This is a genomic window from Natrarchaeobius oligotrophus (assembly GCF_003841465.1).
Lineage (GTDB): Archaea > Halobacteriota > Halobacteria > Halobacteriales > Natrialbaceae > Natrarchaeobius > Natrarchaeobius oligotrophus.
Map to the genome: position 1 here is coordinate 1 of NZ_REFZ01000013.1, position 56,268 is coordinate 56,268.

Here is a 56,268-nt window from a genome sequence, read left to right on the forward strand (position 1 = left end):
CGAGGGCAAAGACCACTTCCGTGAGTTTCTCAGCGAGACGTTTCTTCGGTTGAGTCAGCGACTTAGCTTTGCTGTTGACTGGATTGAGACCTTTCTTCCCGATATTCAGGTGTTACAGTGATCACTCACGGTCAAGAACGGCAGCTATGGACACTTTCAGCGCTATCTCTGTAAGAATTGCGACCGCACGTTCAACGACAAGACCGGGACGATCTTTGCCCATTCGAAAGTCGCGCTCAGGAAGTGGCTGTTCTCGATTTACGTGTTTCTCCGATTTAACACGAGTCTTCGCCAACTTCAGCTAGAGATCGACGTCCAGTACAAAACGATCTACCAGCGCGTCGAGCGCTTCACGAAGGCGCTCGACGCGCCTTCGCTTGACCTCGTCGGTTCCGTCGAAATCGACGAAGTCTACGTTTCTGCAGGGCTGAAAGGCCGCGAGCGCGACGGACCGTCGCGCTCGCGTGGCCTGTCCACGCGTGGGCGAGGATCGTACGAGCAGGACAAACCGCCGGTGTTCACAATCGTCGATCGTAGCACCGGCGATCGATACGTGATCCCAGCGAAATCAGCCGATGGATCGACGATTCGGCTCCTTCTCGCAAACTGCGAGAAGGAGCCACTGACCGTCTACACTGACGGATTTCGTGCCTACGATCCGTTGACCGAGGACGACGCATTCGACCGCGAATACGTCGTCCACGGCGACGGCGAATACGCTAACGAAGACGTTCACGTCAACACCTGCGAGAGCCACGGATCGCTGCTGCGACCGTGGCTCTCGCCTCATCGAGGTATCTCAAAAGACAAGCTCACACAGTATCTCCGAGCGTTACAACTTCGACGAAAGCTACTGCGAAAACCGGGGAGAGAAGCGCTCAAACATGCTATCAAGAGCGATTTCTTTTTCGCTGAGGATGAGACACGGGACTCGACCGACCAGCTTCGGCTCACTCGAATCGGTACACACGCTGTGTCGTCGGGCTCAGGTACGTCGTTGTGGAACCGACTGCGGACACACCGCGGAGCGAACAGCGGGACCTACGAAGATGGCGGGAATCATCGGGGTTCGGTCTTCCGTAAGCGTGTCGGGGAGGCGATGATCGAACGAGACGGGCTTCACGACGAGTACCCGAAATGGGGCGACGGCTCCGGCGCGGACCGGGAGCGGCGACTCGCGGTTTGAGGGGAAGATCTCGAAACGAGGATCAGGACGAGTCCAGTGACTGCTCGTTCAAGCGTCGTACTCAGCGGTATATACGTGCGAAGACGAGTACCTCAGCCGATTTTACAACCGGTTAGCTCGAAAAAGAATTCGAAAACAGCCACTGTAGCAACCGCCCGGAAGCTGCTGGTTTCAATGTATCACATGCTGGACCGTGAGGAGGTGTACAATCCACCAGAGGTGAGTGCCTGAGCGCTGCCGGGGCGGCGCTCATTGGCCGGTTGGTGGTAGCGTGAGCGGCTGCTCTCGCAAACAGAAGTCTCCCACCTGCTGGCTGTTTCAGTAGCTATCGGTTCGCTGGCTGTCGATTCTACGCTCAAAAATCACAGCAAGTCCTCGTCGCCCGATGAATTATCTTGGCAAGCGTGGTTTGGCCGGTCAGCAGAATTTCCATAGGTGAATCTAGAGGCTGAGTTCGGCAAACCACCCTGGTTTGTTCCGAGCAATCACTGCTGAATCAGCCGACAGCAGACCTGCGAATCAATCACATCATTTCCTGAGCACTCATAGAGCTATTGATCTGGGGCTGTGCCGTTCTGTATGGGTCTGAAACCTGCGCTACGCGGCGTTTCGACCCTCAATCTCGTCGAACAGAGTAATAACTCGCTGCTCGATTTCATCACGTTGCTCCCGTGTCTCGGACGCTTCCAGAGACCAGGCGTGGTGTTCACCTTCCCACCCATCGGGTCGGAATTGATCGACCGAGCAGCCCATCGTCACGATGTAATCTGCATCCGCTACGTCCTCTTTGGTAATTCGGCGCGGGGAGCGGTCGCTGATGTCGATCCCTTCAGCTTGGAGTGCCTCGATAACGTCATCGTGGACACTCTCAGCAGGGTCGGTTCCCCCGGTAACGATGTCAATATTAAGCCCACGACGGTCACACTCTCTTTCGGCGAACGCTGTCGCCATCTGGCTCCGACCAGCGTTGCCAACGCAGGCGAGTGCAATTTTCGTCATCGTACTCCAGTTTTGTTGTCCAACCCTACAACCCTTTGCCCAAGTGCAGACAGTGGTGGAAATCAGGGGTACAACTGCCCACAGACGTAATTCAGTCCAAGATATGCACCCCGTATCTTGCGCGGACGAGACTAATCTCATCAGAAGTTGATAGAAACAGCGTGCAACATCCAGAGGGTAGTTGCACCATCTCATTGCGGTCGTACGTGATATGATTATCTACTTGTACAGCCTGTAATCACTGTTATGCCACTCGTCCACTGTAACGGCGCAGAGATCTATTACGAGGACCACGGAACAGGGGAACCGATTCTCTTCCTCCATGGCGCGTGGGCGGGGTGCCGGTATTTCGAGGCCCAGCTAACCGGCCTTTCCACCGAGTACCGTACCATCGCGTTCGATTTTCGAGGCCACGGTCGGTCGACGAAGACAGAAGTCGGTCATACCCTCACACAATATGCCCAAGATGTTCACGCCATTCTCGATCACCTCGCTCTCGATGATGTCGTCATCGTCGGCTGGTCGCTGGGTGCAATCGTCTCGTGGGAGTATATCGACCGGTTCGGTACCGAACGTGTGCGAGCACTCGTTGATGTGGACATGGAGCCATCACCGATGCAGCACGACGACAACGAGTACGGGTCGTACAACGTCGACGGACTCACGGAGCTTCACCGGCGTATTCAGTCGGAACCGGCAGACGTCATCGAGCGGACGATCGACCTGTTGCTGAAAGATGCGCCCTCCCAGGGGGTACAAACGATGATGTTCGACGAGATGTCTCGAACGCCCCCATCGATCAAGAGCGCGATGCTCCTCGAGTTGCTCTGTGATTACCGCGACGTCTTGCCTGCCATCGACGTCCCAACACTCGTGTGCGCTGGCGCAGACGAGAAGTGGCGGAGCGTCTCGGCGGTCGAGCACGCGGCGGAACTTATCCCTGACGCCAGAGTCGAACTCTTCGAGGAGAGCGGACATTGTCTGACTGTCGAGGAACCAGAGCGGTTCAATGATGTGGTAAGCGACTTCGTCGAATCTCTTTGATGCAGACGCGCTATGTATCTTACAGAGACTCAACGAGCTATCCAGCTGTTGTGAGAAAAGGCGTGCCCGATACAGAGGATGGATGCAGCAAAATGACTTTCTTCATTTCGAACAGCACACTATAAACTAATTATTCGGGACTGTAAAAATAGAGTGGTGCGACGATCAGTCCGCCGATTGTATCTGAACGTTTGGCCTGTTCGGATGCTCGAGCGACACGAGATTGTAGACTGGCGACCGCTTCGGGAACTCACGGACCATCGATCGCTCTGCAGTGGTCAGATCACCGGTCACGTTCACGTCAATTTCGAGTTCGCCGTACATGTCGTGTGCGCTGTCGACATCGTGGATTCCGAACAGCAGCCGAAGGTCGACGGGGGCGCGGACGGTCGTCGTCACCTCTTCGACGTCGATGTCCTCGCGGATCGCGTTGTAGACGACCGTTCCATTGATGCACGCGGTCAATCCCGCGAGCGCCCCTTCGATGGCCTCGTAGCGATCGGTCGGCTCGACGTACGCCATCGCCTCCTCGAGTTCAGGTGGGAGACCGAACTCGAGAACGTGTTCACGGTCTCCTCCCATCTCCTCGCCGCCGAGAGCCCAGTCCCCGATCGTCGCGGTCGTCCGGTTGGCGACCTCCTCGGTGATGCCTGTGGCCCGGAATTCGAGCATTCCGTCGTCCGGATTCGTCTCGAGCCAGTCGATAAACTCGAGGTGGCCGCCGGCATCGACACCGTGTTCGATCTCGTCTTTCCGCTGCGCTGCAACGTCCTGCATTTCGTCTGTAGTCATAGTCTTTCCCTCGTATGTGGGTAGGTCACATTCGGTATTAAGACCGTATGGCGGATCTCGGGGACAGTCCAGAGGTCAGGACGCAACTCTGAACGCCACGGACGGCCGACTGGGATGAGATCAAATGAACGGCTCTACGGACTCAGAGCGCTTCGATATACGGTGCCACGTCTTCGTCCGAGACGTCTCGTCCATGTACGTCTTTCAGGTGGGACCGTGCAGCCTCGTATATCGACTCCTCGAACTCGCTGTAGATGATCACGTCACAGTCTGCGACATCGTGACACTCGAACCGATATCGTTCCGTGACCATGCGTGCTATAGCGGCGCGAGAACCATTTAACTGCTGCCGACGCGAAGCGTTCTCGCTGGTCTCGAAACATTTGTACGCTGGTCCCGTTCACTGGCGTATGGTGGAAACAGCCGCCGTTATTTCGATCCTCGCCGGCGTCTTCACCGCCTTGTTCGCTGTCTTCCTCACGTTTTACCTGCGAAATCAGTGGCAAGAGATCCAGTCCCTCCGGGCGATGCAGACGGAACTCGAGCAGAACACCGAGCGGATACGGGACCTCTCCGAACTCCTCAGCGACGACTTACAGCGCCAGCAGGTCGACCTGCCCGTCGAGGTTCCGCCCGGAACGAAAATCGAGATTCGATACGTCGTCTCCTTTCCCAGTTCCCTCTCGACGACCGCGTTCGAGCAGTTGAAACACTCCGGAATGTTCCTCCGACTGTCACCCGAGGTACGGGGATCGCTGTTCGAGTTGTACGACACCATCGATCGAATCAACCGGCTGCGACAGCACAGAGAGCGGATCCACTTCGACGACGTTGGAAACGTACACATCGTCATCGACCCCTCCGAACTCGACGTCGAGCCGGGGACGTCCATCTCTGAGGACGATCTCTCGCTGGAAACCAGACAGCGGCTGGCGGACCTCCGAGAGATGCGGCGAGCCATGAAAGGAGTCAACAGATCGATCCTGCGACTCATCGCATCGATTTCCTCCCCGAAGATGGTTGCAAACCTTGAGCTGGAGCCGTTCCTCGAGACGGGGCACGGCCCCGATCCACAGCGAGAATCGCGACTCGAGTCGGTACGGTCCGGCGAGGTCGATCTCGAGGAGATGCGAGCGACCTTGATCGACATCGAGAAGAAATCGATCTGGTCCCGGTTCATGTAGATCCGTAGTGCGTCCAACTCGCACTTTTCGTTGGGCGGGCAACGAGAGAGTGAGAGCTGGCGGGCAGATTCGGCACTCGTCGCATTCCCAACTGTAGATGAAACGGTAGTCCTCGTAAATCGGTGGCCTCAGTGCTCATAGGTCATGGTTCCGGTGTCGTCAACAAGGCGTTTCGCAGGGAGAGGAATAGTAACATGACCCAGGATTCCAATAATAGGATGTTCTATGCGAGAGTATTACCGTCCCCGCAAATCCATCCGAATCCTGTACGACATTCGCGCCCTGTATTCCGCACGACGCTACGAGCCCTGCTCAAACTTGATAGAACGCTCGCTGATTAATAAGCACATCTACGTACCGGTTGGTTCACCGAATCGTGGATGAAACAAGCCCTTGTGAATAGTTCTATGACGCTTCCCCGCGAGCCCAATTCAGACGGCGTTCGCCCGGTTGTGAATGGTCTCGACCAGTTGCGGGACGAACTCTTCGGCCAGCGGCGAGAGCTCGTAGACGCGGCTCTGGTTCTCGCGGAACTTGCCGACGAGACCCGCCTCTTCCAGCGTGTTCAGATGGTGGTACAGATCGTTCTGTTTCCGATCGAGTTGGTCGGCCAGCTCACCGCTTTGCATCTGGTTCTCCTCCGCGAGGAGATAGAGGATGATGAACCGGGTCGGTTCCCCGATCGCCTTGATTCGCTCTACCTCGCGGTCGAAATCCAGCGTACCGTTCAGCAATTCCGCTTCGACGCGTTCTCTCGCGGTAGAGCGGTCGGCGTTCTCTATTTCCCGTTCAGTCATATCTGTCCGTACGGGTCCGCCCATCATATACTTAATCAATCTTAAGGCATCCATCTTATATGTCCTGATGTGTGTCGTCTACAACATCAAGCGTGCGGTGAAACAGTGAATTCCGCCGCCCTACGTCGCTTCAACACAGCCTCTCGACCTATTAAGGCATTAATTTTTGACTATACCTAAATAGCTCTTGTGTGTTCTTATTGGAACAATAATATCTTATTATCCCGCACGTATATTGATTTATGGCATATAGAGACACCAAAGCCACTATCCTCTTGCTTGTAGGGATTGGATTGCTTTTAAATCCGGTCTATTTTTCGCCCCATTCACTTGATGGGACAGGGACCGAAATTACGTACGAAGTGGCTCCAGTTGAAAACGAAACTATCGCAGGATCAGTTGTTAGATTTTCAGACCGAACACTTCGGTGCGGAAATGAGCGTTCATGTGTTCTTGAAGAAAAGATTATGGAAGAGGGTGAAATGGAACATAATAGAACAATTAAAACAGGATCCGAAGACCAACTGGGTTTTTACAGCAATAGTTGGGAGAAATATTCGGTTATTAGTTTCGAGGGGGATTTTTATTTGCCAAGCGAAGAAAGCACAAATCAGGGGACAGTATTAACTCATGAACAAGTAACAACAGCAGAAGCTCTTAATCATATTTCAGTTTCAAGTAATCAAACTTCAGTAGAAGTTAAAGAGGCTGTTGACACCGGATCGGTTACTCTTATCGATAAGAGAATTCCCGAATTTGAGAGACAAGTTCCAATTGAACACGAGGGGGAAGTGTACTACGTAAGTCGGATTTCTCACAGAGGTAGCCCTCATCAACATATTATTCCTATCCGACTTGCCCTTTTTCTACTAGGTTTCTGTACGATTATAATCTCGTGGCAATGGCGAGGACAATAATGTATGTCCTGCCAAATAAAGACCTACAACTATACCAACTCTGTTGATATTATCGAATTGGTATATGGCGAGAAGAGGAGGGAACTCTGTTGGAAGCAAGCCAAAGATAGTTTTGTGCTGCGCTTCCTCGCTTCGCTCGACCGCTCGGCAAAACGTCGATGAAAAGCCATCGTCACCCTCTCGGTCCGGTCGGATCGGCGCTTCTCCTCGACGAAACCGGACAGATCGCGAACGCACGGAGAACGCTGTCCTGCGGTCAGTAGCGGGAAGTGATCCACGTGGGCCTCGAGCGCGAGTCCGATCGATCGAGGTATCGAAACCACGCCGGGGGTATCGGTGATCGTCCGATCGATTAGGTGATGACGATGGTCGACTCGGTCGCACAGCATCTCCCCGAAGGGGCCACGCGGTAGCGGGGAACGGACGTCACGAGTCGATCCTGGCGGCCTCGAGTTTCTCCTCGTCGACCGTCACGCCGAGCCCCGGCGCGGACGGAACCGGGAGGGTGCCGTCCTCGAACTCGAACGGATCCTCGATGACGTGATCTTCCAGGGCGTAGTACGTCGTGTCGGAGGGGAGGTCGATCGCGGGCGTCGACGAGATGGCGTGTAACATCGCCGCAGTCTTCACGCCGAGGTCGAATCCGCAGTGGTGAGCGAGCGAAATGTCCGCTTCCTCGGCGACGCTCGCGATCTTCTTCAGCGGCAGGATACCGCCGATGGGGATCATGTCGACGACGCCGACGTCGACCGCGTCCTCGCGGACCAGTTCGTAGAAGTTTCGCGGATGATAGAGGTCCTCGTTCACGGCGATCGGCGTCCGGAGGCGCTGTCGGAGCCGTTTGTACGATCCGACGTTGTCGGTGCGAATCGGCTGCTCGAGGTACTGGATCGCGATCCCGGCGTCCTCGAGTCTGGCGGCGATGCGCGTCGTCTCGGAGACGGACCAGCTCTGGTTCGCGTCGGCGCGGAGTTCGACTTCGCCGTCGACGGCGTCGTGCATCGCGACGAGCCGTTCGACGTCAGACTCCATGGTTCGTTCGGGCGCGAACTCGTCCGGAGCCGTGTCGGCGTCGTAGCCGCCGACTTTCGTCTTGACGACGTCGAACCCGGCGTCGCGGACCTCGCGCATTCGCTCGACCGACGCTTCGACCGTGTCGATGGCGTAACAGTACGAAAACGCCACTCTATCGGTCTGTTTGCCGCCGAGCAGCCGGTGGAGCGGGCAGCCGGTGTACTTTCCGAACGCGTCCCACATCGCCATCTCGACGCCGCTGAGAAAGACGCTCGAGTCGATGTAGTGAGAGCCGTAGTACTCGTGCAACGTCTCGAAGTTCCAGACTGGCTCGCCGACGACGAGGTCGGCGACGACCGTTTCGAGTATCGACTTCGTGATCGACGGGGAATAGACGACGGCGGTTTCGCCCCAGCCCGTGATTCCCTCGCTGGTGGACAGTTTGACGAGGACGCGCTCTGCCGACTCCAGGTACTCCAGGCGACCCATGACGTAGGGCGCGAGTCCGTGGTCTTCCTCGAGCGGTTTCAGTCCGATCTCGACGGGAATCGCTTCGACGTCGGTGACTTCCATCACGTGTCACGTGAGCACACGACGATATACGTGTTAACATTCCCTCGGATTCTTACAATTCTGTTCGATCACTCGATCCGAGGTTGGCGGTCGTTCGAAATCGTCTCACGGCCTCGATCGCAGGGCCGAACGGATGTGGAGATCTCGCTCGAGCAGACTGCCGATCGGAATACGATTCCTCCGCGTGAACGCGGAGGAGGAGGTCAATCAACGCTGCCAGTCGGGACGCGTCCGAGCGACGAACTCGCCGTAACCGGGGTCGCCGACGACGCGTCCGTCTCGGACGACGAACTCGCCGCGGACCATCGTATGGACGACCGTTCCGCGAACCGATCGCCCCTCGTAAATCGAGTAGTCCGCCTCGGAAGCGTTGTCCTCGGCCGAGATCGCGTACTGGGCGGCCGGATCGAAGACGACGAGGTCCGCGTCCGTTCCGGGCTCGAGCGTTCCTTTCTCCTCGAGTCCGAACAGCCGCGCGGGTCGCGCGGCCATCGCGCGGACGACGGACGACGGGGAGTGTCCTCGCCTGTGAACGGCCTCGTCGAAGAAAACGGGCAGAGAGTGCTGTAACCCGTTTACGCCGTAGGGGCTGTCCCACCAGTCGTCGGCCTCCTTTTCGTCGCGGCGGTAGGCGACGTGGTCGGTGGAGACGACGTCAAGATCGTCGCGAGAGAGGGACTCGAACAGCGCGTCGACGTCGGCGGACGACCTGAGCGGCGGTGCCATCTGTGCGAGCGTCCCGATCTCGGCGTAGCGACTTCGATCGAGCGTCACGTAGTGCGTACAGGTTTCGCCACGCACCAGCTCCTCGCCGAACTCGCGACGGTAGCGTTCGATCACCGCCGCCGCCTTCTCGCTGCTCGTGTGGAGACCGTAGTATTTACAGCCGGCCTCGACGGCCAGACAAAGCGCGTCGTCGGCGGCCATCGCTTCGGCGTAGTCGGGTCGTGACGCGGGGTACTCCGTCGGATCGCCACGGTCGGCCTCCTCGAGGACCGCCGCTCGCTGCGCGCAGACCGACTCGTCTTCCGTGTGGACGATCGCGACGGCGTCCAGCTCCGACAGCCGATCGAAAACGCTCCCCATGAACCCGTTCGACACCCCCCAGTCGTACGTGGTGAACAGCTTGAACGAGGTGACGCCGTCGTCGACGATCGCCGGCAACTCGGCAAAGAGGTCCGGGTCCTCCCGCGTTATCGTGCCGTGAAGTCCGTAATCGATCAGCGATTCGTCCGCGGTGCGTTTCTGGTAGGCGATTCCGTCGCGGAGCGTCCCGCGTCGGCCGTCGGCACCGTCGCGCGTCGCGCCCTGCCACGCGAAGTCGATAACCGTCGTCACGCCGCCAAGCGCCGCCGCCTCGCTGCCCGCCTCGTACGTTTCGCGCGGTCCGTCGAACAGCGGATTCGGACCGTCGAAGTGTACGTGCGGATCGACGATACCTGGCATCACGAGGCGGCCGCCCGCATCCACCGTCTCGGCCGCCGCTGGCAAATGCGACTCGTCGCCGACGGCGACGATCGTCCCGTCGGCGATCGCGACGCCGCCGTCGACGGTGCCGCTGCTCGAGACGAGGGTTCCGTTCGTTACCACGGTATCGACGGACATACCGGGAGAGGGTCGGCCAGCCATATCAAACGGATGGATGACTCATCCTCCGTTCGTAACGACGAGATTGTGACTGGCAAGACGGCGGAATTGTGACTGGTAAGACGACTTGTGACTGACAAGACGGGGGATCGCGTCGAGAAACGACCGACGCGAGCGACCCACGCAGTAGACCGGGACGTCGGTCGACCGTCCGCCGAGCGGTCGCCGCCCATCTCGAGGTCACGAAACCGGGTACCGACCGGACTCGATTCGTCGCGGCGCTGGCTCGAGCGGCCACACAAGCCTTTGGGGTTGGCGTCCGAGCTACGGGTATGTATCTCCCGCACCGGACCTGGCCCGACCTCTCTGCGTACGTCGAGGAGGAATCGCTGGCCGTCGTTCCGCTGGGGTCGACCGAACAGCACGGACCCCATCTCCCGGAGGGAACCGATTACATGATCGCCGAGGCGCTCGCGCGTGAGGCGACCGGACGAACCGGCCACCTCTGTACGCCGCCGGTGCCGATCGGCGTGAGTTCGCACCACCGACACTTCCACGGGACGATGTGGGTCGAGCCGCCGGTCTTTCGCGACTACGTCGAGAGCCTCTCGCGGAACCTCACCCGCCACGGCATCGACCGAATCGTCTACGTCAACGCCCACGGCGGCAACGTCGTCCACCTCCGGGAGGTCGGACGGCGGCTCCACGAGGACGGGACCGCCTTCGCCGTCGAGTGGATGTGGGACGAGTCGATCCCGGAGCTGATCGAGGAGGTCTTCGAGACGCCCGGTCCCCACGGCGGGCCCAAAGAGACCGCGATGATCATGCACCTCGCGAGCGACCTCGTCCGGGAGAACCGCCTCGAGGACGCCCGCGACGGGGGCGCGGTCTTCGATTACGACGCGGAACGGGTCCACGGCGCGACGGTCTTCTACGATACGATCGAGAACAGTCCGAACGGCGTCTTCGGCGACCAGACCGACGCGACCCCGGAGATCGGCGAACGGCTCTTCGAGGCCGCGGTCGACCAGCTGGTCGCGTTGCTCGAGTGGGTGGACGAACCGCCGTTCGAAGATCTCGTCACCACGACGCGACCGACTCCCTGAGACGGTGACCCGGCCGGTTCGGCGACGTATCGGGTAAACCGACGTACTGTCAAGCGAGAGTGACGTGGGACTTATGCGTTCGAGCGTCCTGGTTCTTCCAATGAGCGAACGGGTCCCGGCGGGAGAGGTCGAACTCTGGGCCGGTGACGACCGGACGGCCCTCGAGTGCTACCGCGCGCTCGCCAGCATCGTCGACGGCGGGATCGTCCAGCTGGACGTCGACGACCGGATCGTCGCGATCGACGATTCGTTGCTCGACTCGACCGGATACGATCGAGACGCGATACTCGACGAGCACGTTTCCCGGCTCCTCTCACCGTCGGATGCGGATCGATTCGAGCGGTCCGTTCGGTCGGCCGGTCACGCCGACGGAACGAACGATCGGCGGCTGACGCTATCCGTTCGAACCGCCGACGGATCGACGGTTCCCCACGAGGTTCGCCTCCACCCGGTTCACCTCGACGGGGAGGTCCGCGGCACCGTCGCCGTCGCGAGCGAGGTCGACCGCGTCGACGGTCGAACCGAAACGCACCGACCGACGGACGCGCTCGGACCGATAACCGGCGTCCTCGAGGAGGCCGACGTCGGCGTCTTCGTCCTCGACGACGAGTTTCGCGTCGAGTGGACGAACGACGCCGCCGAGCGCTACTTCGGACTCGATCGAGACGAGGTCCTCGGCCGGGACAAACGTCGGGTGATCGACGAAACGGTTCGAGAGCGACTCGCGGATCCGGAGGCGTTCGAGGAGACGGTGTGTGCGACTTACGACGACAACAGCTACGTCGAGTGCTTCGAGTGTCGCGTGACGCCCGGAGACGACCGCGAGGAGCGCTGGCTCGAACATCGGAGCAAACCGATCGAGTCGGGCCCGTACGCCGGCGGACGGGTCGAACTCTACTACGACGTGAGCGAACAGCGTCGTCGGGCGCGACAGCTTCGACGGCTGAACGAAGCGGTAACCGAGTGGTTGGCGGGCGATTCTCGCCGGGAGATCGCGACGACGGCGACGACCCACATTCGCGAGATCTTGGGACTCGAGATAAACGGCATCTACCTCTTCGATTCGGACGCGAAGACGCTCAGGGCCGTCTCCCTGTCGGAGCCGGCGACGAGGCTCTTCGACGACGCACCCGCGTTCGAAGAGGGCGAGGGAATCGCGTGGAACGTCTACGACTCGGGCGAGCCGGAGATCTACGCCGACGTCACGACCGCTCCCGACGTGTTCAACCCCGAGACGCCGATTCGCAGCGAGATCTGTCTGCCGATCGGTGACCACGGTGTCGTACTCGTCGGGTCGCGAGAGCGCGGCGCGTTCGACGAGGGTGATCTGTCGCTGGCGAAGATCGCCGCCTCGAGTCTCGCGGTAACGTTCGATCGAATCCGCCACGAGGAGACGATCGAGCGCGAACGCGCCCAGACCGAACAGCTCTTTCGGACGGCACCGGTCGCGATCACGGTCGAAGACGCCGACGGACGGACCGTTCGAGCGAACGATCGCGCTCGCGAGCTCCTCGCGGACGCGGCGTTCGAATCGTCGCTTTCCCCCTCGGAACGCGTCCGCAGAACCGGAACGGCGGTGTTCGACGAGGAGCTCGTCCTCGAGGACGCGACGGGCGGACGAAGCTGGGTTTCGATGAACTCCGCCCCGGTGTTCGACGCCGACGGGTCGATCGAACGCGTGATAACGGTCGGCGAAGACGTAACCGCGCTCAAAGAACACGAGCGGCGACTCGAGCGCCGAAAGGCCGAACTTCAGACCGAGCTGGGCGAAATCTTCGGGCGCGTCTCGGACGCGTTCTACGCGGTCGACGACGACTGGAACGTCACGCACGTCAACGAGCGGGCCGCCGAGATCGTCGGCCGGAGCGAAGCGGACGTTCTCGGGCGAAACCTCTGGGACGTCCATCCCGGCGCAGAAACCGGGCCGTTTCGCGACGCGTTCGAACGAGCGATGGACGAACAAGTCCACGTCAGCTTCGAGACGTACGTAGCGTCGCTCGACGCCTGGCTCGAGTTCGACGCCTACCCGTCCGATACCGGACTCTCGGTGTACTTCCGGGACAGGACGGAGCGGAAAACGCGCGAGCGAGAGCTGCTGACCTACGAGACGATCGTCGAGACGGTCGAAGACGGGATCTACGTCATCGACGAGAACGACCGTTTCACGAGCGTGAACGAGGCGTACACCGAGCTGACGGGCTACGCTCGCGACGAGATCGTCGACGAACACGCCTCGCTGGTCGTCGACGAGGAGGTGGTACAACTCGCCCGGGAACTCGCGGTCGACGACGCCGTCGGCCCGACGATCGAGACCGAACTCGAGACGAGGGGCGGCGATCGGGTTCCGATCGAAGCGACGGTGACGGCGGTGAGAGCGGGCGAGGGCGACGACGAGTTCGAGCGTATCGGCGTCGTCAGGGACGTCACCGAGCGAAAAGAGCGCCAGCGACGGCTCGAAGAGAGCGAAGAGCGCTACCGAACGCTCGCGGAGAACTTTCCGAACGGCCTCGTCGCACTGTTCGACGACGAGCTCCGATATACGGCCGCCGGCGGCCAGCTCGCCGGCGAACTCGAGATCGATCGGCGAGAAGCGATCGGTCAGACGATCCACGAGCGGTATCCGGACGACCTCGCCGGTGAGATCGAGCCACACTTCCGTGCGGCGCTCGCGGGCGAAGAGCGGGCGTTCGAGGTGACCGACCACGGCCGACACTTCAGCGCACACACCCTCCCGGTCCGAACCGACGGGGACGACCCCGTCGGCATGCTCGTTCTCCAGGACGTCACCGAGCGCAGGGAGTACGAACGTAGACTCGAGGAGTCGAACGAACGCCTCGAGCAGTTCGCCTACGCCGCCTCGCACGACCTCCAGGAGCCGTTGCGAATGATCTCGAGCTACCTCCAGTTGCTCGAGCGGCGATACGGCGACCGCCTCGACGACGACGGCCGCGAGTTCCTCGGATTCGCGGTCGACGGCGCGGAACGAATGCGCTCGATGATCGACGGTCTGCTCGCGTACTCGCGCGTCGAAACGCAGGGACAGCCGCTCGAGGCGACGGATCTCGAGGCCGTCCTCGAAAGCGTTCTGGAGGATCTCCAGGTCAGCATCGACGAACACGAGGCCGAGGTCGCGGTCGACTCGCTCCCGCGCGTCGAAGGCGACGCCAGCCAGCTGCGACAGGTGTTTCAAAATCTGATCGGGAACGCGATCGAGTACAGCGGCGACGAGCCGCCACGAGTCAGCGTCGACGCCGCGAAGAACGGCGATCGAGAGTGGGTGATCTCGGTGCGCGACGAGGGGATCGGCATCGATCCCGACGACATCGAGCGCGTCTTCGACGTGTTCCAGCGATTGCACACCCACGACGAACACCCGGGGACCGGCATCGGGCTGGCGCTGTGTGAGCGAATCGTCGAACGCCACGGCGGCGAGATCTGGATCGACGCCGAACCCGGCGAGGGGACGACCGTCTCGTTCACGCTGCAATCGGCGGATCGACGCAGAACGTGACGCGAACCGCACCGCTCGAGCGACGTAGGGAAGCCGCGAAGCCGCCGTCGTGCGGACGGCAGTCACCGTCGCGTGGACGACACCGATACGCGCGGAGGCCGCCCGAGCCAACAACTATATATCCGATCGGCTATACGTGCCAGCAAGCGCGGTGCACGACGTGATCCCGACTACACCCCGTTCGGATCGACTGCTGCTCGCCGTATCGTTCGCCTGTTTCGCCATCGCCGGCGTTACGCACGTCTCTACCGCGGGAATCGTACCGACGGCCGGTGCCACGATTCTCGCCGTCGCCGGCGTCTACGCCGCGGCGCGGTACGCCGACCGAGTGACGCGGGAGGCGCTCGCTCATCTGTCGCTCGCGTTCTGGATCGCCTTTCTCGCGATCGCGGGGATTCACGCGATCGGCCTCGAAACCGCCGCAGGGGCCGTCCCCGGACCGACGGAGACGCTCGTCCTCTCGCTGACCGCGGTCACGTGGGGAACGCTGTTCAGTGCCTGCTCGGCGACGGTGTTCCTTGGCTTTCGCGAGTACGGCGTCTCGACCGGCGTCGACGTCTCCGATGAGGTTCTCGACGGGGACACCTCCGACTACTCGACCCGATAACAGACCGCGATTCCCTCGTCCGGGGAAAACGACCGCCTCGAACGCGAATCGGCGGTGACGTGACAGAGGCAGCGTCCGTTCGTACTGGACCGTTCGAGGTGAATCACGAAGTGCTGGCTGGTCGATTCGGCGATCGATCCCGTTCGTGATCGGAGTGACGGTCGCGCTCGAGGACATTCTTTTTGACGCTTCGAATCGTCCGTTCGCTCGAAATGTCGGTCGACAATCCGCTCGTCGAGTACATCGATAACTTGGTGTACGAACCCACGCAGGTTCACGAACACGGAATCGATCTGACGGTCAGTGCCATCTACGAGGTCGCCGCACCGGGCCGGCTCGATTTCGGCGGCGACGAACTCGAGGACGCCGACCTCGAGCCGGTGCCGACGGAGCTTCGCAACCCGGACGACGAGTTCGGCTGGTGGAACCTCGATGGCGGACAGTACGTCGTCCAGCACAACGAGTTTCTGACCGACCTCGAGTCGCCGCTGTACCTCCAGCCGCGCAACGAACTTCTCGCGCGAGGGGGATCGCACCCGTCGATGCTGGTCGCCTCGCACCTCCCACTGGTGCCGCTTTCGGTCGCCGACGGCGGAATGCGGATCAAAGAGAACGCCCGGATTTCGACGCTGGTTCCGTTCGATTCGCCGACCGATCGATCCGGCTGACCGCCGTGGACGGGATTCAGACGGGAATCGGACGATCCGCCGAAACGCAGTCGACGCCGCGAAGTCCCAGCAGCGTCGCCGTCAGTTGCCGTTCGATCGACCACGCGTGTACCTCGAGGTCAACTGCCTTCGCCCGGGGAACGAGCCGCGTCGTCAGACACCGCCAGTAGTTCGCCCCGATGACGTCGCAGCCGAGTTCGACCGCGGTCGTCACCGGCGACGCGAGTCGACGGCTGACGAGCAGTCCCGTCGGCTGGGTGCGATCGAGTCCACGGATCCGGCGCAGTTCCGGTTCGAGAAAGGAGGTCGTGACGACCCGGTTTTCGACGTCGGCGATCACATCGAGGACGTCGGCGGCGATGCCGAGATCTTTCAACTCGAGGTTGACCTCAACGTCCGGCGGGACGGCGTCGAGCATCCCCTCGAGCGTCGGGATCCGCTCTTTGGAGTCGAGGACGGTGTAGCTCTCGAGCGTCTCGAAGGTTGTGTCGGCGACGAGGCCAGTACCGTCGGTGACGCGGTCGATCGTTTCGTCGTGGACGACGACGAGTTCGCCGGAGCCACACCGACGGACGTCGAACTCGACGGCGTCGGCGTACGTTGCGGCGGATCGAACGGCTTCGATCGTGTTCTCGGGCGAAACCGTGGCGAACCCTCGGTGGGCGATCAGACGCATCTGATTCGTGCAACGGACTCGAAAAGCCTTATACTGTCGGTCCAGCGGCTTCGATCGAATCGGTCGATCGAACGGGCGGCGACCGCGGAATCTGACGGCCGATCGCGACGGTCGACCGTAGTATCCAAACCTTTTAGCAAGTACTCTTAAACGGGTACCGTGACTACAACGGCACGAGTGCGCCGCCTAATGCACGACTCATCTCCCTTCAAACGATGTTCGCTGTGGTGACAGTCGATGAGTGAACCGGTGGAGGAACCGATCGAAATCCTGCTCGTAGAGGACAATCCGGGTGACGTCCGACTCACCCGGGAAGCGTTCAAGGAACTCTCCGTCGACGTCGAGCTGTGCGTCGCTACCGACGGCAAGGAAGCGCTCGATCTGCTCAGCGAGCGACGCGACGTCCGCCCCGCGTCCGTCCCAGATCTCGTGCTCCTCGACCTCAATCTACCCCGAATGGACGGCTTCGAATTCCTCCGGAAGATCGAGGAGATGCCACCGTTCGGCCAACTTCCCGTTCTCATACTGACCAGTTCGACGGCCTCGGAGGACGTGCTCGAAAGCTACGACCTCGCCGCAAATGCGTACCTCACCAAACCGACCGGCCCCGACGAGTACACGTCGATGGTTCGTTCGGTGGTGAACTTCTGGTTCGAACACGCGACGCTCCCGTCGATCGCGACGTGACCTGCGGGTTCCGCCCGATCGACCCCGCAATTGATTCCGTCGGCCGTTGCAGCCTCTCCCATGGAGAGACAGACCGCGTTCGACGTCGACTTCGACGGAACCGTCGCCGTAATCACCGGTGCGAGCGGCGCGCTCGGTAGCGCAGCCGTAGACCGCTTTCGGGAGGCGAATGCGACCGTCTGCGCCGTCGACGTCGTCGAACCCGACGACGAGGACAGTCTGCTCGAGATCGACGGATCCGACGTCGTCTTTTACGAGGCGGATCTGACCGACCCTGACGACGTCTCGACGCTGATCGAGGAGGTCGTCGCCGATCACGGCCGGATCGACCACCTGCTGAACGTCGCTGGAACCTGGCGCGGCGGCGATCCGATCGAGGAAACCGACCTCGAGGAGTTCGAGGGACTCCTCGAAGTAAACCTGAAGACGGCGTTTCTGGCCTCCAAGCACGCCCTTCCCCACCTCCAGGAGTCGGCCGGATCGATCGTCAGCGTCAGCGCCCGGTCCTCGCTCGAGGGCGGCGAAGGCGACGGCCCCTACCGGATCACGAAAGCGGGCATCCGGCTGTTGACGGAGACGCTCGCCGAGGAAAATCGCGGTACCGTTCGAGCCAACTGCGTGATGCCGAGCGTGATCGACACGCCGATGAACCGGGAGATGATGCCCGACGCCGATCACGACTCGTGGGTCGACCCGGCCGAGATCGCCGACGTGATGGCGTTTCTCTGCAGCGACGGCGCGACCGTGACCAGCGGCGCGGCCGTGCCAGTGTACGGCGAGGCCTGATACGGTCTGCTGTGCGTCGTACCGGTGCAACCGGAACCCGTTCGCGGCCACCACGCCCACCGCGCCCAGTGGTACCACACCGGATATAATCACTTGCGTGGAGATATATACGCAACTACCGGGAACGGTTATACGGGAGCGCGGAGTGGACCTCGGTAGCGATGCAGTCGAGAGAGCGCGTTCAACCCGAACGGGTCGAACCGGTACCGGACGAGCTCGAGTCGGCGCAGGCGAAGCTCGTCTACATCTACCTCGAGGTCGCGGATGGGGCGACGGTGGACGAGCTGTCTCGAGCGCTGACGATGAAGAAAATCGACGTGCTGAGCGTGCTGAACTCGCTAATCGCCGACGGATTCGTCGAGAAAACCGACGCGGCGTACGTCGTCGGTTCGTGACGTCGCCGTCGTGCTGTGAGCGTCCTCGGCCGGCGAGTTGTAATCCGATGCCGGTCGGCGAGCCGTGAGTTCGCTTCGACCGGCTCGGCTTCCTGCTCGAACGGTGAGGTGACGGCCGCGGGGAGACCGCCGGCGCGCCGCCTTTGGTCGCGGTTCGGCGGACGTCACACCGGTCAGATTGGTGAATCGGACGTCTCTCGTACGGCCCGCTGTCCGTCACTGCCGACCCAACCGCGGAGACGGTTCGCGGGTACGCCGGTGGGTCGCCACACTAATCCATGTCAGAACGTCTGGAGGTAGCGGTCGAGTTCCCACTGGGAGACGTCGACGAGGTACTCCTCGAACTCCGTGGATTTGGCCTCGACGAACTTCGGCGCGACGTGTTCGCCGAGCGCCTCGTAGATCACCGGATCCTCCTCGAGGGCGTCGACGGCTTCGCCGAGGTTCGTCGGCAGCGTGTCGATGCCGTACTCCTCGCGCTTTGTTTCGTCGAACTCGTAGATGTTCTCGCGGACCGGATCCGGACACTCGAGGTCTTGCTCGATACCCTCGAGCCCGGCGTGGATCATGACGGCGAACGCGAGGTAGGGGTTACACGACGGGTCCGGCGAGCGCAGTTCGATGCGCGACGCCGCCGGCACGCGGGCCGCCGGTTTACGGACGAGCGCCGAGCGGTTGCGGTCGGACCAGGCGACGTACACCGGCGCTTCGTAGCCGGGCACCAGGCGCTTGTAGCTGTTGACCGTCGGATTTGCGATCGCCGTGATCGCCGGCGCGTGCTCGAGGACCCCCGCGAGGTAGGAGTGGGCGGTGTCGCTCAGGTTGAACTCGTCGGTCTCGTCGTGGAAGGCGTTCTCGCCGTCTTCGGTCAGCAGGGACTGGTGAGTGTGCATGCCCGAGCCGTTGATCTTGGGGATCGGTTTGGGCATGAACGTCGCGTGGAGGTCGTGCTGGGCGGCGATGGCGCGGACGACGGTGCGGAAGGTGGCGACGTTGTCGGCAGTCGTCAGCGCGTCGTCGTACTCGAAGTTGATCTCGTACTGGCCGCGGGCGACCTCGTGGTGGCTGGCTTCGATCTCGAAGCCCATCTCCTCTAAGCCGTCGATGATGTCCCGGCGGACGTCCGAGGCGAGGTCTTTCGGCGCGAGATCGAAGTAACCGCCGTGATCGGCCGTCTCGGTGGTCGCGTGACCGTCCTCGTCCTCCTTGAACATGAAAAACTCCGGTTCGGGCGCGAAGTTGACCGTATAGCCCATCTCTTCGGCGCGCTCGAGGGCGTTTTTGAGGACGCGACGCGGGTCGCCCTCGAACGGTTCGCCGGAGGAGGTGTCGTAGACGTCACAGATCATCCGCGCGGCGGCGCTGTTTTCTTTCTGCCTCCACGGGAGGATCGCGAACGTCTCCGGATCCGGAACGAGACGCATGTCCGACTCCTGAATGCGCACGAAGCCCTCGATCGACGACCCGTCGAAGTAGATCCCCTCGGTGAACGCCTTCTCGGCCTGACGCGCCGGCACCGAGACGTTCTTCACCGTCCCCAGAATGTCCGTAAACTGCAGCCGGAGGAAGTCCACGTCTTCGGACTCGATTTCGTCCAGTACGTCCTGTTCTTTCGACGTTAGGTTTCCGTTCGTCATCGGATTCTCGAATAAACCATTGGGTTGTGCTAATAAATCGGTGGTGCTATTGGCGAATATGACTGTGATCGGGCTAATCAGTGGGCGCTCGAGCAAATTACTTCCTCCAAGTGCGGTCGAGGTTGACAATTCGGATTCTATTCGAGGAAAATGTGGCCGAACGTGGAGTCTCGTCCGCCAGTGTATTCGACGCTGCACGAAATTTCGGCCGCTGGTTCGTCTCAGCCGAGTCGGAGGACGCGAACGCTGACCGAAGTGGCGTCCAGGGGATCGGTCGGCCGTGAGCGTTCCTCGAAGAGATGGTCCGGTCGGTAGCGTGCCATCGCGGTTGTGGCCGAGAGAGAGACGGCGAGGTTCGCCCGCCAGACGCGGGCGGATCGGCGGATCAGTCGCTGCCAGGGGTTGCCGGGAGAGTCACGAGTCGGCCGTTTGTCGATCATCGTTTCACAGACCGGACACCCGTATGCGACCGACCGTCCGCGCGAGCTCAGGACCCAGTCCCCGTCGATGGGGCTCGCGTGACCGCACTCCCAGCAAAACAGCGTCGACTTTCGGAGACCTCGCTCGTCGTCGTTCGTCGTGGGACCAGTCATCGTCGAGGGTACGTGGCCCACCGATAAATCCTCTGTCCACGGCGATCGATCATCACAGTCGTCGTTCGAGAAACGGGTGAATCCGGAGAGAAACGCCGGAATATGTCGGTTTACCGGGCGTCCTCGATCGCGTCGATTGCGCCGGGGTTTTCGATGCTGCTCAGATCGCCGAGGTCGTCGCCCGCGTAGGCCGCTTCGATCGCCCGCCGAACGATCTTTCCGGACTGGGTCTTGGGGAACTCGTCGACGAACAACACCTCGCGGGGACGAAACGGTTTGCCGAGTTCCGCGCCGACCCGTTCGCGCAGTTGCTCGCCCAACGCGTCAGTTTCTTCGTGGCCCTCCTCGAGGACGACGTAGGCGACGACCGCCGTTCCCGTCGTCTCGTCCGGTACGCCGACCGCCGCAGCCTGGTTGACGGCGTCGTGATCGATGAGCGCGCCCTCGACTTCGGCCGGTCCGACCTTCCGACCGGCGACGTTCAACGCGTCGTCGGCGCGGCCGTGGAGGAACCAGAAGCCGTCGGCGTCCACCTGGGCCCAGTCGCCGTGGTTCCAGACGTCCTCGAACGTCGACCAGTACTCCTCGAGGTACCGTTCGTCGCCCGACCACAGCGACTTCGTCATCGACGGGCAGGACGAACGGGCCACGAGGAGTCCGCGCTCGTTGTCGGCTGCGACCGAGTTTCCGTCGCGGTCGACGACGTCGATATCCATTCCGAGTCCGGGGCCGCCGAGCGTACAGGGTTTGAGCGGCTGGCTCGGCATCGGCATCAGGAAACAGCCGCAGATCTCGGTGCCGCCGGAGATGTTGACGATCGGGCACTCCCCGCCGCCGACGCGCTCGTAGAACCACCGCCAGGAGTCGGGGTCCCAGGGTTCGCCGGTCGAGCCGAGGATCCGCAGCGACGAGAGGTCGTGATCCGAGAGCCACTCGTCGCCGCGTTTCCGAAGCGCTCGGATCGCCGTCGGCGAGACGCCGAGCTGCGTGAGCCCGTGACGGTCGATCATCGACCAGAGGCGATCCGGCGTCGGGTAGTCGGGCGCGCCCTCGTAGACGAAGACCGTTCCGCCGAACGTGTGCACCCCGATCAGCGTCCAGGGTCCCATCATCCAGCCGATGTCGGACACCCAGAAAAAGCGATCCGCCGGCTTGAGGTCCATCCCGAAGTGTACCTCCTTGGCGCACTGGACCTGCACGCCAGCGTGCGTGTGAACGATTCCCTTCGGCTCGCCCGTGGTCCCGGACGAGTACAGCAGCATCGATTCCCGGCTCGAGTCGAGCGACTTCGTCTCGTACTCGTCGTCGGCCGCCTCGACGGCGTCGGTCCACCACTCGTCGCGATCGTCGTACCACGGAACGTCGACGTCGGACGACGGGTCTGCCGGTTCGGCTTCCGCTCCGCTCGAAGAGCGACGCGGCCCGCTCCCCAGTCGGTCGAGAACGATCGCGTGCTCGAGGCACCCCGCCTGGGCGATCGCCTCGTCTGCGGTCTCTTTCAGCGGGATCGGTTCGCCGCGCCGGAGGAAGCCGTCGGCGGTGAACAACACCGAGGGCTCGGCGTCAGCGAGCCTGGTCGCGACCGCGTCGGTACCGAATCCCGAGAAGATCGGCACCGCGATCGCGCCGACCGCGAAACAGCCGTAGAGAATCGGGACGACGGCCGGCACCATCGGCACGTAGAGCGCGACCGTGTCGCCGGTTTCGACGCCGCGGGCCTCCAGAGCGTTCGCCACCTGGTTCGTCCGGTGGCGTAGCTCGTAGTAGGTCAACTCTCGTATCTCGCCGTCTTCGCCCTCCCAGAGGACCGCAACCGCGTTGCGTCGCTCGGCGTCGACGGCCGCGTGGCGGTCGACGACGTTGTGGGCGACGTTGAGTTTTCCGCCGGGATACCAGTCGGTGAACTGCGGTCCGTCGCCGTCGTCGCGGACCGCGTCGTAGGGCTCGTCGAACTCGATCCCGAGGTAGTCGACGACCTCGTCCCAGAACCACTCGAGGCCCGACTCCTCGACGCCGTCGATTTCGGTCGTCGTGCGCTCGATGAGTTCCTCGTACTCCTCGATGCCGTACTCCTGCATGAACGCGTAGACGTTCGTCGACTCGACGAACGCCCGGTCGGGTTCGTGGACGATCTCGTCCAGTTCCTCGAGGCTGGGCGCTGCTCCCATGGTCGCCGGTACGACGGTCGCCGTCATCAAACGCCGGGTCGGGTACCTTTTGGTCGCTCGCGGCGACGTGCGAGTGTGGACGCGAACCAGCGAACTCGAGCCAACCCGTTCAACATGGACGAGGCGTGTCGAAACTGTCCCGCGCTCTGTGAGACGCGCACGACCGTCGTCCACGGCTACGGCGACGTCGGCGCCGACTTCCTGTTCGTCGGCGAGCGACCCACGCCGGGGGCCGACGAGACGGGAGTGCCGTTCGTCGACTTCGATGGCGGGGAGGACGGGACCGAAGACGGGGAGGACTGCGGAAACGACCGAAAACCGGGCGGTGCCCACTCGAGCGACGGCCTGCGACGACTCCTCGAGCGGCTCGGACTCTGCGACGTCACGTCGCCGACCGACCGGCCGGTTCTCGAGAACGTCTACCTGACGAACCTCACGCGGTGTCGCGATCCGGCGCGACCGCCGACCGACGAGGAGATCGACAACTGCGAGCCGTACCTCAACGCCGAGATCAGGATGATCAACCCCGAAGTGTTGATCCCGGTCGGCGAGCGGGCGCTCGCGGAGATTGCGACGGAGTACACGACGACTCCGGCCGACGACCTCGCGCTCGCCGAGGCGCACGCGACGACGATCCGGGGGCGCGGTTTCGCCCTCGTCCCGATGATCGACCCGCGCGAGCAGACCGACGCGCAGTCACAGGCGTGGCTCGAGCACTTCGCACAGCTGATGGCCACCGACTACCGACAGACGAAAGGGCGTCGGAAACGGTAGCTCGGAACCACCCCTTCCCTACCAGTACGGATTCTTCCGCCATCGCTTCGATCGCGCGCCCAGCGCGGCTAGCCCGACGACCACGAGGGCCGTGACGGCGAGCGTTCCGACCACGGGTACGAGCAGTTCACCCGACGGCTCGACCAGCACTCCGAAGACGAGGCCGTAGACGCCCACGAGTGCGAGACAGCCGATCGTGGCGACGCCGACGGCGGCGACCGTTCGACCGTGCATACGTCCGTCGTCCGCTTCCAGCGTCATAATCTGTACGGGTTCGCCCCGAGAGTCCAGGGCCACTCGGGAAGCGGCCTCGGTTCGGTCGGCTCGCCACGAGTGCCGCCGGTTTCGTGCGGGCTCGTGCTTTCGACCGAACCGGTCCCGGCGGTCGAAAAGCGCCGCGTTCAAGGTCCGGGCCGACGGAGTAGCGAGCATGCTCGTCGTCGTTCCCGTCGATCCGCCCTCGGAAGGGGTCGTCCTTTCGTCGCTCGTCGAGACGACGTCGGTGACCGAGAGCGAGGCCGTCGCCCTTTACGAGGCCGCCGTCGCGGACGTTCTCCGGGCCGTCGACGCGAGCGGCGGCGACCTGCTACTCAACTACCGCGACCGTGAGACGATGCCCGATGGTGCCGTTCCGTCCGACGCCGACCCGGAAGCTGCGGTGCGTGCGCTCGCGACCGACGCCCTCGGAGACGTCGAGGGCGTCCGGTTCGAGCGCCAGGTCGGCTCGAGCCGATCGGCGCGGGTCGGCAACACCGTCACGCACCTGCTGGAGCGCGAGGACGCCGGAACGGTCGGCGTGCTCGAGCCGACGGTTCCGCTGGTCGGCCGGGCGGAGATCGACGCTGCGTCGATGTCGCTTCGTCGCTACGACGTCGTTATCGGGCCGTCCTCGGGCGGACGGACGTACTTCGCGGGATTCACCGAGCCGATCGACTTCACCGACGTCTACGAGGGAGTCGCCCTCTCGACGCTCGCAGGCCGGGCCGGCGACGCGGGGCTGGATCTGGGGTTCAGCCCGTTTCTCCCGACCGTGACGAGCGAGTCGGGACTGTGTGCGACACTCGCGGAGATCGAAGCGCGACGCGTCGCCGAGCGGCCGGGAGCGGAGGCGACCGCTGCGGTCGTCGACGACCTTGGGCTCGGCGTCGGATCCGAGGGGGCGCTCGAGCGAGCGAAAGACCGATAACCATTTTTGAACGCGTCGGGAACGAGTAGGTGAGGTGGGGTGGCAGAGCGGCCTAACGCGCCTGCCTTGAGAGCAGGTGGCTGGAAAGCCTCATGGGTTCAAATCCCATCCCCACCGTTTTCCGTGACCGACCGCGACGAGCGAAGCGAGGATTGCATCGGGTTCAGCTCCCACCCTCGGGCTTTTGCAACGGTTCCGTTCGCCTCCGCTCGTAGAACCGTGTGAAACCTCAGTTCGAAAAAACGGGCGAGAGAAACGAAGCGCGGACGACGTCGTCGAACCGTTTCGTACGGTCTGTCGTGACGATTTACCGGTGCGACCGCAGGACGGTCGCGGTCGTACCGGTAACGACTTTCAACAGTCCGTATCAGGCCGTGGTTTCGCTCGAGTCGATGCCGTTGATGCGGACGAACCCGTAGTCACACGACGGACAGTGCCACTTGACTTTCTCGCCGAGGTGGAGCGTCGTGCTCGCGGCGCGGTAGAAGGTCACGTCCCCGCAGTTCGGACACTCGTGGTCGAGTTCGAGAGCCATACGCGGCGATAACGAGTCCAGCGAGTTTAACTTACTGATTTCACCACCGGGCGGGGTCGCCGGCCGCGACGCGGCCGGTGTCGAGTCCGTCGCTCGAGGACGGGGACGCGACCGCGGAGATGCCGTGGGTGCATCGGAGTTAAGTTCCGACTCGTCCTCGAGGGTCGTATGACGATTTACACCGGTCGCGGCGACGACGGAGAGACGGACCTCCGGGACATGACCCGCGTCTCGAAGACCGACCCTCGAATCGAAGCCTACGGGACCGTCGACGAACTCAACGCGCTGATCGGAACCGTCCGCCCGACGGATCACGACGACGTCGACGAGCGGTTGCGAGCGATTCAGAACCACCTGCACGTCGTCCAGGCCGATTTCGCGAACCCCGATCCCGACGACGGCGATCCGGCCGTCGACGCGAGTCACGTCGAAGCCGTCGAGGAGTGGATCGACACCTACGACGAGGAACTCGAGCCGCTCACCTCGTTCGTGCTGCCGACGGGAAGCGAGACGGGAGCGAGGTTGCACCACGCTCGAGCCGTCTGCCGGCGCGCCGAACGCCGAGCGGTTTCGCTCGCGGCGGACGAACGAATCAACGAGCGAGCGGTCCAGTACTTGAACCGGCTGTCGGACGGACTGTTCACGCTCGCTCGCGTGATCAACCAGCGCGAAGACGCTCGCGAGGAGTCGCCGGAGTACTGAGACGGATTGCTGTAACTGTGTACCGGAGCGACCGCGGGACGGCGACCGGTCGCTCCGGAAGTGACTTACAGTAAACCGTATGAGACGGCCCGCTGTACCCGTATCCCGATACGACCGCCGACCGTTCGCGGGTGCGCTGGAACTGCCGACCGACAAACCGCACGGTTTCGCGTCTCGGCCCGCGACCGAGTGTCCCTCGAGGCGCTCTTCGTCCCTGGAGGGCGGTCGCCGCGAGGGCGACGAAACCGTCGAACGCTCTCGGATCTCACGCCACAGCGACCCGTCGCGGTCTGCTAGCGATTAGTTTAAATGTGGACGGGCGGACGTACCACGTATGACCGAGGAACAAGAGGCCGAGCTCGAGGAGCAGGCCGATGACGTCGATGAGGAAGTAGACGACGACGGACTGCAGGCCGGCGATTTCGTCGAGATCGAGTACACCGCCTACACCGTCGAAGGCGAGCAGCTGGTCGACACGACCGATCCCGACGTCGCCGAGGAGGAGGGCGTCGACGCCCAGGGCCAGGAGTTCAAGCCACGAACGATCACGCTCGGCGAGGGACACATCTTCGACGGCGTCGAGGAAGCGATCCTCGGCAGCGAAGCGGGCGACTCCGGCACCGTGACGATTTCCGCCGAAGACGCCTTCGGCGAGTACGATCCCGACAACGTCGAGACCGTCAGCGCCGAAAAGATCGACGAGGACGACCGCCACCCCGGCGCGAACGTCCAGATCGACGGTCGGCAGGGATACATCAGCACGATCATCGGCGGCCGCGCCCGCGTCGACTTCAACCACCCGCTCGCGGGTGAGGACGTCGAGTACGAGTACGAAATCGTCGACCTGGTCGACGACCGCGAGGCCCAGGCGGCCGGACTCTTCGAGATGTACCTCGGCGTCGAGCCCGACCTCTGGATCGAGACCGACGAGGTCGAAGAGGAGGTTCCCGTCGAACCCGACGACGAAGCCGAAGACGACGAAGCCGAAGACGACGAGGACGAACCCGCCGAACCGGAGTTCGAAACCGAGGTCGTCGAGAAAGAGACCCTCTATCTCGAGGCGACGCCCCAGATGACGATGAACCAGCAGTGGATGTTCTCCAAGCAACAGATCGCCCAGGACGTCATCGAAAAGATCGACGTCGACCGGGTCATCGTCCAGGAAGTCATCGACGGCATGGGCGGGATGGGCATGCCCGGCATGATGGGCGGCATGGGTGGCATGGGCGGCGGCGACATCGAGGACGCACTCGAAGACGCCGACGTCGACGCCGACGAGATCGTCGAAGAGCTCGAGGGCGTCGAAGAGTAAGCCGCGGCTCGGTCGGTTTCACTCCGGTGGCGATCGCGTCGAGCGGATGTCGCTCGAGCTCTGTTATTCGTCCGCGGCCGGCAGCGTAAACGAGACGGTCGTCCCCTCGCCGGGTTCGGCGTCGATCCAGATCTCGCCGCCGTGGCGTTCGACGATTCGCTCACACAGCGCCAGCCCGATGCCGGTCCCCGGGTGTTCGTCGTGGGTGTGGAGCCGTTCGAACACGTCGAAAATTCGCTCGGCGTCGTCGGGATCGATGCCGATCCCCTCGTCGCGCACCGAGATCACCCACTCGTCGTCGCGTCCGTCGGCCGAGACGTGAATCCGCGGCGGCTCGTCGCCGCTGTACTCGATCGCGTTGTCCAGCAGATTCTGGAACACCTGTCGCAGCTGGCTGGCGTCGCCCTCGACGCGCGGGAGCGAGTCGGCCGTGATCTCGGCGTTGCTCTCGACGATCCGCACCTCGAGATCCGCGCGGACGTCGTCGAGAACGTCGTCGAGATCGACCGTCTCGAACGGATCACCCCGCGTCTCGACGCGCGAGTACGCGAGTAGGCCGTCGATCATCGAGCGCATTCGTTCCGCGCCGTCGATCGCGAACCCGAGAAACTCGCGGCCGTCGTCGTCGAGGCGGTCGCCGTATCGTCGCTCGAGCAACTGGAGGTAGCTCGAGATCATTCGCAACGGCTCCTGGAGGTCGTGCGAGGCGGCGTAGGCGAACTGCTCGAGACGTCTGGTTTCGGCGCGCAACTCCTCGACGTACTCCTGGCGCTCGAAGTGAAACTTCACGAGCGTGGCGAGCGTGTCGATCAGCTCCTGTTCCTCCGGGAGAAACGGATCGCTGTCCGGAGTCGGAGCGGACTCGAGACAGCCGACGTCGATCGCGATCAGCGTGCCGTTTGCCGTTCGGGTGAGGGCGGTGAGCGACCGGTCGAGTGGTTCGTACTCGTCCGACGTCGCCTCGTGCTCGCCGATCGAGACGCGCGCGACGGTGGACGACGGGTACTGAAACGAACGCGGAAGCTGCTCGACGAGCTCTTGTAGCAGTTCGTCGACGGGCTGATCGCCGGGCTCGAGCAGGTTCGTCGCGAGTCGAACGATCGCCAGTTCCTTTTCGCGCTCCTCGAGTTCACGTTTGCGTCGCTCGGCTAGCTCTTTCAGATCGGTGATGTCCGTCGCCGTCACGACGACCTGCTCCGGTGTCCCCTCGTCGTCGGCGATCGGCGTCGCGTTGATCGAGAGCCACCGCTGTTGGCCGCCCGGCGGATCTATCAGGATCTCCTGATCGTGGAGGGGCTCGCCCGACTCGAAGACGCGACCCGCGGGGCGCTGGTCGATCGAAAGGAGGTCTCCGGCCTCGTCGAACATGTCCCGTTGACCCGCTCCGTACTCGGAGACGTCCTCGGGGGAAACGTCGAGGAGCTCCGCCATGCGTTCGTTCGCACGGCTCGTCGAGCCGTCCCGGTTCACGACCGCGATACCGACCGGACTCGTCTGCAGGATTCGTTCGATCAGATCGCGTTCGCGCTGGAGCTTCTGTTCCCGTTCTCGGCGATCGGTCATGTCGCGCGTGACTTTCGCGTAGCCCTGTAGTTCGCCGTCTTCCCGGATGGCGGTGATCGTCGCGTTCGCCCAGAACGTCGATCCGTCGGCGCGGACGCGCCAGCCTTCGTCCTCGACAGCACCCGTCTCGCGGGCTTTCGTCAGGTTTCGCTCCGGGACGCCCGCGTCCCGATCCTCGGACGTGTAGAACAGCGACACGTGCTCGCCGATGACCTCTTCGGGTTCGTACCCCTTGATTCGCTCTGCGCCCTCGTTCCAGCTGACGACGGTTCCGTCCGCATCGAGCATGAAGATCGCGTACTCCTCGACCGCATCGACCAGCGACCGAAACCGGCGTTCGCTCGCTCGCCGGGCCCGCTCCGACTCCTTTCGATCGGTGACGTCGTAGTAGAGTTCGACCCGACCGCCGGCGTATCGACCGGATTCGATCGGTTTGCTCCGGTGTTCGAGCCACCGCTCCCGGCGGCTCTGGCCCGCGGTGATCCGACACTCGAAGCGTTCGACGTACGTGTTGTCGTCGTAGGTCGCCAGCACGGTCTCCGCGAACGCGTCGGGGTCGGCGACGCGATCGCGAATCGTCTCGTCGATGACCGCGCGCTTGCTCCGACCGACGACCTCGGATCCATCGATTCCGAAGAACGTTTCGGCCGTTTCGTCGATCCAGACGACGTCGAAGGACTCGTCGAGGACGAACACGCCGACGTCCGCCTCGTCGATCACCGACGTGATCGATTCGGTCGTCTCCCAGAGCGACGGGACGTCGCCGCGGTCGGCGGCCGGTTCCCGGGCGCTCTGGACGACGTTGAGCGTTCCGCGGAACTCGCCGTCGGTGGTGAGAACGGTGGTTCGAATCTCGAGGTGGAGACGATCGCTATCCGCGGTCTCGATCGACAGACCGATCGTACCGTCGGCGTCGTCCTCTCGTCGAGCGACGACCTCGCGCTCGAATCTGTCGACACCTCGATCGTCGACGAACGTCGACAGCGGTCCGCCGACGAGCGCGTCCCGGTCGTACCCCGTTCGTTCGAGAAACGCGTCGTTGACGTCGACGACGCGACCGTCGGCGTCGAGTCTGAAGACGCCGTCGTCGACCGACTCGGACACCGCCCGATAACACCGGCGGGCCACGTCGCCGTCGACGTCCGGCCCGCGTTCCCCGTCGGCGGTCCGCGCTCGGTCGGCCATACGGGTTGACTCGGGTGTGAATCCTAAAAGTTCTCCGCCCGACTTCGTTCGAACGACCGGCAGACGTATTCGCAATCGTGCATAGTACGCGCTTTCGAAAAGAGCAACGCTTACAGGTTCGTGCGTTCCGCTATCGATCATGCAAGAGAACGTGCTCCTGATCGGCGGTGGCGGTCGCGAACACGCCATCGCTCGTGCACTTCGTGACAGCGAGGCCGACCTCTACGCCTGTGCCGGCAATCGAAACCCCGGAATCGGTCGGATCGCGACCGAGTTCGAGACGCTCGAGACGACCGACCCCGAGGCGGTCGTCGAGTTCGCCGACGCGGTCGACGCGACCATCGCCGTCGTCGGCCCGGAAGCGCCGCTCGAGGCCGGCGTCGCGGACGCGCTCGAGGACGCCGGCGTCTACGCGTTCGGGCCGAAGGAAGCCGACGCCCGGATCGAGACGGACAAGGCGTTCCAGCGCCGGTTCATGGCCGAACACGACATTCCGGGCTGTCCGGACTTCGAAACGTTCGACGACACCCACGCGGCCTGCGAGTTCGTCGACGAGTACGACGGCGACCTCGCGATCAAGCCCGCCGGCCTCACGGGCGGGAAAGGCGTGAAGGTCATCGGCGATCAGGTCACCGCCGAGGAGGGCAAAGCGTACATCCGCGACTCCGACTACGACCGGATCGTCCTGGAGGAACGACTGATCGGCGAGGAGTTTACGATCCAGGCGTTCGTCGCCAACGGCGAGTTCGAGACCGCACCCGCAGTTCAGGACCACAAACGCGCCTACGAGGGCGACGAGGGGCCGAACACGGGCGGCATGGGCAGTTACTCCGATGCGACGAGCGAACTACCGTTCATGACCGCCGAGGACTACGACGAGGCCGTCTCGATCATCGAGGCGACCGTCGACGCGCTCGAGGACTACCGCGGCATCCTCTACGGCCAGTTCATGCTGACCGCCGAGGGTCCCAAAGTCGTCGAGTTCAACGCCCGCTTCGGCGACCCCGAGGCGATGAACACGCTCCCCGTCCTCGAGACGGACTTCCTCGACGTCCTCGTCGCCGCCCGCGACGGCGAGGGACCGCCGGAACTCGAGTTCGCCGACCAGGCGACCGTCTGCAAGTACGCCGTCCCCGAGGGGTATCCGACCGATCCTGAAGCCGGTGCGAAGGTTACCGTGGACGAAGAAAGCGCCGGAGACGCGCTGTTGTACTACGCGAGCGTCGACGAGCGCGACGACGGCATCTACACGACCACCTCGCGCTCGTTCGCGGTCGTCGGGCTCGCCGATTCGATCACCGATGCCGAGGAGATCGCAGAGGACGCACTCGCGGTCGCCGGCGAGGAGGGACTGCACGTGCGCCACGACATCGGCAAACCCGACCTCGTCCAGCGCCGAATCGACCACGTCGAAGAACTGCGCGGAAACTGAACGACCGGATTCGCCTCCGCGTTACGCTGACCCGTCGTCTTCGTCGAAAAACTCGCCCGCCTCGTCGTTCACCGACGATCGAACGTCGTCGACATCGACGCGCTCCCGGAGTCGGTCGGGATCGATCGCGTCCTCGAGCGTGCCGAGATCGGTCACCGCCTCGAGCCCCCGTTCGTCGACGGCGGCTTCGATCGACTCGGCGTCGACGGCCGACGCGATCGAGTCGTCGTCCGCCTCGGTGGCCGATCGCAACGCGCGTTTGACGGCGACGACCCCGAGGAGGGCGACGCCGCCCGACGCGACCGCTCCCGGAACGCCGTATCGTTTGTAGCCGAACGTCGCCGCTTTCTTGCCGACGGTGTAGGCGCCGATCATCGTACGCTCGGTTGAATCGACGGCGGGAAGAGATCGCGGCTTTCGTGCGACGACTCCGCTGGGCGACCGGTAACGTCTCGAGAGCGACTCCGCGGTTCCGATCGCTCGACGGCGTACTACGTGCCGATCACTCCACGGCGACCGACGTGTCCTCGATCGCGGCGAACAACAGCTCCACGCCGAGGTCGATCTCGCGTTCGGTGACGTCGAGCGGCGGGAGCAATCGGAGCGTCTCGTGTCCGCAGCCCAGCGTCAGCAGGCCGCGTTCGAACGCCGCCCGAACGACGGCGTCACGACGATCCGTCGCGTCGAACTCGAGGGCGAGCATCAGTCCGCGGCCGCGCACGTCGACGATCGCATCCGTTTCGGACTCGGACCTCTCGAGACGGTTTCGGAGCTGCTTCCCGCGCTCGCGGACGTTCTCGAGGAGGTTCTCCTCGCGGACCACGTCGATCGTGAGCGCACCCTGAAGCGAGGCGACGATATCGCCGGCTCCCCAGGTCGAGGACAGCCGTCCCGTCTCCTCGGGGAAGACGTCCGATCGCGAGATCGTCGCGCCAACGCGCAGCCCCTTCCCGCTCGCGATGACGTCCGGCGTCAGATCGAGGTGGTCGACGGCCCACAGTTCGCCCGTTCGACCCAGACCCGACTGGATCTCGTCGACGATCACCCGCAGATCGTAGCGCTCGCGCAGCGCCTCGAGATCGCGAGCGAACTCGGCGTCGGCGACGCGATAGCCTCCCTCGCCCTGTATCGGCTCGAGGACGAGAAAGGCGACCTCGTCGGGATCGATCACGCCCTGCTCGGGGTGGAGCTTGTCGGCGACGACGTTGCCACCCGGTCCGTCGGTTTTCCAGCGGGTTTCGTACGCCTCCCGACTCGCCGGATAGGGGACGGTGACCACGCCGGGGATTTCGGGGAAGCCGCGCCGGTGGACGGTCTTCGATCGGTTGAGCGAGAGCGCGCCGAGCGTCCGGCCGTGGAACGCCCCGTCGAAGGTGAACGCCCGGTGGCCGCCGCGGGCGTAGCAGATCTTGATGGCGTTTTCGACGGCCTCAGCGCCGGAGTTCGAGAGGAAGACACGATCCATCTCGTAGTGGCTCGTCAGGTCGACCAGCCGATCCATCAGCTGGGCTGGACCCGGAAACGCGGCGTCGGTTCGCGGGTCGGAGCCGCCGGGGCTGACGTAGAAGTCCTGTCCGGCGATCTTCAGCGGATCGACGAGGTCGAGCGCCGCGAGCTTCTCGCGCAGACGGGGATTGTCGTACCCGAGCGGCGCCGCGGCGACGTGACTCGTGAAATCGAGCAACACGTTGCCGTCGACGTCGGTGCAGAACGGACCGGCCGCCTCGGCGCTCGTGTCCCAGACGAACTCGTAGACGTACGTACTGGGTGCGGCGAACCCGTGGTGGTAGTCGACCCACCGTTTCGCTCGCTCGCCAGGGATCGCCTCGACCCGGGGCTCGGCCGTGTCCCTGTCCATACGCTGGATACGCGCTCCAGCAGGTAAATAGCCTCGACGGCTCGCAGTCGCTCGAACTCGCGATCCGGAACGCCGCCGCTCCCCCGACTCGAGGGACGCGACGGTTCGATCGAATCGGACGGACCGTCGGAACTCGTTTCCGGTGCCACCGCGATCCGCTCTGCGGTTCCGCCGGGACGCCGGTAGAAGGGCCGCGTCAGATCACCAGCAACGCGGAGGCCACAGCGCCCCCGAGCAACAGCGCGGCGCTGTAGACGGCGACCTGGTTGCGAAACCGGCGGTTGGTCGACGTCGCCGCCAGCATCGCCTTGACGACGATGCTCGAGACCGTCGCCAGCAGGATGGCGATCGTCGCCTCGGTCGGGCCGAGCTGTCCCCCGCGATAGAGGACGACGGCCGACGTCGTCGCGCCGGCGCTCGAGACGAAGCCGCTCGCGACGGCGGTCGCGTAGAACCCGAGGGTGCCGAACCACGTCTCGGCGAGCGAGCCGAACACGAGGACGACGAGGAACACGGCGCCGAACGCGAGCGCGTTCTTCATCGAGAACGGGCTCTCGAGTTCCATCGGACCGGACTCGCGCCAGTCCGCGGTCGCCACCGCGATGGCGAACGCGATCACGATGACGGCACCGAGCGGGACGATCGACTCGACGAGGAGGGCAGTCCCGCCGCCGACGGTGAATCCCACCGCGATCGCGAGGTTCCGGGCGGCCATCGCGGCGTTCGCGAGCAGGATCGCCGCGACGGCGTAGGAGGCCGCCTCCGGACGCTGTCGGACGTGATCCAGCATCGTTCCGACGACCGCGGTCGACGAGGCGAGGCCGCCGAAAAAGCCCGTCACCGCGATCCCGCGGCCGCCGTACGTCGAGACGATCGCGTAGTTGACGATGCCGATCCCCGCGACCGCGACGACCATCAGCCAGATGACCTGCGGCTCGAGCGGGATCGTCAACGCGCCGAGATCGAGGGCGGCCTCGGCGGGCAACAGCGGGTAAACGACGAACGCGAGGATCGCGAACTCCGTCGTCGACCGCATCTCCTCGCGCGAGAGTCCCCACGCGAACTCGTGTAGCTCGCGTTTCAACACCAGCAACAGCGACGAGAGCACCGCGACCGTCACGCCCTCGATGATGAACCCGGCGGCGACCAGCGCGCCGACGCCGTAGGCGACGAGCATCGACACCGACGTCGTCAGCGAGAGGCCGGCTTCCTCGTCGCTCAACAGCCCCTGAATCGCGAGGAGTACCCCCTGAACGATCACGAGCAGCCCCCCGAGTATCAGCAGCCCCTCTCCGACCTCGGTCTCGAGAACCAGGACGGTAAAGACGGCGGCCAGCAGGCTGATCAGCGAGAACGTCCGAATGCCGGCCGACTTGTGCGACCACTCTCGCTCGAGCCCCAGGAACATGCCGAGCGCGGCCGCGAGGGCGATTCGGACGACCGCATCGTCGAGCGGGGCGTCCAGGATCTGCAGCGCTAGCTCGTTCACTTCCGTCCCGTTCCATCCGGACGAGTATAAGCGACGTGCCGGCTCGAACGTTCTGCGAACGTCGACGGGGCGATCGACCGCAATCGACGCTCGAGAGACGTCTTCAGCGATCGTCGGCCGAAGCGGGAACGTCGGTCGAATCGGGATCGAGGCCGACCGTCGACCGCCCCAGCACGTCCGCGTAGCCGCTGGCTGTGAGTTTCAGCGTCGGGACGCCGAGGAACGTGAGCGTCTGCAGGGTCAACAGCGGCCGCTCGAGTTCGACGCCGCCGTCGGCGAGCGCCCGGCGCAACCGTTCGAAGCCGTCCGCGACGTCCTCGAGGGGAGCGTCGACGGCCGTCGCCGCGACCGGCGCGGCGAGTTCGGCGACGACGCCCCCGTCCCGTGAGACGGCAAAGCCGCCCCCCATCGACGAGACGCGCCGCGCCGCGACGAGCGCGTCCTCGACGTCGGCGGCTACGACCACCAGACCGGTCGCGTCCCACGTCCCCGTCAGCGCCACGGCCCCGGACTCGAGTCCGAATCCGGTGAGAAAGCCGGTGAACCCGCGATCCTCGACGGCCGGATTTCGATCGATCATCGTCGCCGTGAGGACGTCCCGGTCGGGGGCGGGAACCAGCCGCTCCCCGTCGAGATCCGTTCGCACGGCCGGCTCCACCGTCGTCTCGGTCGTGACGAGCCCCTGGTCGACGACCATCGCCCGCACGGCGTCCGCCGGCGCGGCCGAACGCGGTGCGGTGAACCGCCGTTCTTCGAGGTCGACCGAGACGGTGTCGTAGACGTACTCCGGATACGGATCGGTCCGCGGCTCGACGGTCGGCTCTCCGTCGGCGACGACGACGGCTCCGTCCGCAACGACGGTCTCGACGGTCATCGACTCGAGATTCTCGACGACCAGGAGGTCGGCGAACGCACCCGGTGCGACGACGCCGCGACCGGCCAATCCGAAGTGCGCTGCAGGGTTTTTCGTGGCCGCGTCGATCGCGTCGGCGGGCGACACGCCGCTTTCGATCATCCGCCTGACGACCTCGCTCATCCCGAAGCCCTCGAGGAGGTCCCGCGGCCAGATGCCGTCGGTCGACACCGAGACGCTCGCGCGATCGACGTCGGGGTACGCCTCGACGAGCACGTCGAGGTCGTCGCGGACGGAGCCACAGCGACCCACGACGTGCAGACCCTGCTCGGCGCGCTGGCGGACGCCCTCGGCCGAGATCGCCTCGTGGTCGTTGTCGACGATCGTCGCGAACGCGCGGAGTCTGTCTCCCCGGCAGCCGGCACCGTGGCCGACGATCGTCTCGCCTTTCGCTCGAGTGCGTTCGTAGAGGCGCTCGAGGGGCGAGTCGCGACCGACGACGTGCACCCAGTCGACCTCGCCGACGCCGACCACCCGCTCGCGGTCGAGCAACTCCGCGAGGGCGTCGAGTTCGGCGTCGTCGGCCCGGACCGGCTCGAAGGTGTCGACCAGAAGCTGGGGCGGCAGCGTGAGGTAGATCGACAGCGGTAGCTCCGCCGTTCGCTCGAGCGTCGTCTCGACGCCGCGGCTGCCGAACAGCACGCCGAGCCCCGAGGTTTCGCTCACCATCGACGTCGTCCCGGCGGCGAGAAGCGACGGAACCGCCCGCTCCGGCGTCAGGTAGATGTCCACGTGGGTGTGGGCGTCGATCAACCCCGGCAGGACGACCCGGCCGTTCGCGTCGACGACCGTCGTCTCCGAGTCCACGACCGAACTCGCGTCTTCCGGGAGGGCCGCGATCCGATCGCCGACGACGGCGACGTCCCGTTCGAGAAACGTCCGCCGATTCGAACAGTAGACCCGTCCGCCCGAAAGAACCAGATCCGCGCTCGCCCCCTCGGACTCGAGCGCGACGGGTTGAAGTTCGTTCATGCCAGGGTGGTTCTCGCCCAGGATCTTAATCGCTCCCGGTTCGATCGTCGGACTCGTCCGAGCGGACGCGCCGGTTCTGTCGCCTACGAAAGGACTATATTCGATCCCGCCCTATACGGCTTCGAGAGGCCATGAACAAACACTTCCACGACAGCCTGTACTACCTCAAGCGAGCCGGCGAACACGCGCGACTCGGGATCGAAGCCAACCTCGAACCGGTCGTCGAGCGCGCACGGCGGGCCTTCGGACGCGACGACGAGCCCGAACCCGAGGCGGGACGACTCGAGACCGTTCGCCGAACTGCGACGGATCTCGAGCACCGGGTCGAACGCCGCGCGCGGACGACGGTCGGAACCGTTCGGGAGGCGGTTCCGGGCGGGGACTCGGGGTCGGACTCGAGCGACGAAAGGAAACCTTAAGTCGACCGCACGGATACGTGACCGTGCGGGTTGGTGATCTAGTCTGGTTATGATACCTCCTTCACACGGAGGAAGTCGGCAGTTCAAATCTGCCCCAACCCATTTTTGACGACACAACGACGACGAGCGTAGCGAGGAGTCCGTGTCGTCAAAAATGGTCGGCAGTTTGAACTAGACGAGTCGCGCGCAGCGCAGCGAGCACGTCTCGGCGTAGTTCAAATCTGCCCCAACCCATCAACTTACTGCTACAATCCGTGTGAGTGGTTTCTCCGCGCTCATCGGCTCTAACCAGTGAGTCGGAGTCTGCACCCCGTCTGGATGGACAACCAATTCAACAAGGATCTTGTCGGCCCCCGTGTAGTGTCACGATCTCGCGTAAAGGAATGCGCACGGAAATGATAAAATACTCCTCTTATCAAGCGGATTAGGGCGCTACAACCTCGCGCTTCAGCGCGGGGATACAGCGCCCGCACGTGGTTTTGAGAGGTTCTATGGCGTACCGAATGCCAACCGAGGCGGTCTACCCGCCTACTGAGACAATATCGGGATTCGCCCCTTCATCGTGGAAGGCACCCCTCCCATGTGGTGAACGGGGTGCAGGAAGCACAAGATAACCCCGAATTCCCATCTCTCGACGGTTGATAGGGGTAACGGTAGCGTGGAACTGCCAGCATTCCCTCGAGGATGTGAAACCGTAACTCTCCCAAACCAGCAAGCCTTCGCTTGTGGGAAGCTTCGCCGTTTACGGCGGAGCGGATGTCGCTCACACTCTCGTGATTACTATTCGTGACAAATCGACTCAGTCTCCGACAACCAATAGTCGTTGTTTGCACCGATGCGCATACGAGGACTCGAATAAATCGTTAGCAGCTTCGTATTTGTCTTGCAGCCCCTATGAACGGGTGCAAGCAGGCCCGACAGCTTTCACCGTACTCGCCATACTATCCGCTGGATGAGTGCCTACGAAATCACGTTAATTGTTATTGCCATTTCCGTATTAGGGGCAGTCATTCTTCCGCGTTTTTTAGCGGACAAACCGCTGTCATTGCCAATGATCTACGTCGGGTTCGGCATACTCTTGTTTTCTGTCGTTCCCGGAATGCCGTCCGTAGATCCAGTCGCCAACTCTGGTCTCACCGAGCGGGTCACTGAACTCGTCGTGATTATCGCATTGATGGGTGCCGGGCTGAAAATCGATCGCCCATTCGACGTACTGACCTGGATGTCAACGTGGAGGCTTCTCGCCGTTGCTATGCCACTGACTATCGCTGTCACGACCCTGCTGGGCTGGTATTTTATCGGACTTTTGCTTCCGACCGCCATTCTCCTGGGGGCGGTCTTAGCTCCGACCGATCCAGTATTAGCCTCAGATGTCGAGGCAGGTGCTCCACTCACCGAAATAGAAGAGGAAAATTCAATTGAACAGAGATGGGGATCCATTCGCTTCGCGCTCACATCGGAAGGAGGTCTCAATGATGGGCTAGCGTTTCCATTCACATACCTCGCAATCGCTGCGGCTGCTGCGAACGCTTCGGGTTACACGTGGTTGATTGATTGGGTACTGGTCGATGTATTGTACAAAGTCGGTGCCGGACTCGTAGTAGGATACGTTGTGGGACACGTGATGGCTCGTATTATTTTCCACGCTCCAACACTTTCCCATCGATCAGAAGTCATGGTTGGAGCGGAGGCACTAGCCACGACACTGCTCGCCTACGGAATAGCCGAACTACTCGGCGGGTATGGCTTTATCGCTGTCTTCGTCGCTGCGCTTGGACTTCGCCGCTTCGAGTGGGAACACGAGTACCATCGGCGCCTCCATGACTTCGCCGCAATCGTCGAACGGCTCCTCATGGCCACGGTACTCGTATTATTCGGCGGTGCGATTGCAGGCGGCCTCCTGGCACCATTGACCTGGACCGGAGGGCTACTTGGCCTCGCTTTCTTGTTTCTACTCCGTCCCGTTGCCGGAATTATCGCATTTCTCGGCTCCGATGCTCCGTGGATCGACCGCGCTGTCATCTCATTTTTCGGAATTCGTGGCATCGGATCGTTCTACTATCTGTCCTATGCATTAGCTCACGCATCATTCGAAGAAATGGAACTGATCGTCGCCGCGGAGTGGCTCTGGGCCTTCGTCGGGTTCGTAGTTCTACTGTCGATTTTCGTTCACGGCCTTACTGCCAGTCCAGTTATGAATTCGGTGGACCGTCATCGTCCCTCCCAGATAGAAATGAGGAATTGGGCCGAAGAGTGAAAATATTCTCTAATCTGACACCAGGGCCACTCGAAAAAGCATAATCAGTACATCACAAAGCCGGTTAGTTGAGACGTCTGCTTGCTGAAGATGTGTCCAAGCACCAGCAGCAAGCAGACAGTGAAATCCACGAGGACCAACTACTTCACTTCCGTTTTGTATTTCAAGGGAATGGGACTCTCCGTCACCGTTGCTCACTGTAATCTCGTATTCTTGGCTTTCGTAAAGGACGAGGATTGAATTCACTTCGTCAGCGATCGCGTCGAGTCTGATACGGTTCCAACCGTCAGTATGATCTTCGAGAACGATCTCATCGACACCGTCCCATTCTCTATGAGTTTCCGCCGTTTCAGCACATCCTACAATAGTCGTTGTTACAGCCGCAGCTGAAAGCTTCAGCAGACCGTGCCGATCAAATACCTGTTAATTACTCATAGACAGTGGGTGCTGGTGGTTTCACGCTGGTGGATGGAGCGTGATGGTCAAGACGGCAACGTCGGCGTCTCGTTCCAAAACGACTGACCTCTCGTCTATTTAGGGCCCGATAATTCGACCTCTTCATCAGTAATTCGTCCGATGTTTTCCTCGGTGAGGGCGTAGTCCTCCTCATCGGCGTTCCCCCACCCCAGTCTCGCCTTAACCCGATCGACGAGTCCAGGCTCAGGATCGACATACGCCTTCCCGCCGCTTACCTCCTCGACCATGCCCACAGGGTTTCCTTCGGGATCTACGACCGGTTTCCCCTCGTCATCGTCAGTAATCTTCGCCCGTACGTCCTCGCCCACCTCTGTTTCAGCCTCGGTTGTCTCAGTATCGTACTCCGTTACGCCGACAGGGCTCACTCCACTGTCAAGGCTTTCACCGTCTACGAATGCAGTCTCGATGGGAGTACTCGCCCTGGTTTCGGCTTGGAGCACTTCGCTCTCGGTTAGGTCGCCACGGATGATCTTTCGTTCGGTAACCTCGTCTTCGACGATTCGTCGTTGGTTGATCTGTGTCCGGACGATATCGTCCTCGTGGAAATGGCTCTCGATGGTTTCGCTCTTAATAATCTCTTCGGGATCCGCCTGTGTTTCGATAACGTCGCTCTCCAGCAGTGCCTGCTGAACCCGTTCAATCTCGATCGAACTCTCGACCGTCTCAGATTCGACCTCGTCTGTCTCGGTGACATCCACATCGACGATTCGACTTTCAATGGTTGCTCGTTCGAGCAATTCACGAGTGATAGACCAGTCTTCATCGACATCAACTTCGACACCAACCGACTGAGGGAGTTCCTCTCGAAGCCCGCCGGTCAGCTGGTCCATATCTTCGAACCGAGACTGGTCGATATCGTCGAACACATTCTGATTGACCACGTCACAGCTACCAATCTCTCTGGAGCGAAGGTCGACATCGACGACCCGGCTATCGAGCACTTCAGTATCGATAATTTCGCTCTCGATGGTCGCATGCTCGACGATGGTCCGCTCAACGACCGTAGTTTCGGTGACTTCGCTCGTTACTGTCTCGCCTGCGAGGAGACGTTCCTCGAGTTCGCTTGCCCCTACTGGAGCGTGGTTCACTGCTTGATCGCGGTCGACGACCTCTACGGGACGAGCGGGATGGTCCTCGTGAAATACAATTACCAGTTCATTCTCTTCCACCACTTGGAAGAACTCGTCCCAGGAGAGAGTCTCCATCGTCTCAGTCCGTTCGGTTTCGGTGCGTAACCAATAGGGATTCGACGAGTCTTCAACGGTGGTCTCCGTTTCGGTCGTTCGAACAGGTGCTAAATCGTGCTCTTCGGCCCATTTCCTGATCGTCTCTCGATCCGTTGTTAACCGCCTCTCTCCTGATTCGTCTGTTGGCATAATAGAGAGGCCCATGTCTACTTCCTTTAATCAAGCCCCCTTCTAACTCAAGGACGTGAATGATATGACTAGGAGCCTTGAACTATTCAATTATTTTGGAAGCTTCAAATTTTATTGTTTTTAGTATTATGAGTTGCTGTTTTGCACCATTGGTATTTTGAGAAGTTCATTATCTGTGGGCCACTAGAGATCTGCAAATGAATCAACAGAGAATATTTTGTGTTCCCTCCTTGCTCTTGCAGCCTTCGGCACCATTCGACAGGAAATTGTTCTCATGACATGTCTAATACCGGTGATCCGTCCGCGTGGGTTACCGAGCGGTACGCTTACGATGTCCTCGCATTACTGAGCATTATTTAAATAGGACTACTTTTACTGCCATATTTAAAGTACGTCTTGCTAGCAGTTGTTCTTGCCTACGTATTGATGCCCGCACAGCGGATATTAGAACGCCGATTGGGTTCGATGAGTGCAGCAATTACGCTTATCGTTGTTACAGTTCTGTTGATAATCCTTTCTGTTGTCTATATCCTTGCTATTGCGATCCAAGAAAGTCTGGAACTTGGTACTGCTATTCAAGAAGGGGACATCACAATCACTGCCATTGAGTCACGTCTCGCAGATGCTGGATATCCGCTAAATATCGATGGACTGTATGCAACGTATCAGGAACCAATTAGGACAGGGCTGGAAGGAGTAGCGACAAGCGCCTTCGGAATTGTCGGAGGTGGAGGCGAACTACTCATTGGTCTCACTGTTATGGTGTTCGTTCTCTATTCGCTATTGATCGACAGCGAACGGCCCTTCGCCTGGTTCCAGAGGGTGATCCCGATCGAGGACAGCGTCCAGCGTGAGTTGCTCTCTGAACTGGATCGCTTGATGGGGCCTCTGTCGTTAGCAACGTCGGGATCGCCCTCGTTCAAGCAATTCTGCTCGGAATTGCGGTAGCACTGGCCGGGATACCTGCGGTTGTCTTGATCGCTGTAGCGACGTTCCTGGCCGCATTGCTGCCGTTGATCGGCGTAGTCGCAGTCTGGCTTCCGCTTTCAGTGTATCTCGTGGTAGCTGGTCGTCCCATCGCAGCTGCACTGATGGTCATCTACGGGCTTGCGATCAGTATCTCCGATAATTATCTTCGGGCTTACCTCATGGGGCACACCGGAGGGAGTAATGTAGCAACGGTTATCGTTGGTATTTTCGGAGGGATTGCAGTTTTCGGGGGTAGTCGGATTGTTCATCGGTCCCGTCATATCGAAGGTGCGAGAATTACCTTGGAAACGGGGTTGCGATAACAGGGTGACCAGTCGTAATCCAGACTAGCCTTTCTGGAGTACTCGACGCTCCCCGTCCAATTACCGATCACGGTCAATAGTTCGCCATCGTCGGCCATAGACTCGAGGAAGGGCATCGATCTTGGACAGTCGAACGTTCGATGGAACTGAAGAGAATCGCGTTGAGACGCTGTCCGGTATCGGGCCTGAGGGGTGGAGCGAGACAGCAGTCGGGTTCCGAGGCCTGGTGCCTGGCTGTCGTCGATTTGCAGGATATACCTCTTCGACAGCTTTGTGTCCCTTTAATACACCTTCCCGGGCTTCACGCGCTCTCTTTTGAGCTTGCTGTTGAATCGCGGCGTTCGTTACCTCCGGTCGAACCTCCGCAATGAAGTCTCGAACCTCCCCAACTGCTTCAGAGGTACCGTCTCCAGGAAGTGCGTCCTCGTCGAGGACATCAACTACCTCTTTTTTCAGTTGTGCTGCCTCCTCTGCGAACTCAACCAGATCGATCGAGTTCCAGAGCTCTCGCAATCGTATCGCGTGGCGAATCGTGTGCAGGTCTATTGCGGTGTCTGGATCGCGCTCACGGATAGCCGTTGGAATTTGCTCCACATCGACTAAGCCCGGTAGTTCTCGAAAGTCAACGGCCTTCGGCAGCGTTTCGAGGTCAACTGTCTCAAGCAGTTGGCCGGCCTCCACTACAATGTCCTGAAGTTCCTGTACCGTCTCGGTAAGGTTTCCGTCGGAATCTTCCTGCTCGATTGCGAACGTCAGTTGATCAACCGCAGCTTCGATGCGCTTCGCAGCTCCGTCGGTGTCCATTGAGAGATGAGTAGTAGCGTAGCTCATAAGTACGATTACTTTATATAGGGTGTGACCGAATATGAATGACTCCCTTGCTCCTGCCCCAACAAATAGAAAATTTGTGATATCCCCTCCGCCGTAAACGGCGAAGCTTCCCAGCGAACACATGGTCCGGCATCACCGTCTCGTGGTCAGCCGAACCGTCATCACTCTCTGGCGGAAATTCGATGTTCCGTTTCTTTTCCGGGATGATAAACCCTTGATCACTGTCAGCAACCTCGTCCACGTCCACGCCTCCATCGCCTTCCGATGCGTGTCCACCGCTTCTTTCCTGCTTTCAACAGCTTTCCGGGCTCGGCGTTGCAGTTTATCCTCCATCTTCCGGATGTCCCGGTTAATCCACTCGACGTATTCCTCAACATCCTCCTGCCATTTCCGCAGTTCATTTTTGACGTACTCCGCAGCATCATCGGCATCTTTCCCCACTGCATAATCGATGTGATAGACGATCTCGCGCCAGTTGAGCGCATGGCAAATCGGCGGATTGAAATTGTGCCGGCCCGGTCGAAGTTTGAGCAACTGTTTGACGCCATCGTACGGAAGACGGACCGTAATACGGTTATACGACCGTTTTACTGGTTCCCGTCGAAGCCGGTTTGACGGCCGGTTTCGGAGTTCCCGTTCGACTTGTCCGGCGTTCTCTGTTTTGGGATCGTACACCCTGAGTTCGGATGGCGTGTATTTGGAAGCGAAGAGAAGAGCCAACGAATCTGTACTGCTGTTGAGATCGTCACTAGAGATATCACCGATCTCAGTACAGTCGTTCCGCTGGACGAAGCGTCTCTCACTCCGAACAATAAATAGGGACGACCTGATCTCCCACCGAGTTCGACCGCCCAGAAGGGCACGCGGACCACACCCCGTGCGATCAGTGCCTCTGGTGGGGACGTAGTCTCCCATTACCACAAAGACGTTTCTCACGGACACTATCCGCTTTCAATTGAGGTTGGTAAAGGTATATCCGCAACGCGAACACAGCCGAATGATAATGGCCCTTATCGGGAGAGCAGAAATCGGTCCACCGTGGGGGCAAGCTGCGCTGGAACGCGTTCCCGAGATGGAACTTCTTTTCGAGGATATCCGTTCGATCGGAGACGAGCCGTGGAAGATGTTTATCTGGGCGATGGGTGGTGACTTCGAAGAATACGAACGCGGACTCGCTGCGGATCCGACCATCGGCACCTACGAATGCCTGACGACGTTGCCGGAGAAACGGTTGTATCGGATAACGCTGTCCGACGAGGGACAGCGTCACACCGTCCACGCGGTGACGGTCGAACACGACATAACGAACATTCGTCTCACGGCAACGGCCGAACGGGAAGAACTTCTCGCCCGGTTTCCGTCGCGCGATGCCGTCGTTCGGTTACGGGAGGCCTGCCTCGAGCGGAATCGGCGATTCGAACTGTTGACGCTCTACGAAGAGAAGGCGATACAGAACGACGGGGGGTTCGAAAGCCGATACGGCGTTACGGCCGGGCAACAGGAGGCGCTTCTGACGGCCCTGGAACGTGGCTACTTCGACGTTCCGCGAGGGACGACGATGGACGAGATTGCCGACGAACTCGACATCTCGACGTCCGCACTCTCGACTCGAGTTCGACGTGGACAGCACGCACTGCTTCGCCACACGTTAGCGCGGACGGAGAGTATATAAACCCTGGAGAGGGTGAGGACGCTGAAATACGAACGCTAGCGTTCGATTACCGGTCATGGAAACGAGCTTGGCGGAGAAAAACGGTGAAACGCCGGTCCACGCCGTAATCGAAGCCGTTGCAGAGACGACCGACAGCGACCCGCTGGACCTCCCGCCGCTGTACGAAGCGGTAGATCCAGACGCGCTGAATACACTGTTCGACGGCCCGGAAACTGGTGTCTGGCTGCGATTTCGGTACGCCGGTTTCGGTGTGGCGGTGGACGATGAGGGAGTGACTGTGGAGCCGCTTCGCGAAGCGCTCTGATCAGCGGGGCTCGGCTTCGCCAGGAACGAGCGATGCGGTACCGAGTTGCGCCGGGCTCGGGCCTCGAGCAACGCTGCCAGCGGTATCCGTCGGCGGCGATCGAGTGGCGGTGTGACGCCGCGGATCAGACTGGCTGGCGTAGCGCTGTGTGGGGACGACCGCTCGAGTGTGTGGCGGAAACCGATGGACAACAGCCCGTCTCAGACGGTTTACTGTCCGTCAGTTCCGGCGCACCCGCGACGCGGGCGGCGGATACACCGGGACGTCGGTACGGTAATCCGTCTCAGCCAATCCGTTCGAACGCTCCGTCGGTTCGTAGCGGACCGTCGCTCGAGGCATCTGGTAGTCGTCGAACGGGGTTGCACAGCGCTCGCGCTCGAGGGGGTACCCCGTCGTGTCGGTCGTTCGCGAGCGGGAGTGGTGTGGCGGTTCACCGACCGCCCCCGTCGGCGCGCTCGAGGTCGGTCACCGGCTGCCGACAGCCGCAGGGCCAGGCGTAGCGTTCGGTCGGCGAGAGGGTGTACGAGATCGCGATGGCGCGTCCGCAGCGAGGACACGTGCCGAGCGGGTCGTCGCAACTCATCGGCGGCTCCGTCCGTGGTAACTCGGCTCGGCGGAGTGCGGTTCGTCCCTACCGGACCGGGTAGTGCCGTCGCTACGCGGACGCGAGCGGTGGTCGAATCGTGCGTACCTTTTATGTCGTGGTAGTGGGTATGGAATCATGCTTCGAGACCGTGGTGGTTTGGAAGCGCGTCTCAGGTGCGCCAACACCTGGGACTTTCGTACGTCCCCGTGGAGACGGCTTCCACGAGAAAGTATAACGTAACGATATTTATAGATGTTGGATAAACGATTTTCCGCGTGGATAATACTACCCTGCGTGCGAAGACGGGCTCTCCGGGATCGCTCGAGCGGCCCACGCAGGCTCGATCGAACGGTCATCGCGCGCGGAGTTCGGCGGACGAATCGAGCACGGACGCGGGTCTCGTGGCTCAGCCGGCGGCTCTCGACGCGGCGGCCATCGTCGAGGACGAGCGACGACGACCCGCGAGCGGTTCCCAGATGGAACGATCGCCTCTACCCGCCCAGCGAACCGCCGCAAAAGCAAGAGTTAGGTTCCCCATTTCCGAACGCACGAACGAATCCAATGGGGCGCAACCAGCACGACGTTGTCGTCGTCGGGGGCGGGATAGCGGGCTGTTTTGCGGCGGCAACGGCAGCGGCCGACGGACTCGACGTGGTCCAACTCGAGCGCAAATCCCGTGAGTGGGGTGGCTTCATCGCGTGCGGTGACGCGATCAAAAGCCCGCGAGATCCGAGCAAGTATCCGGGACCGATCGACATGGACGCGATCGCCGACGACGAGGCCGTCCTCGTCGACAACAACATCGACCGGATCGAGTTCTGGGACGAACAACTCGGCGTGCGAAAGGCACTTCCCTACGACGAAAGCAGCAACGTCGTCGACCGCTACGAGTTCGGTCAGCGTCTGCTCGAGCAGGCGGCCGCCTGCGGCGCAAAGCAACACTACGACACGGTGGTCAACGAGGTAATCCAGAACGGACGCGTCACCGGAGTCGAAGCGGTTCGCAGCGGTGAACCGGTGACGTACGAGTGTGACGTCCTGATCGACGCCGCGGGCGCGCAGTCGATTCTGCAAGATCTGATCGATTTCGAGGCGCTCGAGACGCCCGGCGACCCGACGTTCGAGGTGCCCCACTACACCCACTTCGGGTCGGCCTACCGCGAAATTATCGAGACGGAAGAGCCGGTGGCGTATCACGACGCCATCGTCGGGAAACCCCTGGAGGAGCTGGGCTATCTCTGGTACTTCCCCCGGACGCCGACCGAAATCAACGTCGGTCTGGGATTCCAGATGAACAAGGAGCCGATCCCGCTCGTCGATCGCTTGCGCCGCGACCTCGAGAACCGACCCGAGTTCCGGGGGGCGACCGTCGCCGAAAAGTTCGACGAAAAGAACAAGCTCGGATCGGCGATCGCGCTCCGTCGACCGCTGGATTCGATGGTCGCGCCCGGCTATCTGGCCGCGGGCGGGGCGGCGGGAACGACGCATCCGATCACGGGCAAAGGCATCCGCGGGGCGGCCTATTCGGGTTACTCCGCCGGGCGCGCCGCCGTCGAGGCCGTCGAGGACGGAGACGTCTCCGAGGCCGGCCTCTGGGAGCACAACCGCTGGCTGTACCGCGAGCACGGCGAAGCCGCGAAACTCGCCGCGTGGGACGCGTACAACGTCGCCGCGAGTTCCATCGACGTGAACGTCCTCCGGGCCGTCACTGCGGTGCTTCCCGAGCGAGAGCTTCGAGAGATCGTCGGCACCTCGATGGAAGTGGACGGGCTCAAAAGCAAGGTACTCGTGGGCACCGGCGTTCTCAAGAATCTGGTCGCGGAGTACCGCGCGGGCACCTTCGAGCGCCTCGGCGTGAGCAACGGCGAGCTGTACGAGGCCATCCTCACCGTCAGGAAGACGCGGAACTACGTCTCCGCGTACGAACGTCGGTACGAGGCGTATCCGGAAGACCGGTCCTCGTTCGAACGGTGGCTCTCCGCGCGCGACCGCATCGATCGGGAGTTTTACCGCGAGCTCGAGTTGGCCCCCAGCGACCACAAGTACTGAAAGCCGACCGAGGCCGGTTCGGTGAAAGCGGTGGTCTCTCACGATCGATCGGTTTTTGTCCCCTCGTTCCGTCGTCACGTTTGTCACGTTTTCTCGCAGCCGCGGGTGTCGCCGTCGATTCGTCGAACGTTCCGCGACTCGAGAGCGTGAGCGTCGCCTCCCGCCGGCTGTGGGAGAGCGGACGCTCACATCCATGACGCGAGAGATACCACCGCTGCAACCGCTCGCACCGATCGTCGACGAGATGCGCGAGATCGCTCGAGACGAACTGCCGGCACCGCGAACCTGCCGGATCAAACTGTGGGACGACGGCACGTTCGACGCCGGCGTCTATCACTCGATCAGCGACGACGAACTCGAGTCCATCCGATACGAACGAACGACGAGCGAAATCGTCTGGGAGCACCTGAGTGGAGGTGGCTACGTGACGACGACGTTTCCGAACGGGGAAACCCTCCACGAGCCGACGATCGACGACGCAGAGGTGCGGGTGATCACGACCGTAGAGCCGCCGTACTGAGCGCGTTTCCGAGTCGAACGAGCGGACGACGCCTGGCGATCGGCCGCCCAGGCGTCGCTGCGCATCCTCGCTCGTTTGTTTCCAGCGGATAGTGACCGCTCCACCGTCCGCGACGGACGCTTTCGATCTTCTTAACTACGCCGGGTGTGAGATATTATACAAGTTCCTCGAAACGGGTATGCTATCCGAATCACCCGCCACCGCTGACGCGACCGCCGGAGACGCAGACGGGACGAACGCGACTTCCCTCGAGTTCGAGGATCGTCCGGGACCGACCGATCCCGACGATCGCATCGAGAGTCTCGACGTGCTCAGGGGATTCGCACTGCTGGGTATCCTCGTGATCAACATCTGGCTGTTCGCCTTGCCGGTGATCGGCTGGCTCGATCCGACGCGGTACGGCGACCTTTCGGGGGGAAACTACCTCGCCTGGTTCGTCAGCCACGTCTTCTTCGAGCGGAAGTTCGTCACGCTGTTTACGTTCCTGTTCGGGGCCGGTATCGTCCTGTTTACGGAGTCGAAAGAGCGGAAGGGACAACCCGCGCTTCGGTTGCACTTTCGCCGCGGATTCTGGTTGCTCCTGATCGGACTCGGCCACGCCTACCTGCTGTGGTACGGTGACATTCTCGTCGCGTACGCGCTCTGTGGGTTCGTCCTCGTGTTCGTCCGGAACTGGCGACCGAAGCGACTTCTCGCGCTCGGGCTCGTCATGTTCGCGCTCCCGTCGTTGCTCTACCTCGCGATGGGTGCCGGCTACGTGATGGTCGACGCGGACGCGCAGGCGGAGATCGAATCGCAGTTGCTCGCCGCGTACGGCGCGGACGAGGGTGCGATCGACGAGGAGATCGCCGCCTACCGGGGAAGCTGGTCGGACCAGATGGAACACCGCGCGCCGATCGTCTTCGGGGCACAGACGTTCGGATTCGCGTTCGAGACGTTCTGGCTGTACGGGGGGTTGATCGTCATCGGAATGGCGCTCTACAAGTGGGGCGTCCTCTCGAACGAGCGGAGCACGCAGTTCTACCGGCGGCTGTTCGTCGTCGGCGCGCTGTCGGGCCTCGCGCTGATCCTCTCCGGCGTCGCCTACCGCGAGCTCGTCGGCTGGGAGACCGGGCGCGTGCTGTTGCTCGCCGGTCAGTTCAACTACTGGGGATCGCTGTTGCTCGCGCTCGCGTACGTCTCGGGGATCGTGCTCTGCTGTCGGGCTGCGGCTGGAGGCTACGTAACCGGCGCGCTCTCGGCCGTCGGTCGAACCGCCTTCTCGAACTACCTCCTCCAGACGGTGCTCGCGACGACGATCTTCTACGGTCACGGGCTCGGTCTGTTCGGGCAGCTGAGCAGAGTCGAACTCCTCGGCGTGGTGGTGGTGATCTGGGCGATCCAGGTGCCGCTGTCGGTCGCGTGGCTGAACCGGTACCGGTTCGGCCCCGTCGAGTGGCTCTGGCGGACGCTCACCTACGGCGAGCGACAACCGATGCGACTCGAGCGGTAGCGGCCGACTCGAGTCGCGACGAGCCAGTAACGGCCGCGCGACCGGACTCTGCGCTTGCCGTCGAATGTCGAGCGCGAGAAGGCGCACTCGTCCCGTGGACGGGTGGAGAGCGGGAGGCGACGCCGGACACCGAACCTGGCTCGACGAGACGCAGAATTCCGCGACCGACCGTCCGGACTGTGAGTTTTATTACGACCGCCGTGGCCAGTTGATCTTGTCATGCCGACATATGTGACACTGTGGCAGTACACCCAGCAAGGAGCACAGACCATCAGGGAGAGTCCGGAGCGAATCAACCGGATCGAGGAACGATTCGCCGAGGTTGGCGGCGAACTGCGGGAATTCTACATGTTGATGGGACGGTACGATACGATCACCATCAGCGAGTTTCCCGACGACGAAACTGCGGCGCAGGCGATCCTCTCCGTCACCGAGGACGGTAACGTCAGTTCGGAGACCAGCAAGGCGTTCTCGAGAGAGTCGACGCGAGCGCTGCTCGATGGACTGCCGTGAACCGCTTCGGGGTCACGCCCGGGGGAACTCGCCTCGTTCACCCGTAGAGACCAGCGTGGACGGTCGCTACGCAGATCGCCGTCGAAACGCGGAGACTCGTCCCCGACGCCTTCGAGTCGCCATCGGGGGCGTTCCTCGAGAGGTCCGGTCGCGACTGCGATCCGCTCGGGCGAGTTCGGAAAGAGAAAAGCGCCTACGTCGGCCACCGTCCGGGAAGCGCCGTCGCCTGCGTCAGTAGTCGCGGTGGGTGTGATACATCAGCTCCCACAGCGCGTCCTCGATCGAGTCGTCGGTCTGTTCCTCGAGCTTCTCGTACAGGCGATCCGAGATCGTTACTTCTGGCATCGATCGTGGGTTCGACGGGGAACTATGTAAAAGTACCCTAATACGAAACCGAGTTAATTATTTTCCGACGGGACACGACGACGGTCACGAGGAACGGAACGGGGTCGAGTCCCGCTCTCGAGCGAGTTTCGCGAAATCCTGACGAACGCTTAAGCGACTTCGCGTACTGTGGTATGATATGGCATACCGTCTCCACTGCGACGGCTGCGACCTCGAGTACGAGTGTGGCGACTGGGCGGAAGCCAACCGGTACGCGAGCGAGCACGAGGCCGAGTACGCCGACCACTGGGTGAGCATCTGGGATCTCCAGACGCCCTGATACGGCCCACTGTGACGAGTTACCGGCGGGACCGCACCCGTCTGCGGTCCCACCGGCGATGACGTACAGTGGTCTGTCTGAGCGGCGGCGGCCGACGACGATTTTCGAGCGGCCACCCGACGACCGGTTCTCGAGGGTCGACGGGGTCCCGGCGAGCAGTTCCGGGAGCGCGTCACTCGAGTCCGTCGTCGTCCGGTTCGAACTCCCGTTGCGGACCGTCGGGCCCGAACCGCCCATCCTCGGCCTCGGGAAGCTGCGCGTCGAGGATGGCCGTGTGAACCGTTCGGAGGTCGACGTCCTGAATCGTCGCGGCGGCCTGGAACCGCTCGCGGGCGTTCGCGACCGTTCCGGGCTCGGCGGCGAGGTGCGCGAGGACGAACGAGTTAGGGTCGACGGCTCGCGCCGCGTCGAAATCGGACGCGTCGTACAGCGACGCGAAGTCGGCGACGACCGTCGAGACGAGCGCGTCGGTCGCGTCCCCGCCGGGGTCGCCCTCGGGTACCGCGGACGCGTCGGCGTCGAAGTATCCCTCGAACTCCACGACGCCGGCTTCCTCGTAGAGGTACGTCGCGAGTGCGTCGCGGACGGGTTTCGACACGTACACTCCGAACAGTTTGTAGCGTCCGTCGGCGGTCATCGGCTCGTCGTTCGAGGCGAACGACCACAAACGTAGGGGTTCGACGCGCCTCGTCGTCGCTCGCCGCGCGGTCGTCTCTCGCTCGAGAACGGTCGTTTCAAGTGGATCAACGGATTACTGGTGGGCAACGAATGAGTGAGGATTTCTACGACGTTCTCGGCGTGAGCCCCGACGCCTCGACCGAGGAGATCAAGCAGGCGTACCGGAAGAAGGCCACCGAGTACCATCCGGACGTCAGCGACGATCCGAACGCCGAGGAAAAGTTCAAAAAGATCCAGAAGGCGAAGAAGGTGTTGACCGACGAGGAAAAGCGAAACGCCTACGACCGGATGGGCCACGACCGCTACGAGCAGGCGGAGAAACACGGGTTCGACGCGGGCCAGGGTGCTGGCGGTATGGGCGGCGACCCGTTCGGCGGAATGGGTGGCGGCATGGGCGGCGGTCTCGGCGACATCTTCGAGCAGGTCTTCGGCGGTGGCGGCGGACGGGGTCGCCGCCGGCCGCGGAAGGGACAGGATCTCCGGACGGAACTCGAGATCGACCTCGAGGAGGCGTTCGACGGCGCGGAAAAGCAGTTCACGATCGAACGACCGGAGGCGTGCGACCGCTGTGACGGCGAGGGACACCCGCCGGAGGCCGACGCACGGACCTGCCCCGAGTGTCAGGGACAGGGCCAGGTCACGCAGGTTCAACAGACGCCGCTCGGGCGCGTCCAGCAGACGACGACCTGTCGACGCTGCGAGGGCGATGGGACGCTTTACTCCGAGACCTGCGACGAGTGTCGAGGCGAGGGCTACGTCCGAAACGAGGCGACGCTAACGATCGAGGTCCCGCCCGGCATTCAGAGCGGCCAGACGCTCCGGATGGAGGGCGAAGGCGCGCCGAGTCCCGAAGGCGGCCCCCACGGCGACCTCCTCATCGACGTCGACGTCCGGGAACACGACGAGTTCGAACGCGAGGGCGACGACCTCCGCTATCGGCTCCCGATCTCGTTCCCGCAGGCGACGTTCGGCGATACCGTCGAGGTGCTCACGCTCGACGGCGCGGTCGAGTTCGAGGTCCCGTCTGGTACCCAGAGCGGCGAGGTCTTCCGTCTCGAGGGGAAGGGTATGCCGCGCCTGCGCGGTCGGGGCCAGGGCGACCTCTTCGTCCAGGTCCAGGTCGTCACTCCGAAGTCGCTGAACGAGGAACAACGCGAGACCCTCGAGGCGTTCGCGGAGGCCGGCGGCGACGAGATCGAGATCAAAGACGGCTTCTTCGAGAAGATCAAGCGGGCGTTCTGATCGGCGATTTCCTCACTCGCGTTTCCGGGCCGGAGTCGGCGCGCTTTTTTCGTCCGAGCGTCCACGACGACGTATGGACGCCGCCACAGTCGACGACCTGTTCGCCCGGGACCGCCGCGACGATCGGACGGCGCTGGTCGACGCGACGGGCCGCGAGTTCGACGTCCACTGGCTCTGTACGACGTCCTGGAAGTCGGGTAACTTCCTCCGTCACGCGGGGGTCCGCGAGGGCGTCACGGTCGGCGTCGTGGGGGAGGGCCCGCTCGCGCTCGTCGCCTTCTTCGGAACGACGCTCCTCGAGGCCGCCACGCGGTTCGATCCGCCCGAAAATCTCGAGGACGAAGACGACTTCCGCGCGCTCGTCGCACCGGTCTCCGACCTCGAGTCCGGCGAGTACGAACTGCCGCGGGGGGCCCAGCGAGTGGGGTACGGCGACCGACCGGCCGAGCCCGACGTCCACCACTTCGACGCCGGCCTCTGGAGCGAGAATCCGTCGTTTCCGCCGCTATCGGTCGATCCCCAGACGCCGCTTCTGACCGACGGCGACCGGACCGTGAGCCACGCCGGCGCGCTCGAGGCGGCCCGTGGAGTGATCGACGAGTTCGGCCTCGCGGCCGGCGACCGCGTGGTCGTTCGCGCTCCCTTCTCGCGGGTCGAAACCGTCGTCGCAGGCGTGATCGCGCCGCTCGTCGCCGACGGCGTGATCGTCCTCGCCGACGACGCGGATTCGGACCGGGCCGAACCGGAGCCACGGGGCGAGTACGCGGTCTCGAGAGCGTCGGTTCCCGAAGCCGAGCGCATCGATCCAACCGGTACGATCGACTGAGACGACTCTCACGGTCGCGAAACGGTCACGGCCGCCGGAAAAACGGTTTTCCGTCCGATCGTGGACGGTTCGCGTATGACCGACGTCGTCATCGTCGGCGGTGGTCCCGCCGGCCTGAGCGCAGCGCTGTTCACCGCGAAAAACGGCCTCGAGACGGTCGTTTTCGATACGGACGAGACGTGGATGCACAAGGCCCACCTGTTCAATTACCTCGGCGTTCGTAGCCTCAGCGGCGACGAATTCGTGGAACTTGCGCGCGGACAGGTGCGCGACCGCACCGGCGACGTGCGCGTGGGCGAGGAAGTGACCGGCGTGGATCGGACGGACGGCGGGTTCGAGATCGAGACCGACGACGGCGAGTACGACGCGGAGTACGTCGTCCTCGCGACCGGCACCGATCGGTCCGTAGCCGAGGACCTCGGGTGCGAGTTCGACGACGACGGCACCGTCAGCGTCGACCAGGACATGGAGACGAGCGTCGAGAACCTGTACGCGACGGGGGCGATGGTGAGAGCTGAGAAGTGGCAGGCCGTGATCGCCGCGGGCGACGGTGCGGCGGCGGCGCTCGACGTCCTCAGCGAGGAACGCGGCGAACACTTCCACGACTTCGACACGCCCGCCGACGTTCCCTCGCTTCGATCCGAGTGAGCCACCACCTGATACGGATTACTGTCCCGATGTACGGGTGCACCCGCAGCCCGTGTCGCGTGTGCGCTGGAACTGACGGACAGTAAACCGTATGACTCCGGGCGAACCGTCCGCCGGGTGCGGCCAGATCCGCCCGCGGATTCCCTGCGTGTTCGTGGACCAGCGTTAACGGCCTCCCCGATGGCGGTCGCAACATGAGTATGGATAGCCTCGAGGAGCTGTTCGTCCACAGGCTCGCCCAGCAGTACTACGTCGAACAGGAACTCGTCGACGCACTCGACGAGATGGCGATCGACGCCACGAACGAAAGGCTGAGCCGAGGGTTCACGGACCACCGCGACGAGACGAGGACGCAGGTCGAGCGGATCGAGGACGTCTTCGCCGCCCTCGACAGGCCGGCGGAGGCGCGGGACTCGCCCGTCCTCGATGCACTCGAAGAGGAGCGACGCGACTTAGAGCGCGAGATCACCGACGACGACCTGCGGAATATGGTCTACTTAAACGCCGGGATGACGACCGAGCGCTTCGAGATGACTGCGTACGAGAGGCTGTCGACGATGGCGGGTGAACTCGGCTACGGCGACGCCGTGCGAAAGCCCCTCGAGTCGAACTACGACGAGGAGAAAGCGGCCTACCGGGAGCTCTCCGCGATGGAGACGGCTTCGGAGCTGAAGTCGCTCTGGGAGCGGTTGACGCCGTGATGCGGAGGGTTCCGTCGTGATACCGATCCAGCGGTTCGCCGACCCGACGAGGGCCGTTCGAGCGGCCGGCTGCGAGACCGGGACGCTTCCCGGCGGCCATCCGTACGTGCGCGCCGGTTCGAAGCCCCGGTCGCTCGTCGTCCTGCCGGGATTCGGCGACGCGATGTTCTCCGGCGACTATCCGCCGTTTTCGGGGTGGGCGCTCGCGTCCTACTTCGCTCGCTACCTCCGGACGCACGAGATCTACCTGCTGAGCAGGCCCCGCAAGCTGCCGCCGGGCTACGGGCCCGCCGACGCAGTCGAGACTCACGCCCGGGCGCTCGAGGCGATCGTCGACGCCGGCGGGACGATCGACGTGATCGGCATCTCGATGGGCGGGCTGATCGGACAGGCTCTCGCCCGGCGGCGGCCGGATCTCGTCGATCGGCTCGTCCTGGCGAACAGCGCCGCTCGACTCGACGACGGCGCTCGACCGGCGATCCGTCGATTCGAGCGGTACGCGCGCGAACGCGACTGGGCGGCGATCAGGGCCGACCTCGCCGCGGCGATGTTCGCGGACGGACGCGCGGTCGCTTACCCGCTCGCGGCTCGGACCGTCGGCCGATTCCTCCAGGCGCGACCCGCGGAACCGGCTGACGTGAGTCGATCGCTCGCGTTCGTTCGGCGGTTCGACGGACGCGACGAACTGGCGGACGTCGAGCGGCCGACGCTCGTCTTCGGCGGCGAACGCGATCCGTACTTCACGGCCGAGCGCACGCGGGAGACGGCGGAGGCACTGCCCCGCGGCGAACTCGAGCTCGTCCCGGGGGCCAAACACGGCGCGTTCCACGAGCGCAAGGCGACGTTCGACTCCAGCGTGCGCTCGTTTTTCGA

54 protein-coding genes, 2 tRNA genes and 3 pseudogenes (1 of these 59 only partly in view) are annotated in these 56,268 nt (G+C 62.6%); 36 read left to right on the top strand and 23 right to left on the bottom strand.

The features are described from left to right. Positions 1-127 precede the first annotated feature (127 nt). The 3 pseudogenes from EA472_RS16285 to EA472_RS16290 all read left to right on the top strand — a co-directional run. Positions 128-898, top strand: a pseudogene (locus EA472_RS16285) (IS1595 family transposase); the annotation flags it as partial. Continuing rightward, positions 890-1,177 (top strand): annotated as a pseudogene (locus EA472_RS23545) (hypothetical protein); the annotation flags it as partial. The pseudogenes EA472_RS16285 and EA472_RS23545, both read left to right, overlap by 9 nt. After that, a pseudogene (locus tag EA472_RS16290) lies at positions 1,152-1,417 on the top strand (transposase); the annotation flags it as partial. The pseudogenes EA472_RS23545 and EA472_RS16290, both read left to right, overlap by 26 nt. A gap of 366 nt (positions 1,418-1,783) precedes the next feature. On the opposite strand, the gene EA472_RS16295 reads toward EA472_RS16290, so the two are convergent. Next, entirely contained in the window at positions 1,784-2,185 is a 402-nt protein-coding gene (locus EA472_RS16295; protein WP_124192578.1) for an arsenate-mycothiol transferase ArsC, read from the bottom strand. Between the two features lie 246 nt (positions 2,186-2,431). On the opposite strand from EA472_RS16295, the gene EA472_RS16300 reads away from it, so the two are divergent. Next, positions 2,432-3,229 (top strand): alpha/beta fold hydrolase, encoded by a 798-nt coding sequence (locus tag EA472_RS16300; RefSeq protein ID WP_124192579.1) that lies wholly within the window; start codon positions 2,432-2,434, stop codon positions 3,227-3,229. 165 nt (positions 3,230-3,394) lie between these two features. Here the strand turns inward: EA472_RS16300 and EA472_RS16305 are convergent, their stop codons facing one another. Beyond that, a complete protein-coding gene (locus tag EA472_RS16305) occupies positions 3,395-4,021 on the bottom strand; it encodes an OsmC family protein (RefSeq protein ID WP_124192580.1) in 627 nt (208 codons plus the stop codon). 142 nt (positions 4,022-4,163) lie between these two features. After that, a complete protein-coding gene (locus EA472_RS16310; protein ID WP_124192581.1) occupies positions 4,164-4,334 on the bottom strand; it encodes a DUF1059 domain-containing protein in 171 nt (56 codons plus the stop codon). A gap of 97 nt (positions 4,335-4,431) precedes the next feature. Here EA472_RS16310 and EA472_RS16315 point away from each other — a divergent pair, with 97 nt between their 5' ends. Next, entirely contained in the window at positions 4,432-5,205 is a 774-nt protein-coding gene (locus EA472_RS16315; protein WP_124192582.1) for a hypothetical protein, read from the top strand. 431 nt (positions 5,206-5,636) lie between these two features. Here the strand turns inward: EA472_RS16315 and EA472_RS16320 are convergent, their stop codons facing one another. Then, positions 5,637-6,002 carry an ArsR/SmtB family transcription factor gene (locus tag EA472_RS16320; RefSeq protein ID WP_124192583.1) on the bottom strand — a complete coding sequence of 122 codons (366 nt, stop codon included), beginning with the start codon at positions 6,000-6,002 and terminating at the stop codon, positions 5,637-5,639. 242 nt (positions 6,003-6,244) lie between these two features. On the opposite strand from EA472_RS16320, the gene EA472_RS16325 reads away from it, so the two are divergent. Further along, a complete protein-coding gene (locus EA472_RS16325; RefSeq protein ID WP_124192584.1) occupies positions 6,245-6,919 on the top strand; it encodes a hypothetical protein in 675 nt (224 codons plus the stop codon). Positions 6,920-7,345: 426 nt separating this feature from the next. Here EA472_RS16325 and EA472_RS16330 read toward each other — a convergent pair whose 3' ends face one another. Beyond that, a complete protein-coding gene (locus EA472_RS16330) occupies positions 7,346-8,506 on the bottom strand; it encodes a mandelate racemase/muconate lactonizing enzyme family protein (RefSeq protein ID WP_124192585.1) in 1,161 nt (386 codons plus the stop codon). Between the two features lie 207 nt (positions 8,507-8,713). Continuing rightward, the gene (locus EA472_RS16335) at positions 8,714-10,111 is read right to left on the bottom strand and encodes a dihydroorotase (protein WP_124192586.1); all 1,398 of its coding nucleotides are present in this window, start codon (positions 10,109-10,111) and stop codon (positions 8,714-8,716) included. A gap of 314 nt (positions 10,112-10,425) precedes the next feature. Here EA472_RS16335 and EA472_RS16340 point away from each other — a divergent pair, with 314 nt between their 5' ends. The 4 genes from EA472_RS16340 to EA472_RS16355 all read left to right on the top strand — a co-directional run bounded on the left by EA472_RS16340 (position 10,426) and on the right by EA472_RS16355 (position 15,985). Beyond that, positions 10,426-11,199, top strand: a complete 774-nt coding sequence (locus EA472_RS16340) for a creatininase family protein (RefSeq protein ID WP_124192587.1) — start codon at positions 10,426-10,428, stop codon at positions 11,197-11,199. Positions 11,200-11,299: 100 nt separating this feature from the next. After that, the gene (locus EA472_RS16345; RefSeq protein ID WP_124192588.1) at positions 11,300-14,710 is read left to right on the top strand and encodes a PAS domain S-box protein; all 3,411 of its coding nucleotides are present in this window, start codon (positions 11,300-11,302) and stop codon (positions 14,708-14,710) included. 160 nt (positions 14,711-14,870) lie between these two features. Beyond that, positions 14,871-15,317: a hypothetical protein gene (locus EA472_RS16350; protein ID WP_394341351.1), complete on the top strand. Its 447-nt coding sequence runs from the start codon at positions 14,871-14,873 to the stop codon at positions 15,315-15,317. Positions 15,318-15,529: 212 nt separating this feature from the next. Then, positions 15,530-15,985, top strand: a complete 456-nt coding sequence (locus tag EA472_RS16355; protein WP_124192590.1) for a dCTP deaminase — start codon at positions 15,530-15,532, stop codon at positions 15,983-15,985. A gap of 16 nt (positions 15,986-16,001) precedes the next feature. Here EA472_RS16355 and EA472_RS16360 read toward each other — a convergent pair whose 3' ends face one another. Further along, entirely contained in the window at positions 16,002-16,661 is a 660-nt protein-coding gene (locus tag EA472_RS16360) for a glycerophosphodiester phosphodiesterase (RefSeq protein WP_124192591.1), read from the bottom strand. Positions 16,662-16,898: 237 nt separating this feature from the next. On the opposite strand from EA472_RS16360, the gene EA472_RS16365 reads away from it, so the two are divergent. From EA472_RS16365 to EA472_RS16375, 3 genes are all read left to right on the top strand, one after another. Further along, complete coding sequence (locus EA472_RS16365) at positions 16,899-17,348, top strand: response regulator (protein WP_124192592.1); 450 nt, start codon at positions 16,899-16,901, stop codon at positions 17,346-17,348. Between the two features lie 60 nt (positions 17,349-17,408). Beyond that, complete coding sequence (locus tag EA472_RS16370) at positions 17,409-18,134, top strand: SDR family oxidoreductase (protein ID WP_124192593.1); 726 nt, start codon at positions 17,409-17,411, stop codon at positions 18,132-18,134. Positions 18,135-18,295: 161 nt separating this feature from the next. After that, complete coding sequence (locus EA472_RS16375) at positions 18,296-18,529, top strand: MarR family transcriptional regulator (RefSeq protein ID WP_124192594.1); 234 nt, start codon at positions 18,296-18,298, stop codon at positions 18,527-18,529. Positions 18,530-18,810: 281 nt separating this feature from the next. Here the strand turns inward: EA472_RS16375 and glnA are convergent, their stop codons facing one another. The 3 genes from glnA to EA472_RS16390 form a co-directional block, all read right to left on the bottom strand. Further along, positions 18,811-20,166 carry a type I glutamate--ammonia ligase gene (gene glnA, locus EA472_RS16380; protein WP_124192595.1) on the bottom strand — a complete coding sequence of 452 codons (1,356 nt, stop codon included), beginning with the start codon at positions 20,164-20,166 and terminating at the stop codon, positions 18,811-18,813. Between the two features lie 221 nt (positions 20,167-20,387). Next, the gene (locus EA472_RS16385) at positions 20,388-20,759 is read right to left on the bottom strand and encodes a hypothetical protein (RefSeq protein ID WP_243637876.1); all 372 of its coding nucleotides are present in this window, start codon (positions 20,757-20,759) and stop codon (positions 20,388-20,390) included. A gap of 110 nt (positions 20,760-20,869) precedes the next feature. Beyond that, entirely contained in the window at positions 20,870-22,927 is a 2,058-nt protein-coding gene (locus EA472_RS16390; protein WP_124192596.1) for an AMP-binding protein, read from the bottom strand. Between the two features lie 75 nt (positions 22,928-23,002). On the opposite strand from EA472_RS16390, the gene EA472_RS16395 reads away from it, so the two are divergent. Further along, positions 23,003-23,701, top strand: a complete 699-nt coding sequence (locus EA472_RS16395; protein ID WP_124192597.1) for a uracil-DNA glycosylase — start codon at positions 23,003-23,005, stop codon at positions 23,699-23,701. An 18-nt stretch (positions 23,702-23,719) separates the two neighbouring features. Here EA472_RS16395 and EA472_RS16400 read toward each other — a convergent pair whose 3' ends face one another. Beyond that, complete coding sequence (locus EA472_RS16400; protein ID WP_124192598.1) at positions 23,720-23,935, bottom strand: hypothetical protein; 216 nt, start codon at positions 23,933-23,935, stop codon at positions 23,720-23,722. 196 nt (positions 23,936-24,131) lie between these two features. Between EA472_RS16400 and EA472_RS16405 the strand changes: the two genes are divergently transcribed. Next, entirely contained in the window at positions 24,132-24,887 is a 756-nt protein-coding gene (locus tag EA472_RS16405; RefSeq protein WP_124192599.1) for a hypothetical protein, read from the top strand. A 33-nt stretch (positions 24,888-24,920) separates the two neighbouring features. Further along, positions 24,921-25,004 (top strand) — tRNA-Ser (locus EA472_RS16410). A gap of 250 nt (positions 25,005-25,254) precedes the next feature. On the opposite strand, the gene EA472_RS22595 is transcribed toward EA472_RS16410, so the two are convergent. Further along, the gene (locus EA472_RS22595; RefSeq protein ID WP_165874925.1) at positions 25,255-25,422 is read right to left on the bottom strand and encodes a DUF7838 family putative zinc beta-ribbon protein; all 168 of its coding nucleotides are present in this window, start codon (positions 25,420-25,422) and stop codon (positions 25,255-25,257) included. Between the two features lie 168 nt (positions 25,423-25,590). Between EA472_RS22595 and EA472_RS16415 the strand changes: the two genes are divergently transcribed. Next, positions 25,591-26,124, top strand: coding sequence for a cob(I)yrinic acid a,c-diamide adenosyltransferase (locus EA472_RS16415; RefSeq protein WP_124192600.1), 534 nt, complete (start codon positions 25,591-25,593; stop codon positions 26,122-26,124). 334 nt (positions 26,125-26,458) lie between these two features. Beyond that, positions 26,459-27,436, top strand: coding sequence for an FKBP-type peptidyl-prolyl cis-trans isomerase (locus EA472_RS16420; RefSeq protein ID WP_124192601.1), 978 nt, complete (start codon positions 26,459-26,461; stop codon positions 27,434-27,436). A gap of 63 nt (positions 27,437-27,499) precedes the next feature. Here the strand turns inward: EA472_RS16420 and EA472_RS16425 are convergent, their stop codons facing one another. Continuing rightward, positions 27,500-30,184 (bottom strand): PAS domain S-box protein, encoded by a 2,685-nt coding sequence (locus EA472_RS16425; RefSeq protein WP_124192602.1) that lies wholly within the window; start codon positions 30,182-30,184, stop codon positions 27,500-27,502. 139 nt (positions 30,185-30,323) lie between these two features. Between EA472_RS16425 and purD the strand changes: the two genes are divergently transcribed. Beyond that, positions 30,324-31,616: a phosphoribosylamine--glycine ligase gene (purD, locus tag EA472_RS16430; protein WP_124192603.1), complete on the top strand. Its 1,293-nt coding sequence runs from the start codon at positions 30,324-30,326 to the stop codon at positions 31,614-31,616. A gap of 21 nt (positions 31,617-31,637) precedes the next feature. Here the strand turns inward: purD and EA472_RS16435 are convergent, their stop codons facing one another. The 4 genes from EA472_RS16435 to EA472_RS16450 all read right to left on the bottom strand — a co-directional run bounded on the left by EA472_RS16435 (position 31,638) and on the right by EA472_RS16450 (position 36,848). Next, complete coding sequence (locus EA472_RS16435) at positions 31,638-31,991, bottom strand: hypothetical protein (RefSeq protein ID WP_124192604.1); 354 nt, start codon at positions 31,989-31,991, stop codon at positions 31,638-31,640. Between the two features lie 127 nt (positions 31,992-32,118). Beyond that, positions 32,119-33,474: an aminotransferase class III-fold pyridoxal phosphate-dependent enzyme gene (locus tag EA472_RS16440; RefSeq protein WP_124192605.1), complete on the bottom strand. Its 1,356-nt coding sequence runs from the start codon at positions 33,472-33,474 to the stop codon at positions 32,119-32,121. 196 nt (positions 33,475-33,670) lie between these two features. Next, positions 33,671-34,963 carry an MgtC/SapB family protein gene (locus EA472_RS16445; protein WP_124192606.1) on the bottom strand — a complete coding sequence of 431 codons (1,293 nt, stop codon included), beginning with the start codon at positions 34,961-34,963 and terminating at the stop codon, positions 33,671-33,673. A gap of 103 nt (positions 34,964-35,066) precedes the next feature. Continuing rightward, positions 35,067-36,848, bottom strand: coding sequence for an adenine deaminase C-terminal domain-containing protein (locus tag EA472_RS16450; RefSeq protein ID WP_124192607.1), 1,782 nt, complete (start codon positions 36,846-36,848; stop codon positions 35,067-35,069). A gap of 131 nt (positions 36,849-36,979) precedes the next feature. On the opposite strand from EA472_RS16450, the gene EA472_RS16455 reads away from it, so the two are divergent. The 3 genes from EA472_RS16455 to EA472_RS16465 all read left to right on the top strand — a co-directional run bounded on the left by EA472_RS16455 (position 36,980) and on the right by EA472_RS16465 (position 39,524). Then, positions 36,980-37,267 carry a DUF7553 family protein gene (locus EA472_RS16455; protein ID WP_124192608.1) on the top strand — a complete coding sequence of 96 codons (288 nt, stop codon included), beginning with the start codon at positions 36,980-36,982 and terminating at the stop codon, positions 37,265-37,267. A gap of 27 nt (positions 37,268-37,294) precedes the next feature. Beyond that, positions 37,295-37,369 (top strand) — tRNA-Val (locus tag EA472_RS16460). A gap of 850 nt (positions 37,370-38,219) precedes the next feature. Continuing rightward, positions 38,220-39,524: a cation:proton antiporter gene (locus EA472_RS16465; protein ID WP_124192609.1), complete on the top strand. Its 1,305-nt coding sequence runs from the start codon at positions 38,220-38,222 to the stop codon at positions 39,522-39,524. A 530-nt stretch (positions 39,525-40,054) separates the two neighbouring features. On the opposite strand, the gene EA472_RS16470 is transcribed toward EA472_RS16465, so the two are convergent. Then, positions 40,055-41,377, bottom strand: coding sequence for a hypothetical protein (locus tag EA472_RS16470; RefSeq protein WP_124192610.1), 1,323 nt, complete (start codon positions 41,375-41,377; stop codon positions 40,055-40,057). Between the two features lie 375 nt (positions 41,378-41,752). Between EA472_RS16470 and EA472_RS16475 the strand changes: the two genes are divergently transcribed. Both EA472_RS16475 and EA472_RS23425 read left to right on the top strand, forming a co-directional pair. Beyond that, positions 41,753-42,325 (top strand): AI-2E family transporter, encoded by a 573-nt coding sequence (locus EA472_RS16475; RefSeq protein ID WP_279387183.1) that lies wholly within the window; start codon positions 41,753-41,755, stop codon positions 42,323-42,325. A gap of 2 nt (positions 42,326-42,327) precedes the next feature. Further along, positions 42,328-42,669: an AI-2E family transporter gene (locus EA472_RS23425; protein ID WP_394341353.1), complete on the top strand. Its 342-nt coding sequence runs from the start codon at positions 42,328-42,330 to the stop codon at positions 42,667-42,669. 60 nt (positions 42,670-42,729) lie between these two features. Here the strand turns inward: EA472_RS23425 and EA472_RS16485 are convergent, their stop codons facing one another. Together EA472_RS16485 and EA472_RS16490 are read right to left on the bottom strand one after the other, a co-directional pair. Next, complete coding sequence (locus EA472_RS16485; protein WP_124192612.1) at positions 42,730-43,623, bottom strand: hypothetical protein; 894 nt, start codon at positions 43,621-43,623, stop codon at positions 42,730-42,732. A 9-nt stretch (positions 43,624-43,632) separates the two neighbouring features. Beyond that, on the bottom strand, positions 43,633-44,415 hold the full coding sequence (locus EA472_RS16490) for a hypothetical protein (protein ID WP_124192613.1): 783 nt from the start codon (positions 44,413-44,415) through the stop codon (positions 43,633-43,635). An 88-nt stretch (positions 44,416-44,503) separates the two neighbouring features. Here EA472_RS16490 and EA472_RS16495 point away from each other — a divergent pair, with 88 nt between their 5' ends. Together EA472_RS16495 and EA472_RS16500 are read left to right on the top strand one after the other, a co-directional pair. Continuing rightward, positions 44,504-45,172: a helix-turn-helix domain-containing protein gene (locus EA472_RS16495; protein ID WP_124192614.1), complete on the top strand. Its 669-nt coding sequence runs from the start codon at positions 44,504-44,506 to the stop codon at positions 45,170-45,172. 55 nt (positions 45,173-45,227) lie between these two features. Then, positions 45,228-45,476 carry a HalOD1 output domain-containing protein gene (locus tag EA472_RS16500; RefSeq protein ID WP_124192615.1) on the top strand — a complete coding sequence of 83 codons (249 nt, stop codon included), beginning with the start codon at positions 45,228-45,230 and terminating at the stop codon, positions 45,474-45,476. Between the two features lie 430 nt (positions 45,477-45,906). Here EA472_RS16500 and EA472_RS22600 read toward each other — a convergent pair whose 3' ends face one another. Continuing rightward, on the bottom strand, positions 45,907-46,059 hold the full coding sequence (locus EA472_RS22600) for a hypothetical protein (protein WP_165874927.1): 153 nt from the start codon (positions 46,057-46,059) through the stop codon (positions 45,907-45,909). Positions 46,060-46,623: 564 nt separating this feature from the next. Between EA472_RS22600 and EA472_RS16505 the strand changes: the two genes are divergently transcribed. The 4 genes from EA472_RS16505 to EA472_RS16520 all read left to right on the top strand — a co-directional run bounded on the left by EA472_RS16505 (position 46,624) and on the right by EA472_RS16520 (position 50,636). After that, complete coding sequence (locus EA472_RS16505; protein WP_124192616.1) at positions 46,624-48,111, top strand: geranylgeranyl reductase family protein; 1,488 nt, start codon at positions 46,624-46,626, stop codon at positions 48,109-48,111. 193 nt (positions 48,112-48,304) lie between these two features. Then, complete coding sequence (locus EA472_RS16510) at positions 48,305-48,631, top strand: hypothetical protein (RefSeq protein WP_124192617.1); 327 nt, start codon at positions 48,305-48,307, stop codon at positions 48,629-48,631. Between the two features lie 178 nt (positions 48,632-48,809). Beyond that, positions 48,810-50,123 (top strand): DUF418 domain-containing protein, encoded by a 1,314-nt coding sequence (locus EA472_RS16515; protein ID WP_124192618.1) that lies wholly within the window; start codon positions 48,810-48,812, stop codon positions 50,121-50,123. 231 nt (positions 50,124-50,354) lie between these two features. Next, the gene (locus tag EA472_RS16520) at positions 50,355-50,636 is read left to right on the top strand and encodes a GYD domain-containing protein (RefSeq protein ID WP_243637878.1); all 282 of its coding nucleotides are present in this window, start codon (positions 50,355-50,357) and stop codon (positions 50,634-50,636) included. 231 nt (positions 50,637-50,867) lie between these two features. Here the strand turns inward: EA472_RS16520 and EA472_RS23430 are convergent, their stop codons facing one another. Beyond that, positions 50,868-50,981: a phosphohydrolase gene (locus EA472_RS23430; protein ID WP_394341352.1), complete on the bottom strand. Its 114-nt coding sequence runs from the start codon at positions 50,979-50,981 to the stop codon at positions 50,868-50,870. A 178-nt stretch (positions 50,982-51,159) separates the two neighbouring features. Here EA472_RS23430 and EA472_RS22605 point away from each other — a divergent pair, with 178 nt between their 5' ends. After that, entirely contained in the window at positions 51,160-51,300 is a 141-nt protein-coding gene (locus EA472_RS22605) for a hypothetical protein (protein ID WP_165874928.1), read from the top strand. 172 nt (positions 51,301-51,472) lie between these two features. Here the strand turns inward: EA472_RS22605 and EA472_RS16525 are convergent, their stop codons facing one another. Then, positions 51,473-51,937 (bottom strand): hypothetical protein, encoded by a 465-nt coding sequence (locus EA472_RS16525; RefSeq protein WP_243637879.1) that lies wholly within the window; start codon positions 51,935-51,937, stop codon positions 51,473-51,475. Between the two features lie 131 nt (positions 51,938-52,068). Between EA472_RS16525 and dnaJ the strand changes: the two genes are divergently transcribed. The 5 genes from dnaJ to EA472_RS16550 form a co-directional block, all read left to right on the top strand. After that, positions 52,069-53,220 carry a molecular chaperone DnaJ gene (dnaJ, locus tag EA472_RS16530; protein ID WP_124192620.1) on the top strand — a complete coding sequence of 384 codons (1,152 nt, stop codon included), beginning with the start codon at positions 52,069-52,071 and terminating at the stop codon, positions 53,218-53,220. Positions 53,221-53,293: 73 nt separating this feature from the next. After that, positions 53,294-54,046, top strand: coding sequence for a hypothetical protein (locus EA472_RS16535; RefSeq protein WP_124192621.1), 753 nt, complete (start codon positions 53,294-53,296; stop codon positions 54,044-54,046). Positions 54,047-54,121: 75 nt separating this feature from the next. Further along, complete coding sequence (locus tag EA472_RS16540; RefSeq protein WP_124192622.1) at positions 54,122-54,694, top strand: NAD(P)/FAD-dependent oxidoreductase; 573 nt, start codon at positions 54,122-54,124, stop codon at positions 54,692-54,694. A gap of 194 nt (positions 54,695-54,888) precedes the next feature. Then, on the top strand, positions 54,889-55,395 hold the full coding sequence (locus tag EA472_RS16545) for a YciE/YciF ferroxidase family protein (protein WP_165874929.1): 507 nt from the start codon (positions 54,889-54,891) through the stop codon (positions 55,393-55,395). Between the two features lie 16 nt (positions 55,396-55,411). Next, positions 55,412-56,268, top strand: partial view of an alpha/beta fold hydrolase gene (locus tag EA472_RS16550; protein WP_124192623.1) — the 5' portion only. It continues 25 nt past the right edge of the window; 857 of the gene's 882 nt are visible here — the first part of the coding sequence; it begins with the start codon at positions 55,412-55,414; the stop codon falls past the right edge of the window.

Coding starts and splice junctions, on each gene's coding strand:
- EA472_RS16295 (WP_124192578.1), bottom strand. CDS start 2,185: ATGACGAAAATTGCACTCGCCTGCGTTGGCAACGCTGGTCGGAGCCAG.
- EA472_RS16300 (WP_124192579.1), top strand. CDS start 2,432: ATGCCACTCGTCCACTGTAACGGCGCAGAGATCTATTACGAGGACCAC.
- EA472_RS16305 (WP_124192580.1), bottom strand. CDS start 4,021: ATGACTACAGACGAAATGCAGGACGTTGCAGCGCAGCGGAAAGACGAG.
- EA472_RS16310 (WP_124192581.1), bottom strand. CDS start 4,334: ATGGTCACGGAACGATATCGGTTCGAGTGTCACGATGTCGCAGACTGT.
- EA472_RS16315 (WP_124192582.1), top strand. CDS start 4,432: ATGGTGGAAACAGCCGCCGTTATTTCGATCCTCGCCGGCGTCTTCACC.
- EA472_RS16320 (WP_124192583.1), bottom strand. CDS start 6,002: ATGACTGAACGGGAAATAGAGAACGCCGACCGCTCTACCGCGAGAGAA.
- EA472_RS16325 (WP_124192584.1), top strand. CDS start 6,245: ATGGCATATAGAGACACCAAAGCCACTATCCTCTTGCTTGTAGGGATT.
- EA472_RS16330 (WP_124192585.1), bottom strand. CDS start 8,506: ATGGAAGTCACCGACGTCGAAGCGATTCCCGTCGAGATCGGACTGAAA.
- EA472_RS16335 (WP_124192586.1), bottom strand. CDS start 10,111: ATGTCCGTCGATACCGTGGTAACGAACGGAACCCTCGTCTCGAGCAGC.
- EA472_RS16340 (WP_124192587.1), top strand. CDS start 10,426: ATGTATCTCCCGCACCGGACCTGGCCCGACCTCTCTGCGTACGTCGAG.
- EA472_RS16345 (WP_124192588.1), top strand. CDS start 11,300: ATGAGCGAACGGGTCCCGGCGGGAGAGGTCGAACTCTGGGCCGGTGAC.
- EA472_RS16355 (WP_124192590.1), top strand. CDS start 15,530: ATGTCGGTCGACAATCCGCTCGTCGAGTACATCGATAACTTGGTGTAC.
- EA472_RS16360 (WP_124192591.1), bottom strand. CDS start 16,661: ATGCGTCTGATCGCCCACCGAGGGTTCGCCACGGTTTCGCCCGAGAAC.
- EA472_RS16365 (WP_124192592.1), top strand. CDS start 16,899: ATGAGTGAACCGGTGGAGGAACCGATCGAAATCCTGCTCGTAGAGGAC.
- EA472_RS16370 (WP_124192593.1), top strand. CDS start 17,409: ATGGAGAGACAGACCGCGTTCGACGTCGACTTCGACGGAACCGTCGCC.
- EA472_RS16375 (WP_124192594.1), top strand. CDS start 18,296: ATGCAGTCGAGAGAGCGCGTTCAACCCGAACGGGTCGAACCGGTACCG.
- glnA (WP_124192595.1), bottom strand. CDS start 20,166: ATGACGAACGGAAACCTAACGTCGAAAGAACAGGACGTACTGGACGAA.
- EA472_RS16385 (WP_243637876.1), bottom strand. CDS start 20,759: ATGACTGGTCCCACGACGAACGACGACGAGCGAGGTCTCCGAAAGTCG.
- EA472_RS16390 (WP_124192596.1), bottom strand. CDS start 22,927: ATGGGAGCAGCGCCCAGCCTCGAGGAACTGGACGAGATCGTCCACGAA.
- EA472_RS16400 (WP_124192598.1), bottom strand. CDS start 23,935: ATGCACGGTCGAACGGTCGCCGCCGTCGGCGTCGCCACGATCGGCTGT.
- EA472_RS16405 (WP_124192599.1), top strand. CDS start 24,132: ATGCTCGTCGTCGTTCCCGTCGATCCGCCCTCGGAAGGGGTCGTCCTT.
- EA472_RS22595 (WP_165874925.1), bottom strand. CDS start 25,422: ATGGCTCTCGAACTCGACCACGAGTGTCCGAACTGCGGGGACGTGACC.
- EA472_RS16415 (WP_124192600.1), top strand. CDS start 25,591: ATGACGATTTACACCGGTCGCGGCGACGACGGAGAGACGGACCTCCGG.
- EA472_RS16420 (WP_124192601.1), top strand. CDS start 26,459: ATGACCGAGGAACAAGAGGCCGAGCTCGAGGAGCAGGCCGATGACGTC.
- EA472_RS16425 (WP_124192602.1), bottom strand. CDS start 30,184: ATGGCCGACCGAGCGCGGACCGCCGACGGGGAACGCGGGCCGGACGTC.
- purD (WP_124192603.1), top strand. CDS start 30,324: ATGCAAGAGAACGTGCTCCTGATCGGCGGTGGCGGTCGCGAACACGCC.
- EA472_RS16435 (WP_124192604.1), bottom strand. CDS start 31,991: ATGATCGGCGCCTACACCGTCGGCAAGAAAGCGGCGACGTTCGGCTAC.
- EA472_RS16440 (WP_124192605.1), bottom strand. CDS start 33,474: ATGGACAGGGACACGGCCGAGCCCCGGGTCGAGGCGATCCCTGGCGAG.
- EA472_RS16450 (WP_124192607.1), bottom strand. CDS start 36,848: ATGAACGAACTTCAACCCGTCGCGCTCGAGTCCGAGGGGGCGAGCGCG.
- EA472_RS16455 (WP_124192608.1), top strand. CDS start 36,980: ATGAACAAACACTTCCACGACAGCCTGTACTACCTCAAGCGAGCCGGC.
- EA472_RS16465 (WP_124192609.1), top strand. CDS start 38,220: ATGAGTGCCTACGAAATCACGTTAATTGTTATTGCCATTTCCGTATTA.
- EA472_RS16470 (WP_124192610.1), bottom strand. CDS start 41,377: ATGCCAACAGACGAATCAGGAGAGAGGCGGTTAACAACGGATCGAGAG.
- EA472_RS16485 (WP_124192612.1), bottom strand. CDS start 43,623: ATGTGTTCGCTGGGAAGCTTCGCCGTTTACGGCGGAGGGGATATCACA.
- EA472_RS16490 (WP_124192613.1), bottom strand. CDS start 44,415: ATGGGAGACTACGTCCCCACCAGAGGCACTGATCGCACGGGGTGTGGT.
- EA472_RS16495 (WP_124192614.1), top strand. CDS start 44,504: ATGGCCCTTATCGGGAGAGCAGAAATCGGTCCACCGTGGGGGCAAGCT.
- EA472_RS16500 (WP_124192615.1), top strand. CDS start 45,228: ATGGAAACGAGCTTGGCGGAGAAAAACGGTGAAACGCCGGTCCACGCC.
- EA472_RS22600 (WP_165874927.1), bottom strand. CDS start 46,059: ATGAGTTGCGACGACCCGCTCGGCACGTGTCCTCGCTGCGGACGCGCC.
- EA472_RS16505 (WP_124192616.1), top strand. CDS start 46,624: ATGGGGCGCAACCAGCACGACGTTGTCGTCGTCGGGGGCGGGATAGCG.
- EA472_RS16510 (WP_124192617.1), top strand. CDS start 48,305: ATGACGCGAGAGATACCACCGCTGCAACCGCTCGCACCGATCGTCGAC.
- EA472_RS16515 (WP_124192618.1), top strand. CDS start 48,810: ATGCTATCCGAATCACCCGCCACCGCTGACGCGACCGCCGGAGACGCA.
- EA472_RS23430 (WP_394341352.1), bottom strand. CDS start 50,981: ATGCCAGAAGTAACGATCTCGGATCGCCTGTACGAGAAGCTCGAGGAA.
- EA472_RS22605 (WP_165874928.1), top strand. CDS start 51,160: ATGGCATACCGTCTCCACTGCGACGGCTGCGACCTCGAGTACGAGTGT.
- EA472_RS16525 (WP_243637879.1), bottom strand. CDS start 51,937: ATGACCGCCGACGGACGCTACAAACTGTTCGGAGTGTACGTGTCGAAA.
- dnaJ (WP_124192620.1), top strand. CDS start 52,069: ATGAGTGAGGATTTCTACGACGTTCTCGGCGTGAGCCCCGACGCCTCG.
- EA472_RS16535 (WP_124192621.1), top strand. CDS start 53,294: ATGGACGCCGCCACAGTCGACGACCTGTTCGCCCGGGACCGCCGCGAC.
- EA472_RS16540 (WP_124192622.1), top strand. CDS start 54,122: ATGACCGACGTCGTCATCGTCGGCGGTGGTCCCGCCGGCCTGAGCGCA.
- EA472_RS16545 (WP_165874929.1), top strand. CDS start 54,889: ATGAGTATGGATAGCCTCGAGGAGCTGTTCGTCCACAGGCTCGCCCAG.